The organism is Enterococcus sp. 5B3_DIV0040, assembly GCF_002140755.1.
GTDB lineage: Bacteria > Bacillota > Bacilli > Lactobacillales > Enterococcaceae > Enterococcus_D > Enterococcus_D casseliflavus.
In genome coordinates this window covers 2,133,601-2,190,651 of sequence record NZ_NGLC01000001.1, presented here as the reverse complement: position 1 = coordinate 2,190,651, position 57,051 = coordinate 2,133,601, and the positions used below count along the sequence as shown (strand labels likewise).

60 protein-coding genes, 1 riboswitch and 1 other annotated feature (2 of these 62 cut by a window edge) are annotated in these 57,051 nt (G+C 43.9%); of the genes, 44 read left to right on the top strand and 16 right to left on the bottom strand.

Annotation, left to right across the window (positions count from 1 at the left end):
• The 8 genes from A5883_RS10310 to A5883_RS10275 all read left to right on the top strand — a co-directional run.
• Positions 1-112, top strand: the 3' portion of a protein-coding gene (locus A5883_RS10310) for a response regulator transcription factor (protein WP_005225520.1). It extends 1,373 nt beyond the left edge of the window; 112 of the gene's 1,485 nt are visible here — the last part of the coding sequence; its start codon lies beyond the left edge, outside the window; it ends in the stop codon at positions 110-112.
• 107 nt (positions 113-219) lie between these two features.
• Positions 220-819, top strand: a complete 600-nt coding sequence (locus A5883_RS10305; protein WP_005225521.1) for a YczE/YyaS/YitT family protein — start codon at positions 220-222, stop codon at positions 817-819.
• Positions 820-1,007: 188 nt separating this feature from the next.
• Entirely contained in the window at positions 1,008-2,228 is a 1,221-nt protein-coding gene (locus A5883_RS10300; protein WP_034857672.1) for an MFS transporter, read from the top strand.
• Positions 2,229-2,351: 123 nt separating this feature from the next.
• Complete coding sequence (locus tag A5883_RS10295; protein ID WP_016608255.1) at positions 2,352-3,683, top strand: APC family permease; 1,332 nt, start codon at positions 2,352-2,354, stop codon at positions 3,681-3,683.
• Positions 3,680-4,639 carry a D-2-hydroxyacid dehydrogenase gene (locus A5883_RS10290; protein WP_016608254.1) on the top strand — a complete coding sequence of 320 codons (960 nt, stop codon included), beginning with the start codon at positions 3,680-3,682 and terminating at the stop codon, positions 4,637-4,639. The genes A5883_RS10295 and A5883_RS10290 overlap by 4 nt, the downstream gene beginning before the upstream one ends.
• Positions 4,640-4,806: 167 nt before the next feature.
• Positions 4,807-5,838 carry a YibE/F family protein gene (locus A5883_RS10285; protein WP_086338484.1) on the top strand — a complete coding sequence of 344 codons (1,032 nt, stop codon included), beginning with the start codon at positions 4,807-4,809 and terminating at the stop codon, positions 5,836-5,838.
• Positions 5,835-6,596: a YibE/F family protein gene (locus tag A5883_RS10280; protein WP_074932163.1), complete on the top strand. Its 762-nt coding sequence runs from the start codon at positions 5,835-5,837 to the stop codon at positions 6,594-6,596. Before A5883_RS10285 ends, A5883_RS10280 begins: the two co-directional genes overlap by 4 nt.
• Positions 6,597-6,613: 17 nt before the next feature.
• A complete protein-coding gene (locus A5883_RS10275; protein ID WP_034857670.1) occupies positions 6,614-7,135 on the top strand; it encodes a GNAT family N-acetyltransferase in 522 nt (173 codons plus the stop codon).
• A gap of 82 nt (positions 7,136-7,217) precedes the next feature.
• Here the strand turns inward: A5883_RS10275 and A5883_RS10270 are convergent, their stop codons facing one another.
• Positions 7,218-8,216 (bottom strand): LacI family DNA-binding transcriptional regulator, encoded by a 999-nt coding sequence (locus A5883_RS10270; protein WP_086338483.1) that lies wholly within the window; start codon positions 8,214-8,216, stop codon positions 7,218-7,220.
• A gap of 254 nt (positions 8,217-8,470) precedes the next feature.
• On the opposite strand from A5883_RS10270, the gene A5883_RS10265 reads away from it, so the two are divergent.
• The 4 genes from A5883_RS10265 (at position 8,471) to A5883_RS10250 (ending at position 14,049) form a co-directional block, all read left to right on the top strand.
• Positions 8,471-9,742: an extracellular solute-binding protein gene (locus A5883_RS10265; protein WP_016608234.1), complete on the top strand. Its 1,272-nt coding sequence runs from the start codon at positions 8,471-8,473 to the stop codon at positions 9,740-9,742.
• Positions 9,743-9,881: 139 nt separating this feature from the next.
• Complete coding sequence (locus A5883_RS10260; protein ID WP_016608233.1) at positions 9,882-11,117, top strand: carbohydrate ABC transporter permease; 1,236 nt, start codon at positions 9,882-9,884, stop codon at positions 11,115-11,117.
• 1 nt (position 11,118) lies between these two features.
• Entirely contained in the window at positions 11,119-11,973 is an 855-nt protein-coding gene (locus A5883_RS10255) for a sugar ABC transporter permease (protein ID WP_010747791.1), read from the top strand.
• Positions 11,974-11,982: 9 nt separating this feature from the next.
• Complete coding sequence (locus tag A5883_RS10250) at positions 11,983-14,049, top strand: beta-galactosidase (RefSeq protein WP_086338482.1); 2,067 nt, start codon at positions 11,983-11,985, stop codon at positions 14,047-14,049.
• An 83-nt stretch (positions 14,050-14,132) separates the two neighbouring features.
• Here the strand turns inward: A5883_RS10250 and A5883_RS10245 are convergent, their stop codons facing one another.
• Positions 14,133-15,647, bottom strand: a complete 1,515-nt coding sequence (locus tag A5883_RS10245; RefSeq protein WP_086338481.1) for a flavocytochrome c — start codon at positions 15,645-15,647, stop codon at positions 14,133-14,135.
• Between the two features lie 573 nt (positions 15,648-16,220).
• Between A5883_RS10245 and A5883_RS10235 the strand changes: the two genes are divergently transcribed.
• The gene (locus A5883_RS10235) at positions 16,221-16,943 is read left to right on the top strand and encodes a metal ABC transporter ATP-binding protein (protein WP_060791832.1); all 723 of its coding nucleotides are present in this window, start codon (positions 16,221-16,223) and stop codon (positions 16,941-16,943) included.
• 1 nt (position 16,944) lies between these two features.
• A complete protein-coding gene (locus tag A5883_RS19680) occupies positions 16,945-18,702 on the top strand; it encodes a metal ABC transporter permease subunit (RefSeq protein WP_005225531.1) in 1,758 nt (585 codons plus the stop codon).
• A gap of 28 nt (positions 18,703-18,730) precedes the next feature.
• Here A5883_RS19680 and A5883_RS19145 read toward each other — a convergent pair whose 3' ends face one another.
• The 3 genes from A5883_RS19145 to A5883_RS10220 all read right to left on the bottom strand — a co-directional run bounded on the left by A5883_RS19145 (position 18,731) and on the right by A5883_RS10220 (position 20,790).
• Positions 18,731-18,904, bottom strand: a complete 174-nt coding sequence (locus A5883_RS19145; RefSeq protein WP_010747796.1) for a hypothetical protein — start codon at positions 18,902-18,904, stop codon at positions 18,731-18,733.
• A 134-nt stretch (positions 18,905-19,038) separates the two neighbouring features.
• Entirely contained in the window at positions 19,039-19,899 is an 861-nt protein-coding gene (locus A5883_RS10225) for a metallophosphoesterase (RefSeq protein WP_086338480.1), read from the bottom strand.
• Between the two features lie 174 nt (positions 19,900-20,073).
• Positions 20,074-20,790, bottom strand: coding sequence for a hypothetical protein (locus A5883_RS10220; protein WP_015509323.1), 717 nt, complete (start codon positions 20,788-20,790; stop codon positions 20,074-20,076).
• A gap of 185 nt (positions 20,791-20,975) precedes the next feature.
• Between A5883_RS10220 and A5883_RS10215 the strand changes: the two genes are divergently transcribed.
• From A5883_RS10215 to A5883_RS10145, 15 genes are all read left to right on the top strand, one after another.
• Entirely contained in the window at positions 20,976-21,746 is a 771-nt protein-coding gene (locus A5883_RS10215) for a TatD family hydrolase (RefSeq protein WP_086338479.1), read from the top strand.
• A complete protein-coding gene (rnmV, locus tag A5883_RS10210; RefSeq protein WP_016608225.1) occupies positions 21,739-22,311 on the top strand; it encodes a ribonuclease M5 in 573 nt (190 codons plus the stop codon). Before A5883_RS10215 ends, rnmV begins: the two co-directional genes overlap by 8 nt.
• On the top strand, positions 22,308-23,195 hold the full coding sequence (gene rsmA / locus A5883_RS10205) for a 16S rRNA (adenine(1518)-N(6)/adenine(1519)-N(6))-dimethyltransferase RsmA (protein WP_086338478.1): 888 nt from the start codon (positions 22,308-22,310) through the stop codon (positions 23,193-23,195). Before rnmV ends, rsmA begins: the two co-directional genes overlap by 4 nt.
• Positions 23,196-23,314: 119 nt before the next feature.
• Positions 23,315-23,926: a hypothetical protein gene (locus tag A5883_RS10200; RefSeq protein WP_086338477.1), complete on the top strand. Its 612-nt coding sequence runs from the start codon at positions 23,315-23,317 to the stop codon at positions 23,924-23,926.
• 138 nt (positions 23,927-24,064) lie between these two features.
• Positions 24,065-24,835, top strand: a complete 771-nt coding sequence (locus tag A5883_RS10195; protein ID WP_015509325.1) for a C39 family peptidase — start codon at positions 24,065-24,067, stop codon at positions 24,833-24,835.
• A gap of 399 nt (positions 24,836-25,234) precedes the next feature.
• Positions 25,235-26,203, top strand: a complete 969-nt coding sequence (locus A5883_RS10190) for a homoserine O-succinyltransferase (RefSeq protein WP_074932144.1) — start codon at positions 25,235-25,237, stop codon at positions 26,201-26,203.
• Positions 26,193-27,392 (top strand): MalY/PatB family protein, encoded by a 1,200-nt coding sequence (locus tag A5883_RS10185; RefSeq protein ID WP_086338476.1) that lies wholly within the window; start codon positions 26,193-26,195, stop codon positions 27,390-27,392. Before A5883_RS10190 ends, A5883_RS10185 begins: the two co-directional genes overlap by 11 nt.
• A complete protein-coding gene (locus A5883_RS10180) occupies positions 27,382-28,476 on the top strand; it encodes an aminotransferase class I/II-fold pyridoxal phosphate-dependent enzyme (protein ID WP_016608218.1) in 1,095 nt (364 codons plus the stop codon). Before A5883_RS10185 ends, A5883_RS10180 begins: the two co-directional genes overlap by 11 nt.
• 256 nt (positions 28,477-28,732) lie before the next feature.
• A complete protein-coding gene (locus A5883_RS10175) occupies positions 28,733-29,563 on the top strand; it encodes a MetQ/NlpA family ABC transporter substrate-binding protein (protein ID WP_002307592.1) in 831 nt (276 codons plus the stop codon).
• Positions 29,564-29,614: 51 nt separating this feature from the next.
• Positions 29,615-31,195: an ABC transporter substrate-binding protein gene (locus A5883_RS10170; protein ID WP_081116608.1), complete on the top strand. Its 1,581-nt coding sequence runs from the start codon at positions 29,615-29,617 to the stop codon at positions 31,193-31,195.
• 72 nt (positions 31,196-31,267) lie between these two features.
• Complete coding sequence (locus A5883_RS10165; RefSeq protein WP_002307597.1) at positions 31,268-32,227, top strand: ABC transporter permease; 960 nt, start codon at positions 31,268-31,270, stop codon at positions 32,225-32,227.
• Positions 32,227-33,057, top strand: a complete 831-nt coding sequence (locus tag A5883_RS10160) for an ABC transporter permease (RefSeq protein ID WP_010747808.1) — start codon at positions 32,227-32,229, stop codon at positions 33,055-33,057. Before A5883_RS10165 ends, A5883_RS10160 begins: the two co-directional genes overlap by 1 nt.
• A 3-nt stretch (positions 33,058-33,060) precedes the next feature.
• On the top strand, positions 33,061-33,939 hold the full coding sequence (locus A5883_RS10155) for an ABC transporter ATP-binding protein (protein WP_060791841.1): 879 nt from the start codon (positions 33,061-33,063) through the stop codon (positions 33,937-33,939).
• The gene (locus A5883_RS10150; RefSeq protein WP_086338475.1) at positions 33,939-34,829 is read left to right on the top strand and encodes an ATP-binding cassette domain-containing protein; all 891 of its coding nucleotides are present in this window, start codon (positions 33,939-33,941) and stop codon (positions 34,827-34,829) included. Before A5883_RS10155 ends, A5883_RS10150 begins: the two co-directional genes overlap by 1 nt.
• Positions 34,826-35,218 (top strand): OsmC family protein, encoded by a 393-nt coding sequence (locus tag A5883_RS10145; protein WP_010747810.1) that lies wholly within the window; start codon positions 34,826-34,828, stop codon positions 35,216-35,218. The genes A5883_RS10150 and A5883_RS10145 overlap by 4 nt, the downstream gene beginning before the upstream one ends.
• Positions 35,219-35,273: 55 nt before the next feature.
• On the opposite strand, the gene A5883_RS10140 is transcribed toward A5883_RS10145, so the two are convergent.
• Positions 35,274-35,930, bottom strand: a complete 657-nt coding sequence (locus A5883_RS10140; protein WP_086338474.1) for a Crp/Fnr family transcriptional regulator — start codon at positions 35,928-35,930, stop codon at positions 35,274-35,276.
• A gap of 222 nt (positions 35,931-36,152) precedes the next feature.
• Here A5883_RS10140 and A5883_RS10135 point away from each other — a divergent pair, with 222 nt between their 5' ends.
• The 4 genes from A5883_RS10135 (at position 36,153) to A5883_RS10120 (ending at position 39,880) form a co-directional block, all read left to right on the top strand.
• Positions 36,153-37,418: an MFS transporter gene (locus A5883_RS10135; RefSeq protein ID WP_086338473.1), complete on the top strand. Its 1,266-nt coding sequence runs from the start codon at positions 36,153-36,155 to the stop codon at positions 37,416-37,418.
• 31 nt (positions 37,419-37,449) lie between these two features.
• On the top strand, positions 37,450-37,632 hold the full coding sequence (locus A5883_RS10130; RefSeq protein WP_005225550.1) for a hypothetical protein: 183 nt from the start codon (positions 37,450-37,452) through the stop codon (positions 37,630-37,632).
• 232 nt (positions 37,633-37,864) lie between these two features.
• Positions 37,865-37,966: riboswitch (THF riboswitch) on the top strand.
• 26 nt (positions 37,967-37,992) lie between these two features.
• Positions 37,993-38,523 carry a folate family ECF transporter S component gene (locus tag A5883_RS10125; protein WP_005225551.1) on the top strand — a complete coding sequence of 177 codons (531 nt, stop codon included), beginning with the start codon at positions 37,993-37,995 and terminating at the stop codon, positions 38,521-38,523.
• A gap of 130 nt (positions 38,524-38,653) precedes the next feature.
• Positions 38,654-39,880 (top strand): glycoside hydrolase family 3 protein, encoded by a 1,227-nt coding sequence (locus A5883_RS10120; RefSeq protein ID WP_086338472.1) that lies wholly within the window; start codon positions 38,654-38,656, stop codon positions 39,878-39,880.
• A gap of 73 nt (positions 39,881-39,953) precedes the next feature.
• Here the strand turns inward: A5883_RS10120 and A5883_RS10115 are convergent, their stop codons facing one another.
• The 9 genes from A5883_RS10115 to A5883_RS10070 all read right to left on the bottom strand — a co-directional run bounded on the left by A5883_RS10115 (position 39,954) and on the right by A5883_RS10070 (position 45,166).
• Positions 39,954-40,805 (bottom strand): Rgg/GadR/MutR family transcriptional regulator, encoded by an 852-nt coding sequence (locus tag A5883_RS10115; protein WP_081116612.1) that lies wholly within the window; start codon positions 40,803-40,805, stop codon positions 39,954-39,956.
• Between the two features lie 402 nt (positions 40,806-41,207).
• Entirely contained in the window at positions 41,208-41,396 is a 189-nt protein-coding gene (locus A5883_RS10110; protein WP_005225554.1) for a hypothetical protein, read from the bottom strand.
• A gap of 217 nt (positions 41,397-41,613) precedes the next feature.
• Positions 41,614-42,036 carry a glyoxalase gene (locus tag A5883_RS10105; RefSeq protein ID WP_074535039.1) on the bottom strand — a complete coding sequence of 141 codons (423 nt, stop codon included), beginning with the start codon at positions 42,034-42,036 and terminating at the stop codon, positions 41,614-41,616.
• Positions 42,037-42,139: 103 nt separating this feature from the next.
• On the bottom strand, positions 42,140-42,724 hold the full coding sequence (locus A5883_RS10100; protein WP_086338471.1) for an AAA family ATPase: 585 nt from the start codon (positions 42,722-42,724) through the stop codon (positions 42,140-42,142).
• Positions 42,725-42,808: 84 nt separating this feature from the next.
• A complete protein-coding gene (locus A5883_RS10095) occupies positions 42,809-43,225 on the bottom strand; it encodes a YybH family protein (RefSeq protein WP_086338470.1) in 417 nt (138 codons plus the stop codon).
• 35 nt (positions 43,226-43,260) lie between these two features.
• Positions 43,261-43,632 (bottom strand): hypothetical protein, encoded by a 372-nt coding sequence (locus tag A5883_RS10090; protein WP_074535041.1) that lies wholly within the window; start codon positions 43,630-43,632, stop codon positions 43,261-43,263.
• Between the two features lie 226 nt (positions 43,633-43,858).
• Positions 43,859-44,344 carry a tetratricopeptide repeat protein gene (locus A5883_RS10080; protein WP_086338469.1) on the bottom strand — a complete coding sequence of 162 codons (486 nt, stop codon included), beginning with the start codon at positions 44,342-44,344 and terminating at the stop codon, positions 43,859-43,861.
• Between the two features lie 57 nt (positions 44,345-44,401).
• Complete coding sequence (locus A5883_RS10075; protein WP_086338468.1) at positions 44,402-44,929, bottom strand: GNAT family N-acetyltransferase; 528 nt, start codon at positions 44,927-44,929, stop codon at positions 44,402-44,404.
• 24 nt (positions 44,930-44,953) lie between these two features.
• Complete coding sequence (locus A5883_RS10070) at positions 44,954-45,166, bottom strand: hypothetical protein (protein WP_086338467.1); 213 nt, start codon at positions 45,164-45,166, stop codon at positions 44,954-44,956.
• Between the two features lie 675 nt (positions 45,167-45,841).
• Positions 45,842-45,895, top strand: a sequence feature (sodium ion sensor (DUF1646 type); this cis-regulatory element may regulate processes involved in with the transportation of sodium ions).
• A 110-nt stretch (positions 45,896-46,005) separates the two neighbouring features.
• On the opposite strand from A5883_RS10070, the gene A5883_RS10065 reads away from it, so the two are divergent.
• The 10 genes from A5883_RS10065 to A5883_RS10020 all read left to right on the top strand — a co-directional run bounded on the left by A5883_RS10065 (position 46,006) and on the right by A5883_RS10020 (position 55,879).
• Positions 46,006-46,338 carry a hypothetical protein gene (locus A5883_RS10065; protein ID WP_015509344.1) on the top strand — a complete coding sequence of 111 codons (333 nt, stop codon included), beginning with the start codon at positions 46,006-46,008 and terminating at the stop codon, positions 46,336-46,338.
• A complete protein-coding gene (locus A5883_RS10060; protein ID WP_086338466.1) occupies positions 46,316-48,277 on the top strand; it encodes a V-type ATP synthase subunit I in 1,962 nt (653 codons plus the stop codon). The genes A5883_RS10065 and A5883_RS10060 overlap by 23 nt, the downstream gene beginning before the upstream one ends.
• Positions 48,274-48,744: a V-type ATP synthase subunit K gene (locus tag A5883_RS10055; RefSeq protein ID WP_005225567.1), complete on the top strand. Its 471-nt coding sequence runs from the start codon at positions 48,274-48,276 to the stop codon at positions 48,742-48,744. The genes A5883_RS10060 and A5883_RS10055 overlap by 4 nt, the downstream gene beginning before the upstream one ends.
• Positions 48,745-48,757: 13 nt before the next feature.
• Positions 48,758-49,342: a hypothetical protein gene (locus tag A5883_RS10050; RefSeq protein WP_086338465.1), complete on the top strand. Its 585-nt coding sequence runs from the start codon at positions 48,758-48,760 to the stop codon at positions 49,340-49,342.
• A 3-nt stretch (positions 49,343-49,345) separates the two neighbouring features.
• Complete coding sequence (locus tag A5883_RS10045; protein ID WP_086338464.1) at positions 49,346-50,332, top strand: V-type ATPase subunit; 987 nt, start codon at positions 49,346-49,348, stop codon at positions 50,330-50,332.
• Positions 50,322-50,630: a V-type ATP synthase subunit F gene (locus A5883_RS10040; protein ID WP_005225570.1), complete on the top strand. Its 309-nt coding sequence runs from the start codon at positions 50,322-50,324 to the stop codon at positions 50,628-50,630. Before A5883_RS10045 ends, A5883_RS10040 begins: the two co-directional genes overlap by 11 nt.
• 15 nt (positions 50,631-50,645) lie before the next feature.
• Complete coding sequence (locus tag A5883_RS10035; protein ID WP_086292067.1) at positions 50,646-52,433, top strand: V-type ATP synthase subunit A; 1,788 nt, start codon at positions 50,646-50,648, stop codon at positions 52,431-52,433.
• Complete coding sequence (locus A5883_RS10030; RefSeq protein WP_010747828.1) at positions 52,417-53,814, top strand: V-type ATP synthase subunit B; 1,398 nt, start codon at positions 52,417-52,419, stop codon at positions 53,812-53,814. The genes A5883_RS10035 and A5883_RS10030 overlap by 17 nt, the downstream gene beginning before the upstream one ends.
• A complete protein-coding gene (locus tag A5883_RS10025) occupies positions 53,795-54,424 on the top strand; it encodes a V-type ATP synthase subunit D (RefSeq protein ID WP_010747829.1) in 630 nt (209 codons plus the stop codon). The genes A5883_RS10030 and A5883_RS10025 overlap by 20 nt, the downstream gene beginning before the upstream one ends.
• Positions 54,425-54,502: 78 nt before the next feature.
• Positions 54,503-55,879, top strand: a complete 1,377-nt coding sequence (locus A5883_RS10020; protein ID WP_086338463.1) for a TrkH family potassium uptake protein — start codon at positions 54,503-54,505, stop codon at positions 55,877-55,879.
• A 43-nt stretch (positions 55,880-55,922) separates the two neighbouring features.
• Here A5883_RS10020 and A5883_RS10015 read toward each other — a convergent pair whose 3' ends face one another.
• Positions 55,923-56,582 carry a hypothetical protein gene (locus A5883_RS10015; RefSeq protein ID WP_086338726.1) on the bottom strand — a complete coding sequence of 220 codons (660 nt, stop codon included), beginning with the start codon at positions 56,580-56,582 and terminating at the stop codon, positions 55,923-55,925.
• Positions 56,583-56,890: 308 nt separating this feature from the next.
• Between A5883_RS10015 and A5883_RS10010 the strand changes: the two genes are divergently transcribed.
• On the top strand, positions 56,891-57,051 hold the start of the coding sequence (locus A5883_RS10010) for a MarR family winged helix-turn-helix transcriptional regulator (protein ID WP_016608175.1). 211 nt of this gene lie beyond the right edge of the window; 161 of the gene's 372 nt are visible here — the first part of the coding sequence; it begins with the start codon at positions 56,891-56,893; its stop codon lies beyond the right edge, outside the window.

Here is a 57,051-nt window from a genome sequence, read left to right as displayed (position 1 = left end):
TATTGGTTACAACAATACCAACTATTTTTCCAAAATGTTTAAGAAATTGAATGGTCTGACCCCCAAAGAGTTTCGCGATACTTATGAACAGCATTATGAATCCCTTGATTGAATTTAGATTTCTTCAAAAAAAATCTGGTTTTTGTGATTAAATGATAGTAATTGTGACGCTTTCACGGTAAACTAAGAGAGGAAAAATAAAGAAGAGAGCGTGATGTTGTGAAAGAAACCAAAAAATTTGCACAAGTTTTGATAGGTACCGGGCTGATTGCGTTGGCCATTTCCTTATTGATCACCGCCCATCAAGGATATGATACGATCAGTACGTTTTTACTAGGAATTTTGAATTTCGTCGATGTCCCTTTTTGGATTGCCAGTTTGTGTTTTAATATTATTGTTTTGTTGATCGTTGCAGTCTTTGATCGTGCTGAATTAGGCATTGGCAGTTTTATCAACGGGATTGGCTTAGGCCTGTTGATTGGGATCTTTGAACCAGTGATGGACAAAGTATCGATTCATTTGCCTTTTTATCCTTGGATCGCTATTTTCGCTGCACCGATCTTATTTGGGATCGGCGCTGGTATCTACGTTTCTTCCAACAAAGGATCAGCGGCGTTAGAAGCCTTGACTGCCTTGATCTACAAACGAAGCAAATTGACGCAAAAAACGATCCGTATCGGCTTGGATGCAGCCATGGTCTTGATCGGTTTTGCGTTAGGCGCCAGTGTTGGGTTAGGTACTCTCTTGTGTATCGTCTTTATTGGCCCAATCTTTGAAGCCACCATGAAAACCATCGCTGCTCGGAAGAAAAACGCCTAGCCTTGAAAATAAGTCGGAAAAAGCTGTCTGTGAGGACAGCTTTTTTGCTGCTTCCATTTAAGGGAATTATCTGAAGGAAGAAAAATCCTGATTTCCTTAAGATTCTCTGGGTAAAAAAAGTGTTTTCTCCATGGTTACTGTCTTATTGGACTTGGTATACTGATAAGACGAGTAAAGGAGAAGTGAAAATGAAAAGTTATCGTTCGACGATTGCGGCTTGCTTTGTAGGGTACATCGTTCAAGCCGTCATCAATAATTTTGCCCCCTTATTATTTTTGACCTTTCAAAGCCAATACCAGCTACCGATCAGCCAGATTACTTTGCTGGTTAGTTTTAACTTTTTGACCCAGTTAGCTGTCGATTTTGCAGCAATCTTTTTTGTAGACCGCATCGGCTATCGAGTGTCGATCGTAGCCGCGCATTTTTTTGCAGCGATCGGCTTGATTGGTCTAGCCGTTTTTCCCTTATGGTTTCCGACCCCGTTTAGCGGATTGTTAGCAGCGGTTTTGTTGTATGCCATTGGCGGTGGCTTGCTGGAAGTCTTAGTCAGTCCCATCGTTGAAGCCTGTCCAACGAAACATAAGGAAAAAACGATGAGCATGCTGCACTCGTTTTATTGCTGGGGGTACGTGGGGGTCGTTTTGTTATCAACGGCGTTCTTCATGGTGTTCGGTATTCAACAGTGGCCGATTTTGGCGATCATCTGGGCGCTGATCCCGTTGGTCAATTTGTTTTTCTTTACCAAAGTCCCGTTGGCGCCAATCGTTGCCGAAGGAGAACGAGGGTTGACCACTCGGCAGCTCTTTTCCTTGAAAAGCTTTTGGCTGTTTCTGGTGATGATGGTCTGTGCTGGAGCCAGCGAACAAGCAGTCAGCCAATGGGCATCGACCTTTGCCGAACAGGGCTTAGGCGTTAGTAAGACGCTAGGCGATTTAGCAGGGCCAATGGTTTTTGCCTTGATGATGGGGATCTCCCGCTTGCTTTACGGCAAGTTTGGGGAACGCATCGATTTGAAACGCTTTATGTTTTTGAGTGTTTTGCTTTGCCTACTGGCGTATATGATGATCGGCTTTGCTTCATTGCCATTGATCGGGTTCCTTGGCTGCGGCTTAAGCGGTTTTGCCGTAGGGATCATGTGGCCAGGGGTCTTTAGTCTTTCTGCGCAATACATTCGCAACGGCGGAACGGCGCTATTTGCTTATTTGGCATTAGCAGGAGATTTAGGGTGTTCAATCGGACCCGCTGTCGTCGGCAGTATCGTCGAATGGACGGGACAACAGCTGCAGGTTGGGATTCTAGGGGCGATCGTTTTCCCGATCATCTTGCTGGCAGGAATTTATTTGGTTCAACAAATGCACAAAAAACGACAGCTTCCGTTGCTGGTTTTTCAAGAATCCACAAAAGAATAAAAAAATTTTGGAGCAAATGCCGTCTTTTCATGGTATTTGCTTTTTGTTTTCTGAAATTCCTCTAGTCAAGATAGTTTCTATCCGCTATACTTTGACTTATTCATTTAAAAAGGAAGTGATGTTGTGAAAAGTCAATTGAAAAAAGAAATCAGTTTTTTTGGGGCATTATCGACAGTAATGGGAACGGTGATCGGCGCCGGCGTGTTTTTCAAAGCAGCGGCTGTGGTCCAGCAGACCCAATCCACCGGTTTGACCTTGTTGGTCTGGCTGCTTGCCGGCTTTCTAACGATTTGCGGCGGTTTGACGGTGGCGGAGTTAGCGACGGCGATTCCTGAGACTGGCGGACCCATTCGATATATTGAAAGAATTTATGGAAAATTACCCTCCTTTTTATTAGGCTGGGCACAAAGTATCATTTACTTTCCAGCGAACGTGGCGGCTTTAAGTATTATTTTTGCGACCCAGTGTTTGAACTTATTTCATCTACCCAGCAATTATTTGCTTCCTTTATCGATTTTGACCGGAACGAGTGTGACCTTGATCAATCTTTTGGGAACAAAAGCCGCTGCTCAAGTCCAGTCCATCACGTTAGCAGTCAAGCTGATCCCGATTGCGGTGATCATCGTGGCGGGCCTGTTGACACCAGGGCAAGTATCGGTCTCATTGGTGGATTTTTCTTCCAATACTCAAGGATCGCTTGCAGCTGGCATCAGTAGTGCCCTCTTAGCAACCCTTTTTGCTTATGACGGTTGGATGGGAGTCGGTAATGTCGCTGGGGAAATGAAGCGACCTGAAAAAGATTTACCAAAAGCCATCATCTTTGGGTTGAGTTTTGTTACCTTGGTGTATGTGTTGATCAATGTTGCCTTTTTAAAAACATTGCCGATCGATCAAATCGCTGGTAATTTGAACAGTGCCTCAGAAACTGCGATGGCCTTGTTTGGCAGCTTTGGCGGAAAACTGGTCACGATCGGTATCCTGATCTCTGTGTATGGCGCATTGAACGGCTATACAATGACTGGCTTGCGGGTCCCATATGCCATGGCGTTGGAAGATGAGATTCCTTTCAGCAAGACCTTTGCCACTTTAAGTAAAACCACCAATGCACCCTATGCGGCGGCTTTTTTACAATTAGGGATCGCGTGTATCATGATGCTTTTAGGCACCTTTGATCTCTTGACCGATATGCTGGTTTTTGTTATGTGGTTCTTTAGTGTATTATTGTTTGTAGGGGTTTTTCGTTTGCGAAAAACAGAACCGCAGATGAAGCGTCCGTATAAAGTTCCCTTCTATCCAATCATTCCCTTGATTGCGATCTTAGGTGGTTGTTTTATCTTGATTATGACCTTGATCACTGACACGTGGTTAGCAGTCGTGGGAATTGGCGTGACGTTACTAGGAATTCCCGTTTTTTATGGAAAAGCAAAAGGAAAAGCGAGAGGAGCGAAAGAATGAAGATCGTTGTACTTGATGGCTATGCGTTGAATCCAGGAGATTTGTCTTGGCAAGGGTTTGAAGAATTAGGAGAGGTGACGGTGTATGATCGTACCTCGTATACAGATAAACAAGAAATTATTGAGCGAATCGGCGATGCCGAAGCAATTTTGACAAATAAAACGCCGATCACCGCAGATGTGCTCAAAGCATGTCCGCAATTGACCTACATTGGGGTCTTGGCAACTGGATACAATGTCGTTGATTTGGCAGCAGCGAAGGAACAGGGAATCACCGTGACCAATATTCCTAGCTACAGTACCAATGCAGTGGCACAAGCGACCTTTGCTTTGCTGCTGGAAGTGACGAATCAAGTGGGACACCATAATCGTTCCGTGCATCAGGGCGACTGGCAAACCAGCAAAGATTTTTCTTATTGGCAGACACCCTTGATGGAATTGGCAGGCAAAACGATTGGGCTGATTGGATATGGTGCGATTGCTCAAGCAGTTGCCACGATCGCTCATGCGTTTCAGTTGAAGGTGATCTACTTTAATCATCGACCAAAACCAGCACAAGCGGATTGGGCAAAACAAGTTTCGCTGGCGGAATTGTATCAAGAAGCAGATATCATCAGCCTTCATGTTCCGCAGTTTCTTGAGACAGAAAAAATGATCGATCGCACAGCATTGGCACAAATGAAATCTTCTGCGATCCTGATCAATACCGCCCGTGGCGGCTTGATCGATGAAGCGGCAGTTGCTGAAGCGCTGCAAACTGGGCAGATTGCAGCCTTGGCGGCAGATGTCGTTTCAAAAGAACCGATCGCAGCTGACAATCCCTTATTACAGGCGCCAAATTGCTATTTGACACCGCATATCGCTTGGGCACCCGTCGAAACGCGGCGTCGCTTGATGGGGATCGCTGTGGCGAACTTAAGCGGCTTTAAAGCAGGTACACCGCAAAATGTCGTGTAAGCAAAACGAGCAAGTAAAAGGACTTTGACAAAGCAGGCGACTAGCAAAGCAGTTAGTCTCGCCGACACAGTAACCATTTCGACCAGTCATCCAGCCTCACAAGGTGATTGGTCGTAGACTGGTGGTTTGTCTAAGTCTTTTTTTGCTGAAAATGAAAGGAGACGGTCTTGAAAAAGTATTATTATCTAGCGGCCTTTGTTAGCTTGCTGGTCTTAAGCTGGCTGATCCAAACCCAAAGTAGCCGCTTTTATGCACAGCCGATCATAGAAGTACAAACGGTTCAAGCCACCGCCGACCAGCAGCAGATCCAAGGGATCATTCGTAACGGAGAAGAAGCTGGGGTACTACGGACAGTCACTACGCAATACACCCCGAACGGTGCGATTCATCCGTTGTATCAGACCGGACAACAGCTGCTTTTGCAAAAAGAAGGGGATGGCTGGCAGGTACAAGCACAAAAACGGGATGGGTATCTCTTTTTCTTCCTTGCCTTATTTTTGATGGCAGTAGTCGCAATTGGTGGCAAAAAGGGCTTGCGGGCTTTACTTAGTATCTTTGTGAATACTGGCTTGCTGCTCCTTTTTCTTTGGTTTCACAAAGGCAACAGCTCCTTTTCATTGGTCTTTTTGATGATCGTTTTTACGATCGTCTCGTTGGTTTTGACGATGGGGATTTCCTATGGCTTTCGTACGATCGACAGCCGCAAAATCATTGCCTCGTTAGCCAGCATCCTCTTGGCGTTTTTTCTCTGTCGGTTCGCCATGGATCTTTTGCAAGATCATGGGTTGCGCTATGAAGAAATGTCGTTTCTGACCCGTCCGTATCGCAGTGTCTATCTAGGGAGTCTGCTGATTGGCGCGATTGGTGCCAGCATGGACAATATCGTCATGCTGATTGCCAGTCTAGATGAGATCCAGCGCATTAATCCCCAGACTAGCCGCAAGGAACGATTAGCGATCGGTCGGTCCATCGCGCAAGATACGACTTCTTCGATGATCAATGTCTTGTTGTTTGCTTATTTAAGTGGGAGTATGCCAGCGCTATTGTTTTACCTAGCAAATGGCTGGCTGCTGTCGCAAGCATTGCCGATGCATCTTTCTTTAGAAATAGTGCGTACATTATGCGGCGGCTTTGCGCTAGTTTTATCGGTACCGTTGACGCTCCTTTGCTTTGAACTACAAAGGAGGAAAGCAAAATGAATGTTTTGTTTGTGTTGATCTTGCTTTTTCTCTTGCTGACCTTCGCTGTTTTTCGGATCGAAGGGCTGTTTCAAGTCACTGGTCTGTTTATGAATGTGGCTGTCTTTCTAGCGCTGCTGGTCCTGATTGACCGAGGGGCACCGATCTTACCAGCGGCTTGTGTTGCCTTTTTAGCCGTGGCGGCGATCACCTTGTTTTTCGTGAACGGCGTCAATCAGAAAACCAAAATTGCCTTTGTCTGTGTGTTGGTCTTTCTAGGGCTTTTTCTACTACTATTTCCGCTTGTGCTCTCTGCAATGAATCTGCATGGGTTTTCGGCAGAGGAACTGGATGAGTTGGCGATGTATTCCTTTGATGTAGCCATCGATTTTAAGACATTGATGACTGCGATCATTTTGATGAGTTTTTCGGGGGCGGTGGCAGATGGGAGTATGGCGATCAGCACTGCGACCTATGAACTTTTTCAAGCAAACCCGCAAGTCTCGATCAAGGCATTAAGTAAAAGTAGTATGACCGTGGTATCAGACGTATTGTCTTCAACGATCAATACCTTATTGTTTGCCTTTATGGGAAGTAATCTGGCGTTGATTGCGTGGTTTCAAGATTTGTCGATCTCCTTTGGTGAAATGATCAATTCGAAGGCGTTCGTCTCAGAATTGGTCGTTTGTTTGATCACGGGTCTGGCAGCGGTGATTATTTTACCCATCACCGCATGGGCAGCGAGTTGGTATTTTTTGAAAAGAAACCGAATGGAATAGGAAGGAGCGCAACCACCATGGAACCACTAATTGAAACTAAGCGATTAGTGCTGCGAGAAATGAGTCATGACGATCGACCAGCGATTGAAAAGATTTTGCAAGATCCAGAAGTTATGATTGCCTATGAAGGACCCTTCAGTGAGCAAGAAGTCACTGGTTGGATCGACAAACAGCTGCAACGCTATCAAAACGATCACATTGGCTTGTGGCTAGTGATTGAGAAAGCATCAGGGCAAGCGATCGGTCAATGCGGGTTGACATGGCAAGACGTCAAGGGAGAAGCCGTTTTAGAAATTGGGTACTTGTTTCAAAAGAACTTCTGGCATCATGGGTTTGCCACAGAAGCCGCCCAGGCTTGTAAAGACTATGCGTTTGCAACGCTGAATGCCGCCATTGTTTATTCGATCATTCGTGAGACCAATCAAGCCTCCATAAATGTGGCATTGCGCAATGGAATGAAGCTGGTGGATCGCTTTGTCAAACACTATCGGCAAGTGGACATGCCGCATCTTGTGTATGCTGTGGCGAAAGAGATGTGAAAAACGTAAGAATGCTTTTTTCGATTTAGACAATGAAACGCCCTTAGAAAGTTAGCTTTTTCTAACTTTCTAGGGGCGTTTTTTATGCTTGCGTAAAGCTTTTTCGTTCGATGAGTTCAGCCCCTAAAAGGACTGTTTTGGTGATCGCTCGAGGATGAACGATCTGATCCACCAATAAATCGATCGCGGTTTTGGCGATTTCCTCCACATCAATTTTAAACGTTGTTAGAGGGGGAGCCACAAATTTTGCGATCTCATTGTCGTTGATACTGATTAATTCCAAGCGATCAGGAATGATGATGGATCGTTCATTTAACGCTTGGAGCACACCAACTGCGATGGTGTCAGAAGCCACAAAGAGCGCCTCTGGCAAATTATCACCAAGGGATTCCACCATTTTTTTCGCCAAACGATAGCCGGTTTCAACGGAAAAATTGCCACCACTAAATAAGAACGCCTCATCGAGCGCATCTCGACGAGCCAGCGTTTGACGGAAGATGACCTCGCGACTATCCATTTCTGCACGTTGGGTATCAGGATTTAGATAAGCACCACCAATAAAGCCGATCTTTCGGTATCCTTTTGTTAAAAATAGCTCGATCGCCAGTTGCGTCATTCGATCAGTATCAGGTTTGACCGTATCGAACAGCTCTGGACAGGGGTTGATTTCCAAAAGGACGCCATAGGGGCAAACGGATTTGAACTGCTGCGTTTCTTTCTCAGTGAAAGAGCCAATCCCAATAAATCCGGCGACTTCTTGCAGTGTTTCTAAAACATCATCTTCATGGGTGATCAGTTGAATTTCCAAATTGTTGATTTTCGCATATTTTTCTAAAGAGATACGCAATTGTCGAAAATAGACATCTTGCAGCTCTTCTTGTTCTGTCAGCCAGAAAAGGACGGCGATTTTTTCTAGTGTTGTTTTTATTTTTGAGCGATCATAACCTAGTGATAAAGCGGTATGAATAATTTTTTGACGCGTATCGGCTGCGATCGACAACGATTCGTCGCCTTTCAATAATCGGGAAACAGTCGCTTGTGAAAAGCCTGATTGCTCGGCAATTTTTTTTATTGTAACCAATCTTCTTCACCTCTTTCTTCTAGTATACGCTAACAACTTTACCAAGTAAATAAATTTACTAAATATATTTACTCAATAGTGAAAGTTTAGAGCGTGGAGGTATTTTGAAAAATTATTTGTGAGATAAACCTTGATTTTATCCGTTTATTTACTTCGTTGGAGAAATTAATTTAGTAAAACTATTTACATATTAAGTAAAATAATTTATTATAAACGAGAAGATAGCGTTTGCAAAATAAAGAAAAGGTGGAGAAATGATGATGAAAAAAATGTCTCGAGTTCTTTTTTTAAGTGTAGCAGCTTTAGGATTAGGTGCTTGCGGTCCACAAAGTGAAGGGACAGATAGTACTGCAGCAAATAGTGGCAGCAATAAGGACTATGATCTATTGGTCTGGGAGGACCAAGCAAAATCAGCTGGGATTGAAGAGGCAGTCAAACAATTTGAAGAAGAACACGATGTGACGATCAAAGTGGTCGAAAAAGCCTATGGTGGACAGATCGAAGATTTACGATTGGATGGACCCGCTGGTACAGGTGCGGATGTCATCACGATTCCTGGCGATCAAATCGGTACAGCCGTTACCGAAGGTTTGTTGAAAGAATTAACAGTCGATCAAACGCTACAAGAGCTGTATACAGAATCAGCAATGCAATCGCAAATCGTTGACGGCAAAGTCTACGGCTTACCAAAAGCGGTTGAAACACAAATTTTGTATTATAACAAAGAACTAATTTCCGAAGAAGACTTGCCACAGACAACGGATGAGTGGCTGGAGTATTCCAAGTCTGTTTTAGGTGCTGACAGTTATGGGTTACTGGCATTATGGGATCAAATTTATTACGCACAAGGTGTATTGAGCGGTTATGGCGGTTATGTTTTTGGCGAGAATGCCGATGGATCCTATGACCCTGAAGATATTGGATTAGCTAATGAAGGCGCGATCGAAGGAGCAGACTATATCCAACAATTTTATGATGCAGGTGTTTTTCCATCGGGATTGGTCGGTGAACAAGGAATCAATGTGTTGGACTCTTTATTTACGGAAGGAAAAGCTGCCGCTGTCATCTCGGGACCATGGAACTTGTCTCCTTATAAAGAAGCGGGCATCGACTATGGTGTGAAAGAATTGCCATTATTAGGCAATGGTGAACATATGGGCTCCTTTATCGGTGTCAAAAGCTACAACGTAAGTAGCTATTCCCAAAATCCTGAGTTAGCTGAAGCATTCGTCAAATTTATCAGCAATGAGGAAAATTCAAAAGTTCGTTATGAAAAAACACAGGAAGTACCAGCGGTTGCTTCATTAGCAGATGATCCAGCAGTTCAAGAAAGTGAAAGTGCTGCAGCCATTGCCGCTCAGTCCCAACACGCAGAACTAACGCCTGGGATCACTGAAATGAATTCAGTATGGGAACCAATGGATGCCGCATTGCAAACCATTGCTACTGGAAAGGCTGAACCGAAAACAGCTTTACCACAAGCAGTCGAACAGATCAAATCAGCCATTGCGGCAATTCAAAACTAGAAAGTCGTCTCAAGGACAAACGTTTCGGATGGTCATTCATCATTAGGAATCAAGTAAGGCCGAACGAAACGTTTGTCAGCGGCTTTTTCTTACAGGGGGCGAAAATGTGAAAAACAGGCAGTCGTATGCAAAACGAGCAATGCTATTCTCGATAATACCAGGATTCGGTCAATTTTATAATCGGCAAAAAATCAAAGGCGCTTTATTTTTCTTCTTTTTTGCTATGTATCTTGTCGTCTTTAAAGATTTATTTAATATGGGACTTTGGGGCATCGTGACATTAGGCGTGGAAGTGCCGAGAGACAATTCCATCTTTTTATTAGCAGAAGGATTAGTTGCCTTGATCGTCATCGGTTTTGGTCTGTTGTTCTATTATTTAAACATCCGTGATGCCTATAAAAACGGTGAATTAAGAGACAATGAGCTACCAGTCAACTCTATCCGTGAAAGCTACCAGGCACTATTAAGAGAAGGCTATCCTTATTTAATGAGTAGCCCAGCATTTTTCTTACTCGTGTTTTCTGTTATTTTTCCGATTCTCTTTAGTATCGCGTTAGCTTTTACGAACTATGATCTGTATCATTCTGCACCTGCCAATTTAGCAGATTGGGTGGGATTAGAGACCTTTAAGAAGATTTTTACTGTCGATATTTGGCGTAGTACCTTCTTCAATGTTCTGGGCTGGACAGTTATCTGGACCTTGATCGCCTCAACGTTACAAGTTTCAATCGGAATATTTTTAGCGGTGCTGGTGCATCAAAAAGAATTACGACTCAAAAAGTTCTTTCGAACGATTTTGATCCTCCCATGGGCAGTTCCGGGATTTGTTACGATCTTGGTGTTTTCAGGAATGTTCAATGATTCCTTTGGTGCGATCAATCATTCGATTTTGAATTTCTTCCAGATTTCACCGATTCCTTGGCTAACGAGTGCGAATTGGACCCGCTTAGCTTTGCTACTGATTCAAGGCTGGCTAGGCTTTCCGTATATTTTTATCGTGACTACAGGGACGCTGCAATCCATTCCTGATGATTTGTATGAGGCTGCGACCATCGATGGTGCTTCAGCTTTACAAAAATTCCGCCGAATCACATTGCCATTATTGCTTTATGCAATGGCACCGATTTTGATTACGCAATATACGTTTAACTTCAACAATTTCAATATCATTTATCTGTTTAATTCTGGTGGACCAGCAGTTCCTGGTTCGACCGCTGGTGGTACCGATATTTTGGTTTCGTGGATCTATAAGCTCACGATGCAAAATAGTCAATATGCACTGGCAGCAGCGTTGACGATTCTCTTATCGATCGTCGTGATCGCGATTGCTTTATGGCAATTCCGCCGAACAAATTCATTCAAGGAGGTTGGATAACATGAAGGCAGCAAGTATGAAGAAACAAAAATTTGTCCGCCTATCCTTGACGTATCTCGTACTGATTTTTACGGTAGTGGTGATCGTCTACCCTTTACTTTGGACGATCGGTGCTAGTTTTAATCCTGGGAACAGTTTAGTAAGTACGAGTTTGATTCCGACGAGTCCGACATTAAGTCACTACACGAAATTGTTTGCTGGCGACAACTCGCTTTATTATAGTCAATGGTATTTGAATTCATTAAAAATCAGTGTATGCACCATGTTCTTGTCACTGATTTTTGTCTCCATGACGGCGTATTCCTTTTCACGATTTCGTTTTACAGGCCGTAAAAATGGGTTGATGCTGTTCTTACTCCTACAAATGATCCCGCAGTTCTCTGCCTTGATCGCAATTTTTGTATTGGCGCAAATGCTCGGCTTGATCAATAGCCATTGGTTGCTGATCTTGATTTACGTTGGGGGCCAGATTCCCATGAACACGTACTTATTGAAAGGGTATTTTGACTCGATCCCGTTAGATTTAGACGAGAGTGCCAAGATAGATGGCGCAAGCAATACGCGAATATTCTGGCAAATTTTGATTCCTTTATCACGACCAATGCTGGCAGTCGTTGCCATGAATGGCTTTACTGGACCACTTGGAGACTTTGCCCTGTCTTCTGTGATTTTACGTAATCCTGAGTACTATACATTACCCATCGGGTTATACAAATTAGTCACGGATAAAATGGGAGCCAGCTATACGACTTTTGCGGCAGGGGCTATTTTGATCAGTATTCCGATCGCGCTCGTCTTTATTGCATTACAAAAACATTTTGTCTCCGGTTTGACCGCTGGTGGCACAAAAGGATAGGAAGAGAAGATGACAAGATATAACTTAGAAGAACGCTTTTTACATGGTGGGGATTATAATCCTGACCAGTGGCTAAATTATCCCGAGATCTTAGCCAAAGATTTAGAACTAATGGAAAAAGCTCATGCTAATACATTTTCCCTTGGTATTTTTGCTTGGAGTGCCTTAGAGCCAGCAGAAGGGGTGTTTCAATTTGAATGGTTAGACAAAATCATGGATGAGCTCGCCGAACGAAACAGCAACGTCATTTTAGCGACGCCAAGCGGCGCGCGTCCTGCCTGGTTGTCTAAAGCATACCCTGAAGTTCTACGGACCAATGAAAAACGGGAAAAAATGTTACACGGCGGGCGTCACAATCACTGCTTTTCTTCACCGATCTATCGTGAGAAAGTGGCGATCATCAATCGGAAATTAGCTGAACGCTACCACGATCACCCAGCACTATTGATGTGGCATATTTCCAATGAGTATTCTGGAGATTGTCATTGCCCCATTTGCCAAGAAAACTTTCGTCAGTGGGTCAAGCAGAAGTACCAAACATTAGCAGCCTTGAATGAGGCCTGGTGGGGACCTTTCTGGAGCCATACGATCACCGATTGGTCGCAAATCGAATCTCCTTCACCGATCGGCGAAATGCAAGTTCATGGACTAAATCTAGACTGGCATCGTTTTGTGACCGATCAGACCATTGATTTCTATGAACATGAGATCAAAGACATTCGTCGTTTGTCTCCAGATGTGCCGATCACAACGAATTTCATGGCAGATACCCGAGATTTGATTCCCTTTTATAGCCTTGATTATGGAAAATTTGCCCAGCATGTGGATGTCATTAGTTGGGATTGTTATCCTGCTTGGCATAATGATTGGGGAACGACCGCTGATTTGGCAAGTAAGGTTGGGTTTATCAATGATCAGTACCGTAGCTTGAAAAAGCAACCCTTTTTGATCATGGAATCAACCCCTAGTGGTGTGAATTGGCATCCAGTCAATCGCACGAAACGCCCCGGGATGCATCTGTTGTCTTCTATGCAATTTATTGCTCACGGTTCAGATAGTAATCTTTATTTCCAATGGCGAAAATCTCGAGGCTCATCTGAGAAGTTCCATGGGGCCGTCGTGGACCATGACAACGACGAACAGAATCGTGTTTTTCAAGATGTAGCCGAAGTGGGAAAAGCCTTAGAAGAAATCAAAGAAATCAAAGGATTGCACAAAAAAGCCAAAGTGGCGATCATCTATGATTGGGATAACAATTGGGCGCTCAATGATGCGCAAGGTTTTGGTTTGGAGAGCAAACGCTACCCACAAACGTTGCAAGAGCATTATCGCTATTTTTGGGATCATGACATCGCGGTTGATGTCATCACGAAAGACCATGACTTTGACTCTTACCAATTGATCATCGCTCCGATGCTTTACCTTTTACCAAAAGAAACTATGAAAAAGTTTCAACAGTATACGAAAAATGGCGGGACGCTGGTTTCCACTTATTTGACGGGGATCGTGAATGAAACGGACTTGACCTATTTAGGGGGCTGGCCCCAAGAGTTAGAAGAACTGTTTGGTGTGTCTGTGAAAGAAATCGATACGTTATATCCGAAACAAAAAAATCTGCTTTTAATGAAGGAGCAGCAGTACCAAATTCATGATTATTGTAGTGTTGTTCAAACAAACACTGCCCAAACGTTAGGGGTCTACGGTGCTGATTTTTATCAAGGTCAAGCTGCAGTGACCGTAAATGATTATGGTGAAGGAAGTGCCTACTATCTTGGGGGACGGACGGATCAAGCCTTTTTGGAAGACTTCTATCAAGAAGTAACACAACAGCTTCGCATACAAAATGAGTGGGTCCGTCAAGGTTCAACGAACGTGTCGATCCAAAGTAGAGAAAGTCAGCAAGAGCAGCTCGCTCCGACCACCTATTATTTTGTGATGAATTTTTCCGAAGAAAATCAAGAAGTAGAGGTAGCAACTTCAGGAATCGATTTGCTTACTGGAAAAACGACAAACCAAAAGCTTCAGTTGGCGCCTTATGAGGTGCAGATTATCAAAGTGACAGCACCAGAACAATAAAAACTATTGTGTCAATTATATGAAAAAAGAAGTACTTACGTTGATGAAAAAAACGTAAGTACTTCTTTTTTATAGAGAGTGTTTTAATTTTCTTGCGCAAATTCGGCAGCTTTTGTTCCTGCTTGGCGTCCGAAGATGATGATATCGGCAACGGCATTTCCGCCAATTCGGTTTTCACCATGCAACCCACCAGTTACTTCACCGGCTGCAAAAAGACCTGGAATGATCTCGTTATCCGTAGCGATCACTTCTGTGTTGGTGTTGATCTTCACGCCGCCCATCGTGTGGTGGATACCAGGAGCGATGGCAATGGCATAGTAAGGTCCTGTTGACAAATCGTTGTCCATTGCTGTGCTGCGTCCAAAGGCTTCGTCTTCACCAGCAGCTACACTGCTGTTCCAGGTAGCGATCGTGTCAGCAAGCGCTGCTTCTGGCATGTCCAATTCTTTTGCTAATTCTTCGATCGTGTCAGCGGATTTTACTAACCCTTGTTGCTCGTAAAAATCAATGGCTGTCACGCGTTCTTTGACACCTGCATCAAAAACTAACGTTGCTGATTTTTCAGGTAAGGCAATGATCGCTTCAGAGACTTTGTCTCGTGTTTCCATTTCATTGAAGAACCGTTCGCCTTCTTGATTGACCAAGATCGCGCCTTCTCCACGGACAGCTTCAGTGATCAACAGTGATTTAGACTGATCCACTGTTGGGTGGATTTGGATTTGCTCTAAATCAACCGTTTGTCCACCTAACGCTTCGATCATTTTGATTCCATCACCAGTCGAACCCTCTTGGTTCGTTGTCACGTAGTCTGCCAATTCTGGTTTGTACTCGGTGATCATGTCGAAATTGGCACCGAAACCGCCTGTTGTAACGACAACTGCTTTGGCATCAATGGTTTGTTCGTTTCCTTCTACTTCAACGGTCACCCCGTTGACTTGACCATCTTCTTCATTGATTTCTTTGACATCGGCATTTACAAAAATTGGGATTTCCAATTCATGGATGTTGCGCATCAAGCCATCAACTAAGTATTCCCCAACAGCGGAACCATCCGATGGACGGTGCGTTCTTTTTTCACTCATCCCGCCAGTCGTTGTTAAGTTGTCTAAAGTGATACCCATGGAATCTAACCAATCGATTGCTTCTGCTGAATGATCCACAAAGTAGCGCAACAATTCTTCATCATTGGTGTTGTGACCGCCAGCTAATGTTTCTTCATAAAATAGATCGTTTGAATCTTCGATGCCTTCTGCTTCTTGGAATTTGGTTTCTGAAGCGTTCATTCCTGCTGAAGATTTCAATGTATTTCCACCAGAAATTGGCATTTTTTCTAAAATAACTGGGTTTGCGCCAGCTTCTTTTGCTTGGATCGCAGCGGCCATTCCAGCGCCACCCGCACCGACGATCACGACATCGTAGCTGTCTGCAAGTTCGCTAGGGTCTGTGTATTCTTGACCAGATGCAGCGGAAGTTGCATCTGTTTCTTCATTAGCAGATGAACCAGTACTTGAGCTGCTGCTTGTTTGTGAATCAGCGCCACAAGCACTCAAAGTTGCTAACGAGGTTAGGACTAATAGTGTTTGGAAAATTTTCTTCATTGTTTTTATTCCTCCTAAAACTTTTTCCAAATCAAAGACTAACATAGTTGTCATGTTATTTTTAGCTTTTGTTCGAAAAATCACATAATAATTAGAAAAGTTTAATTTATAAAGCGTTTTAGTCGAGATGAAAGGGTTTATTGGTCATCATAAAAAAGAGTGAATTCGTGAATTTATGGAAATAGAAGAATTATTGATTCTTTGATTTGTTTGGTATTAATCATGAAGGGAGAAAGCGAAGAGGCTTTGATTCGCCTCTCTTCTGTTATTGAAAAAACGTACGTCACTGAGGTGCCGAGGAATGATCTCTTTTATTAAGAATAAATCAAATGCTTTGCGCTCAAAATATAGAAAGAAATTGATGGCATCCGTGTTTGTGGGCACCAACTTTTACTCAATAAATAAAGATAGAATCTTAGTTTTCAAGAGTCATTGCCAAGAAACTGCGGTGTTTCTTAAAAAAATCAAGAGAACTGTCTTGCAAAACAAATCCTTTCTAGTATAATAAAAATAAGTTAGGTCTACCTAAAAAATAAATAAACTATCCTTAACTATGGAAATGGAGTGAAAATAATGATTACTTTTTCAGAAATATCCGCAGCCTATGATGGCGATCATCAAGTGATCTCGGATTTGTCGTTTCAAGTAGAAAAACCGTCGATCGTAGGGATCATTGGTCCAAATGGGGCAGGGAAGTCGACGCTGATCAAAGCGGCGTTGAAATTGATCCCTTCCAGTGGGAACATGAGTGTCGACAAAAAAGCGTTAAAAGACTTTCAAAAGGAAATTGCCTATGTCGAACAAAAGACCGCGGTTGATTACACGTTTCCGATCACAGTCAAAGAAGTCGTATCTTTAGGCTTGTATCCTAAGATGCGCATGTTCCAAAGGATGTCGGCAAACGATTGGCAGAAAGTGACAGCCGCTCTGGCAGCGGTAGAAATGGAATCCTTTGCGGAACGTCAGATTGGGGAATTGTCCGGCGGGCAGTTTCAGCGGGTCTTGATTGCTCGAACGTTGGTGCAAGATGCCAACTATATTTTCCTCGATGAGCCCTTTGTAGGGATCGATGCCACCAGTGAAGCGATCATCGTCGGCCTGTTGCGTAACTTGCGAGATGCTGGCAAGACGATTTTTATCGTTCACCATGATCTGGGGAAAATCACCGAATACTTTGATTACTTGGTTCTGCTCAATCAAACCCTGATCGCTGCGGGACCAGTCAGTGAAGTCTTTACCGAAAGCAATTTGAAGCAAACATTTGGCGATGCGATCATCGTGAAAGGAGGCGTTTAACATGTTGACAAGCTTTTTTACGAGTTTAAGTAACTATCATTTCTTGCAAAATGCCTTGATCACGGCAGTCGCGATCGGGATTGTGGCAGGGGTGATCGGTTGTTTTATTATCTTACGAGGGATGTCCTTGATGGGGGATGCAATCTCTCATGCGGTCTTACCAGGGGTAGCCTTGTCTTATATCTTCGGCGTTCATTTTTTTGTCGGGGCGATCTTCTTTGGGATCTTGGCTTCCATGATCATTACCTATATCGCCAATAACAGCCTGATCAAAAGCGATACGGCGATCGGTATCACCTTTAGTTCGTTTCTAGCTTTAGGGGTTATCTTGATTGGAGTAGCAAATAGTTCGACTGATTTGTTTCACATTTTGTTTGGGAATGTGCTAGCGGTGCAAGACAGCGACAAATGGCTGACGATCGCTATCGCTATCCTTGTGCTGGCAGTGATCATCCTCTTCTTCCGTCCACTGTTGATCACGTCTTTTGATCCGATGATGGCAAAGGCCTTTGGGATGAAAGTGCAAGCCTATCACTATTTATTGATGTTCTTGTTGACTTTGGTTTCAGTGACAGCGATGCAAAGCGTCGGAACGATCTTGATCGTGGCTCTGTTAGTCACTCCAGCAGCAACGGCTTATCTTTATACAAAACAATTGAAGCATATGATGGTCATCGCAGGGGTTTTAGGTGGTTTCGCCTCATTTATCGGCTTGTTTATCGGGTACAGTTTTAATATTGCCGCAGGATCAAGTATCGTTTTGACCGCAGGAGCCTTTTTCGTGATCGGTTTCTTGTTCTCACCAAAACAAAAGACCAGTCCAGTCAAACGCTGGTCAGCGACGGCGGTTTTAGCAACGGCAGCTGTAGCTGGTGGCTTCTTTTTGGCACAGCAAAACGGACAGATGGCCCAAACAGAAGGGAAACTTTCAGTAGTAGCGACCAATTCGATCATTGCTGATATTACGGAAAACATTGCCGGTGATCGAATCGATCTTCACAGTATCGTACCAGTGGGGCGTGATCCCCATGAATATGAACCTTTAGTGGAAGATGTTCGAAAAGCGACCGATGCCGATCTTATCCTTTACAACGGCTTGAATCTAGAAACTGGCGGCAATGGCTGGTTTACCAAATTGATGAACAATGCCAATAAGGTAGAAAATGAAGATTATTTTGCCGTCAGTGATGGCGTGGATGTGCTTTATCTTTCTGATGATGAAGACCACAGCAAAGCCGATCCTCATGCATGGTTAAATCTAGAAAACGGTATGATCTATGCCCGCAACATTGCTCAACGCTTGAGCGAAAAGGATCCTGACAATCGCTCTTTCTATGAAGAAAACCTTGAACGCTACTTGGCTTCATTAGAAGAACTGGATCAGCAAGCGAAGGAAAACTTCCAATCGATTCCCGAAGAGAAGAAATTGATCGTCACCAGTGAGGGAGCCTTCAAATACTTCTCCAAAGCCTACGGTGTACCGTCTGCCTATATCTGGGAAATCAATACCGAAGAAGAAGGAACCCCTGCGCAAATCAAGAACTTAGTGGATCAGCTGCAAAATTCAGCCGTCGCTTCCTTATTTGTCGAAAGCAGCGTCAATACTCGTCCGATGCAAAGTGTTTCTCGTGATGCAGGTATTCCGATATTCGGAACCGTCTTTACCGATTCGATTGCAGAGCCGGGAGAAGAAGGCGACAGCTACTATAACATGATGAAATGGAATCTCGATACGATTTATCAAGGCTTGAATCAATAATGCAAAAAACATCCTTAGCTCGTTCTGGCTAAGGATGTTTTTTCGTCGTATTTTTGTGCTGGAGAAAAGCAAAGAGATAAAATCCGCAGCCCATCAAAGCAGCAAGAAAAGCGATGACAGGAAAGTACAACCCCTGACCGTATACATAGGCTGTATAAGCGAAGAAGGCGATCAAAAACCAAAGCGTTCCCGAGATGAGCATTTTTTGGTTCCTCCTAATTGTTAAAAAGTGTTTATTTAGTATATTTCAACACGGTAGGCGCAAAAAGAAAATCAGCGAATCGAACGTTTGCTGAAACGAGTCGCTGATTTTTTCCCAATTGCACCGATGAACAGTTAAGAAACGTTCAATTGCTGTTGCGGTTCTAAATGGTAATAAAGGATCTCAGGTGGGACACCGAGTCGGGCGGGAATCTTGGTCATACCAACCCCGCTGGAAACACTTAATAAGGTCTCATTGCCTAAAAGGTAGAGCCCATCGGTATATTTCAACGCGCCCTTTGTTTTCGCATAATAAAAAGGCAAGCGAATCTGCCCGCCATGGCTATGGCCAGAAAGAATCAAGTCGTAGTTTGGCAGATTGGTGATCCGAGAAACATAATCGGGTTCATGGAGCAAAAGCAGCTGCCATTCTGCTAAGGTTGCTTCATAGGTAAAACTGACTTTCGGACTTTCTATATCGATACCGACAATATTCATCGACGTCTTGTCATCAGAACCAAAAACCGACTCATTATCAAGTAAGGTAAACCCTGCATGCTGGTATATTTCCTTAACAAAGTAATGCCCGTCATTCAAATGGTCATGGTTCCCCATAACTGCGATCTTACCCAGAGGCGCTTGCAATTTTTTCAGCTTTTCGATCAGTCGCTTGGATGAACGATGCGGCCATTTTTTATAATTATCGATCAGATCCCCCGTGATGATGATCAGATCCGGCTTGTTTTGGATCGTTGATCGAATGATGCGATTCATTCGTCTTGGTTTAAACCAACGAGAAAAATGAAGGTCGCTGATATGGGCGATCACGAGATTGCTTTCTGCTTGATAAAGATCGTAAGCCTTTGAAATATCTAAGACGGTGCGCTTGTCTTTTTTTATGAGGTAGTGCCGTTGTTTGAGAAGATGCGGTTCAATAATAAAGGAGTAAACTAGCAAGCCCGTAAGGAGGAATGCAATAAGAATGAGGGTGTACATGGCGTGGCTCCTTTTTTGATTTGCTAGTTTCTAGCATAGTAGATTCTTACAAAAAAAGCAATCATGCGAAAGCAAAAATAACAAAAAATATCCATCGTATTTCGTTTGTTTCTTCCATGAAAAAAAGATACAAAAGGGGCTGCAATAGCCGATCTTTTGTATCCTAGATCGCAATTATTTGATTTTCACCAAACGTTTGAAGCGTGCTTTGTGTTTGACGGGGATCAAAGCCATGACACAATCATAAGGGACGGAGATGATCGCCCATGCGAGACTTTTACTTGAAGCAAAGGGATAGTTTTGCTTTAAGACAAAATGGCCACTGATCAAGGCAAAACCGATACTGCCGACCCACAGCCATTGCGGGTCCCAATTCGTAAAGTGTTGGAGGGCTGTGATGACAAAGGGATAACCGTAAAAGTACAATGCAGTCAAAACGAAAGTGACGTTTTTGGTTAATTGACGCAGGGTCAGTAAGAAAAATAAGCCAGAAAGAACGATACCCAATGGCGGGAACAGACTAACTAAGAAGGAATACACGATGCCCCATACGATCATGCCAGGTCCTTTGACGAGAGCGGCTAAGACAAAGACAAAAAGTAGGAATAAGAGCTGTTGCGAAAAACTTGCTGCTGTCAAAAGTCCGAAGAAACCAACCAATAACCAGTGAGAAAAAGTCGCTGTTTGATTCTTTTGTGGTGTCTGTTGCTGCAATTTTAGCCAAGTAGCAAAATTCGGGAAATCATGCTGGAAATTTCGCTGAAAATCGCTGTTGAATGCTTGATGGGCATTTTGCTGGCGATAGTAATGATATTGATGTTTTAACGTGCCTTTCGTGGCTGCTTTTTGGCCAGAAAAAAAGCGGCCGGGATCAATTTTTGATCGTTCCATATTTCCACCTCCATACGATTTCGTTACCCTCAGTATAGAGAAAATCAGCTTCGGCGTCCTCCAACTTTGGGCGGATTTTTTTTGCTTGCTGAAAGTTTTCTTAAACTGCTGAAAAAAGCGAAGAGGATTCGTTTCTTAAACCGTCAAAATATGCTAGAGTATAGAAGGACTAAGGAGGAGATTTCATGATTTTTGATTCTCATACACATTTGAATGCAGAACAGTTTAACGAAGACATTCCCGAAACGGTCGCCCGTGCGCAAGAACTAGGAGTAACGGAGATGGCGGTCGTCGGTTTCGATCAACCAACGATTGAAAAATCGTTAGTATTAAGCAAAGAATATCCTGGCATTTACAGTATTATCGGTTGGCATCCAACCGAAGCTGGTTCTTATACCCCACAAGTGGAAACCTATTTGCAAGAGCGCTTGGAACGACCAAAAGTCGTTGCCCTAGGTGAAATCGGTTTAGACTATCACTGGATGGAAGATCCGAAGGAAGTTCAAGAAAAGGTCTTTCGTCGGCAAATGGCGATCGCCCGTGAACATCAGCTGCCTATCAGTATTCATACCCGTGAAGCCTTAGAAGATACCTATGCGATTTTAAAGGATGAAAAAGTCCAAACGATCGGCGGCATCATGCACAGCTTTAGTGGGGATGGCGAATGGGCGAAAAAGTTCTTGGACCTAGGAATGTATATTTCCTTTAGTGGTGTCGTGACCTTCAAAAAGGCGACGGAGGTACAAGAAGCTGCGCAAGTCGTGCCACAAGATCGGCTGCTCGTTGAGACTGACGCGCCGTATTTAGCCCCTGTTCCTTATCGTGGCAAGCGCAATGAACCGGGCTATACTCATTATGTAGTGGATAAAATCGCGGAGCTGCGGCAAGAAGCGGTGGCTGATGTTGCGGCCTACACGACAAAAAATGCCCATCGCTTGTTTAGGATCAATGACTAATAAACCGAAAATCGAAGAAATCATTGTCGTCGAAGGCAAAGACGACACCCGCCGATTGCAAGAAGTGTTCGATGTAGATACCATCGAGACGATCGGTTCGGCGATCGATGACACGATCCTTGATCAAATCGAGCACGCCCAAGAGACACGAGGGGTTATCGTGTTTACCGATCCCGATTTTTCGGGAGAAAAGATTCGCAAAATCATTATGGAAGTCGTTCCTGATGCCAAGCATGCCTTTTTACCGCGCAGTCAGGCAGCACCGAAAAGCAAGGGCAGTTTAGGCGTGGAACACGCCAGCCATGAAGCGTTGAAAGAAGCCTTGCGAAAAGTCGTAACCCCGATTGCTTCAAATGAAGTCAGTGAGGGGACCATTGATCGGCAACAGTTGTTAGCGTATGGCTTGATCGCAGGAGCTGGAGCGAAAGAGAAACGAGAGCGGTTGGGGGATCTTTTACGCATCGGCTATACGAACGGCAAACAATTAGAGAAGCGGCTGACAATGTTTCGTATCACCGATGCAGAGTTGGCAGAAGCAATGAAAATAGTGGAGGAAGAATTGTGAAGGAAGAACGGGAAATAGCAACCCCCTCAAGAACCAAAGAGATTTTAGCGAAACATGGCTTTACCTTTAAAAAAAGTTTAGGGCAAAACTTCTTAACAGAACCGAATATTTTACGGAAAATCGTAGAAACTGCAGGCATCGACGAGACGACAAACGTCATTGAGGTTGGTCCTGGAATCGGTGCGCTGACCGAACAGTTGGCAAAACATGCCAAGCAAGTGTTGGCGTTTGAAATTGATGATCGGTTGATCCCAGTGTTAGCCGACACAATGCAGCCATATCAAAATGTGAAAATCATTCATCAAGATGTCTTGCAAGCAGATCTGGCAACGACCATTCAGTCAGCATTCAGCGATACGGCTGCTTCATTAAAAGTTGTCGCAAATTTGCCTTACTACATCACTACGCCAATTATGATGCACTTTTTAGAGTCTCAGGTAAAAGTAGATGAAATGGTCGTGATGATGCAAAAAGAAGTGGCAGATCGAATCTCAGCAGTTCCCGGGACTAAAGCCTATGGCTCGTTGTCGATCGCTGTGCAATACTACATGGAAGCAAAACTGGCATTCATCGTCCCGAAAACCGTTTTTGTGCCCCAACCGAATGTTGATTCGGCTATTTTGAAATTGACGCGTCGATCACAACCAGCAGTCGCAGTCACCGATGAAAAAGAGTTTTTCAAATTAACGAAAGCAGCCTTTCAGCTGCGTCGTAAAACCCTTTGGAACAATTTGCAAAATAGCTATGGAAAAGATGAAACAACCAAACAGTGGTTGGCAGACAGCTTAGAAGCAAGTGGGATCGATCCGAAACGACGTGGAGAAACGCTGTCGTTAGCGGAATTTGCCAAATTAAGCAATGAAATGCAAGCGCGTAAAGGATAACTTCAATAAAAACGGATGTTGAATAAACATTCGTTTTTTTTGTGTCTTGACACCTCGTGGAAATACCAGTAGAATAAGCAAGACAGAACTGTCATGACACATTGAAGGAGAGAGTATAAATGAAAAATCATTCCATCCGCCATTTAACGATCGCTGCATTGTTGATCGGCATGGGGATCGTCATTCCCATGGTAATGCCCAAAATCGTCATCGGACCAGCATCTTTTACCTTAGCTAGCCATGTGCCCGTCTTTGTGGCGATGTTCTTTTCATCTGCGATGGCGATCGCGGTAGCTTTAGGAACGACCTTTGGCTTTTTCTTAACACTGCCACCAATCATTGCTTTACGGGCATTGTCCCATGTTGTTTTTGCCGTCATCGGTGCCTTTTATTTACAGAAGCACCCAGATATTTTACTAAAAAATGGCAAACCCTCTTTATTGAATATCAAATTTCAGAGCTTTAACTTGATTATCGGACTGATCCATTCTGCCGTAGAAATGGCAGTCGTTGCCGCCTTTTACTTCACAGGAAATGTACCAGGGACCGCATTCGATGGTAATTTCTACTATTTCTTGTTCGTTTTGATGGGGATCGGCGGTTTGATCCATAGCTTGATCGATTTCAATTTGGCTTATTTTGTTGCAGGTGCCTTAAGCAAACAATTTGATATTCGTTCGTTTTCGAAAGCAAAAGGACGCTTTATTCAGAAACAGAAGAAAGCGGCATAAGCGCCAGTTTGAATAGACCCGCTGCCTAAACGGGTCTATTTTTTTGTGTTTAGATTAAGAAAATACTCCTTCTTAAAAAGTTTATTATAGTGAAATAATAAACAGAAATAAGTTATAATATACAAGAGGAGGAAGTAGATGAAGAAGAAAAAGTTAAAACGGTTACTTTTAGGTATGTTCGTCTTGATGCTCTTCTTTCTGCTGATTTTTTATGACAGTAAGAACGGGCAGTCCCCCTTTGAAAAGATAGAGGATGAATTGACACTAGCACTTTCGGATGAAGAACAAACACCAGAGCCTGAATACAGTGAGGTTATTCAATTGGATGTTCCGTTAGAAAATCAATTCGATGAAGTGGCGTTAGGGAATGGCTGTGAGGTAACGGCTTTATCGATGCTCTTGAATTTTTACGGATTTGATACCAATAAAAATCAATTGGCGGAAGAATTAGCGTATGTCCCGCTTTATGAGGATTATTATCACCATGGAGATCCGCGAGAAGGCTTTGTTGGAAACATCTATGGCGGTGATAGCGCGATGGGGGTTGACGTAGAACCGATCACCGATGTCGCCGAAAGGATTGTAAAAGAGCAATACGAAGTTGTTAGTGGACGAGACAAAAGCTTTGATGAGATCGTCAAAGTACTACAATCTGGGAAACCAGTTTGGATGATTGCGACATTAGAATTACAAGTACCTACCGATGCGGATTTCTTTCAATGGAATACCCAAAATGGCGAAATCCTTGTGACGGCATTGATCCATTCGGTGGTGATCACAGGCATCGATGGTGATACGATGTATGTCAACGACCCTTATGGACATAAGGATCGTGAAGTCAGCAAAGAAGACTTAGCAGCGATCTATGAAAAAATGGGTCAGCAATACTTATATTTAGAAGAAATCTAAGAAAAACCCCTAACTTGCCGTTGACAGTAAATGAAAAAACAATTATAATTTTTTAAAATTAAACAAAGAAATCGATAACGTTGAAGAGAAGAGTAGCAGATCAACAAAGGTACAGAGACTCCGGTTGGTGAAAAAGGAGACATGCGGTGATCAGTGAAGATGAGCTCTGAGTTTTTTTGTTGGTTCACGCCAGCAAAACGGCATGCGCCCGTTACAGCGCCAAGTATCATAGTGTACTGTTGAGGTGTTATTTGTGAGAATAACACGAATTAGGGTGGTAACGCGCATCAAGTCGTCCCTTTTATCCGTAAGGATAAAAGGGCGGCTTTTTTTGTTTCTCACAGCCGAAACTATTCGCCTTCTTTTCAACAAGAAATTTATCTGTAAGGAGTTGAAGCAATGCCGATCATTATTCCCAAAGAACTACCCGCTGCAGCGGTCCTGCAAAAAGAAAATGTCTTTGCCTTACTGCAGCATAAAGCGGTGAAACAAGAGATTCGTCCCTTGAAGATCGCGATCGTCAATTTGATGCCGAAAAAGATCGCCACAGAAAATCAATTGCTGCGCCTGCTTTCCCAAAGTCCGCTGCAAATTGAAGTAACTTTACTGAAAATGAAGTACCACGAAAGTAAAAACACGTCTGTCGATCACATGGAAAAGTTCTATCAAGAATTCTCAGTGATCCAGTCCCAACGATTCGACGGCTTGATCATCACTGGTGCCCCTGTTGAAAAAATGGCCTTTGAAGCCATTGATTATTGGCAAGAACTGCAAGAGATCATGGATTGGAGCCAGACGAATTGCACTTCAGTCCTGCATATTTGTTGGGGGGCACAAGCTGGACTTTATTACCATTATGGTATCGACAAAGTTTTGTACCCAAGCAAGTTGTTTGGCGTCTTCGAACAAGCAGTCACGCATTTTCATCCGCTCGTTCGCGGTTTTGACGACGTCTTTTATACGCCCCATTCGCGCTATACTGGCATCGATGAAGGCCAGCTCGCCCAAGCGCCTTTAGAAATCTTGGCAGCGGGTGTTGAAACAGGGCCTTCCATCTTCGTATCAGAAGATCATAAAAATGCCTTCTTGCTAGGACATTTTGAATACCACACAACGACCTTGAATGAAGAGTACTTGCGAGACATGGAACGGGGCTTAGCTACCGCATTGCCCAAAAATTACTTTGCCTATGACCGTTTAGGCGGTAAAATTACCAACCGTTGGCGGGGACATGCCTCTTTGTTTTTCAGCAATTGGATCAATGAAACCTATTTGCGAACGCCGTATGACCTGTCCGTCACGCCGACGAAAGAAGGTTACCGAATTGGCAGTGAGCCAGAAGGTCGGGTGAGTATCAATGACGATTGAGCATTTTCTCTCCCACTATGCTAGACAGCGAAAAGGCACTGATTCTTTAAAATGGGATCTTGTGGATCAACGGTTCCAAGGAGAAAAGCTTTTGCCTTTATGGGTAGCTGATATGGATTTTGCTGCGCCAAAGGCAGTGGAAGAAGCCTTGCAGCAACTGGTTGTTCAAGGAACCTTTGGCTATGCGATTCCCCCCTCAGGCTATTTTTTAGCCTATCAAGCTTGGCAAGATCGCCACTGGGGGACGAAATTCGAAGAAAAATGGCTCTCGTTTTCCACAGGGGTCGTCCAATCTTTGGTTGATTTGCTTCATTGTTTCACAGAACCAGACGATGGCATCTTGATCCAGCCGCCCGTCTATTATCCCTTTTTTGACAGCATCAAAGAGACGAAAAGGCGCTTGATAGAAGCACCCTTACAAAAGGTGGGGAATTCTTATCAAATCGATTTTGCTGCTTTTGAAGGCAAAATCATTGAAGAAAAAGTGAAACTATTTATTCTCTGCTCCCCCCACAATCCAGTAGGGCGGGTCTGGCAAGAGAAAGAACTGCATCAGTTATTGGCCATTTGCCAAAAACATGAGGTTGTCGTGATCGCCGACGAGATCCATTGTGAGCTGATACTCGGTGAGCAGCAATTTGTTTCAGCCGTGACAGTGGCACAGGGGTTCGGCTTTGAGAAGCTGATCGTTCTGGATTCGCCCTCAAAAACCTTCAACTTAGCAGGATTATTGCTCTCTCATGTTTGGATTCCTGATTTAGAGATGCGCAGAGCCTATGAGGAGTGGTGCCGACAATACAAGCAGACGGAAGTTAATCGTTTGGGATTGGTGGCTGCGAAAGCCGCGTATGAATCGGGGGATCAATGGCTAGATGACCTGCTTTTGGTGATTGCTGCCAATGAACAAATGGTCCGCCAGCAACTGCAAGAAGCATTTCCCAAAATTGAGCTCCTGCCATTAGAAGGAACCTATCTTCTCTGGGTCGATCTGCGGCAAGTCATTGCCAAAGAACGAACCAAGCACGTGATCCAAGATACTGCCGGTCTGGCAGTCGACTATGGGGAATGGTTTTCACAAGACGGTCAGGGCTTGATTCGTCTGAATCTTGCGACAACACCGACGATCATTCAAGAAGCCCTTGATCGCATGATCGAGGCAATCAAAAAGGAGGAACGACATGACGATTGATACAGCAACTTTTCTGGCACAATTAGGCAATCATTCGGATCAGCAAACTGGGGCGATCAGCCCACCGATCTATCTTTCCACGACCTTTGCTCATCCCGAGTTAGGGCAAAGTACAGGCTATGATTATACCCGTACCAAAAACCCGACCCGTGATATCTTAGAAGCAGGTCTTGCTGAATTAGAAAAAGGAGCTCGGGCAGTAGTGACCAGCTCTGGCATGAGTGCGATCGCTTTGATTTTTGACTTATTTACCAGCGGGAGTCGCTTTTTGGTTTCTCGTGATTTGTATGGCGGTAGCTTTCGCTACTTTGCGGAATTGGAAAAAAGCCAACGGGCATTCTTCGATACCTTCAGCACTGTAACAGAATTAAGTGAAAAACTAACTGACGAGGTAACGGCTGTCTTTTTAGAGACCCCAACGAATCCTTTGATGACCGTGACGGATATTGCTGAAACCGCCAAGCTTGCTCACGACCATGGGGCGCTACTGATCGTAGATAATACCTTTTTGACGCCATTACGACAGCTGCCCTTAGAAGAAGGCGCGGATCTAGTGATCCATTCAGGCACCAAGTTCTTATCAGGTCACAATGATATTTTGGCTGGCGTCGTCATCGCCAAAGATGCGCAAGTAGGGGAGCGCTTGAATTATTTAGCCAATACTTCAGGCCCGACCTTGAGCAGCTTTGATACGTGGTTATTTATCCGAAGTTTAAAGACGCTGCCGTTGCGCTTTGAACGACAGGAAGCCAACGCTAAGGAAGTTGGCCGCTTTTTACGAGCCCATCCGGCGGTCAAAGAGGTGCTGTACCCAAATGCAGGGGCGATGATCAGTATTCGGGTGCTTGATGAAACCAAAATCAGCGGCTTCTTAGCGGCATTAAAGGTCTTTACCTTTGCGGAAAGCCTGGGTGGTGTGGAAAGTCTCATCACGTATCCAACGACACAGACCCACGCAGATATTCCTCAAGAGGTAAGAGAATCTTATGGATTGACGCCGGATCTTTTACGGATTTCCATTGGGATCGAAAGTAGTAAAGATTTGATCGATGACTTAGAAAATGCACTGAAGATATTCAAATAACCCAACCACAGATCAGCTAGTGAAAAACTTACTTTTGTAGAGTAATTTTATTGACAGTTTTAGTTGTATAGGATAAAGTTACACTACATATGAATAGTGAGTCCGATGTTTTCGGTTGACGGCAACAGGGATTAACCATTTCTCCTTTGAAAAAGTAGGTTGTTTTGAGAAACAGAGGGGAAATTGGTCTAGTTGGGCCATTCGACAAGGAAATAGGACGATTGATCTGAGGAGGGAACAAAAGGGGAAAAAAGGGATGAAAAGAAATGTAGTAAATGTGTTGACGACAGGAGTGATTGGGCTGCTTGCCTTGTTTAGCTTGGCTGCCTGTGGCACCAACCAAGCGGATGAAGAAACGACCGTCGTTAAATTAGGTGTCGTTGGCGAACAAAATGAAGCCTGGGAACATGTGCAAGAAGAATTGAAGGAAAACGAAAATATCGACTTGCAACTGGTGAAGTTCACCGATTATCGCCAACCAATCGTCGCACTAGAGGATGGGTCAATCGATCTTCACGCAGCATTGACGGAAATTTTTATGGATAATGTCAACGAAGAAAGTGGTTATTCCAACACGACGATTGCGTATACGACATTAAACCCACTTGGTATTTATTCCGATAAAATCACTGATGTCAGCGAATTGGCAGATGGTGCCACGGTGGCTTTACCCAATGATGTGTCAAATGAGAGCCGCGCACTACTACTCTTACAAACGGCCGGTTTAATCACTTTGGATGAATCAAAAGGGTTACTGCCAACAACCAGTGATGTCACTGAGAATCCCAAAGCCTTGAAATTTGAGCTGCTTGATTCCAATCAAACGGCTCGGGCAATGACCGATGTCGACATCTCTTTGATCAACAACGGCATGGCAGTCGATGCTGGCTTGGTTCCTACAGAAGATGCGATTTTCTTAGAACCTGTGGCTGACTCCTCCACGCCCTATTATAATGTCATTGCTGCGCGAGCAGACGAAGCAGAAAATGATGTGTACCAAACGGTCGTAGCGTATTATCAGACCGATGAAGTAAAAGCAATTATTGACGAAGTTACCAAGAAATCAAGTATCCCTGTTTGGGAATAAAAAGCAAAAAATCTACTATAATTATATAGGAACAGGAAGTAGGATGGAAAAATGATCAATTGGAAAAAAGGTTTAGCAAGTGTTGCCGTCGTCGGACTAGGATTCGTTCTAGCAGCTTGCGGTGGATCAAATACAGAGGAAACGGCAACCAGCAGTGCAGCTGGTGCTGGCGATGATGCAACATTCACTTATGCCATCAGCGGGGACCCATCGTCCACCAACCCGATCAACACCAGTGATCGCTGGGGATTGACAGTGACAAACATGATCTATTCTCCACTCGTTACAGTGGAAGCAGATGGAACAACACAAAATGCGTTAGCAGAATCAGTGGAACCGGCGGAAGACGGCCTTTCGTTGACCGTGCATTTGAAACAAGATGTCAAATGGTCAGATGGCGAAGATTTTACTGCCGATGACGTTGTTTTCACGTATGAACAAAAAGTCAAAAAAGAAAACGGGAATGCCGATTCGCTTTGGGTCGACGACCAGCCGATCGCGATCGAAAAAGTGGATGAATACACCGTGAAATTTGTGTTGCCAACACCGAGTGCAGCAGCAATCAGCAATATCGCAACCGAAACATACATCATTCCAGAGCACATCTTTAAAGATGTTAGCGACTTTTCGGTCAGTGAACTGCCTGAAAAACCAGTTGGTACGGGTCCATATCAATTGAAAGAATACAAACGTGGTGAGTACTTTACTTTTGAAGCCAATGAAAACTATTATGGCGGCAAGCCTTCGATTCAAAACGTGACCTTGCGGATCATTGAAAGTACTGATACGGCCAAAGTTGCTTTGCAAAAAGGGGAAGTTGACGCAGCCGTTGTTTTGCCTTCAGATATCGAAGACTTAGATGATACGCAAATTTCTGTTTATCCCTATACAGAAAACCGCATCGGATACTTAGGCTTAAATACTCATTCAGATGCATTACAAGATGTGAAGGTCCGTCAAGCAGTCTTGTATGCTTTGAACAAAGATGAATTAAATCAAGCTGCGTATTTAGATGAAGACTATTATGCAACACCGTATTCATTCTTACCACCGAACAATCCATACGTCACCGAAGATGTCGAGAAATATGAAACAAATGCTGAAAAAGCAAAAGAGCTTTTACAAGAAGCAGGTGTCACTGATTTGTCATTGAACTTGGCGTTCAACTCAACTGACCCAGCTCAAACGATCCAAGCTACGTTGATCCAACAACAATTGCAACAAGCAGGCATTACAGTTACCCTTGAAGGGGGCGATGGTACTGCGATCTTCACTGAGTTGAAAAAACCTGATTCAACGAAATACAACCTGTTCCTTGGCGGGTATATCATGGGGAATGACCCTGACTTATACGGCAGTTTATTCGAAACTGGCGGCAGTGCCAACTACTTCCAAAGCAATAGCGAAACCATTGACAATTTGTTTGCGCAAGCAGCAGTTGAATTGGACACAGACAAGCGTGAAGCATTGTACGATGATCTGCAAAAAGCCATTGCTGACGAAGCGATCATTTACCCAATCGTTGACAACAAGAAAATCTTAGCGGTCAATAACCGAATTGGTAATGTAGAAGATGCAGGCTTGATCCCAATCTATACATTCGAAGATATGTCTAAATTGACAATCAAGTAAATCCATTGGCTGTGATAAAGAGGAATCTTTTTTATCACAGCTTTTTTCTATGAAAAAGAAAGAAGGTCAATTATGTTTCGATATATTGCAAAACGAGTATTGCAAGCAATCCCTTTGCTATTTGTGATCTCTTTTATCGTATTTTCACTAATACATATCGCCCCGTATGATGTGATCGATTCCATCACGACACCGAATATGTCACAAGAGCAAATCGATCTGTTGCGGCAGCGCTATGGCTTGGATCAACCCTTTTTGGTTCAATATTTTCTTTGGATCAGAAATGTTCTTACTGGTAATCTTGGCTTTTCGTTGGTTTCTCAAAGCAGCATTTCACAAGAACTTGCGACTCGGATCCCGAATACGATGCGGCTAGTGATCCCTGCATATTTGACGGCTTTATTGCTGGCGATCATTTTGGGTCTGTTAGCCGCTGCCAACAAAGGAAAGATTTGGGATCGGATCATTGACGCTGTGGCATCTCTAGGGATCGCCGTGCCGACCTTCTGGTTTGCGATGATCTTGATTTATGTATTTGGTTACTTATTGAATATGTTCCCAATCATTGGCATGTATACAGTCGGCAAAGAAGGGGATTTTGGCGATTTTCTGCAGCACTTTATTTTGCCTTATATCACATTGACTGTCGCCTTCTTCCCAGATTTGACAAGGTATATTCGGGCATCAGCGACTCAGCAAGTATCAGAAGACTACGTGATGGTGCAACGGGCATTTCATGCCAGCAAATGGCAGATTTTCAGCCGTCACATCAGTCGCAATATTTTGATTCCCGTTGTCACCCAAATCGGATTGGCGTTACCGATGTTAGTTACCGGTGCGATCATCACAGAAACGATCTACGGCTGGCCGGGCGTCGGACCTTACTTGATGAGTGCAACGAAAAGCCTCGATTATCCTGTGATCATGGCGATCATGCTGCTGTCAGCAACACTGGTCATCTTAGGGAATTTGTTAGCGGATGTATTATATTCTGTGGTTGATCCACGTATCCGTAAAGGAGGGAGCAAGTAATGAAACGTTTCAAAAAAATCAGTGAAGTCATGCTTGCTTCGCCCATCTATACTTTTTCTGTCGTTTTCTTGACCCTATTGATCGTGCTATCGCTCGTTGCGCCTTTGATCCCGATCGATCCCAATGCAACGGATGTCAGCAACATGTCACAGCCACCGAGCTGGGCTCATTTGTTTGGGACCGATGAAGTGGGCCGGGATTACTTTATTCGGGTCGTCTACGGCGGTCGGGTGTCCTTGTTTGTAGGTGTGTTGGCAATGATCACTGCGACGTTTATTGGGACTCTTGTCGGTCTTGTTTCTGGCTACTTTGGCGGATGGATCGATAACTTGCTGATGCGACTCGTCGATGTGTTGTCATCGATTCCTTGGCTGGTGTTAGTGATCGTTTTGAGCGTCTTTTTACGTCCTGGACTAACCACGATCATTATTGTGATCGGCGGGTTTTCATGGATGAACATCGCTCGTTTGATTCGTGGTGAAACGTTAGCAGCGAAAGAACGGGAGTATGTTGCTTACGGGAAATTTATCGGTCGTTCTTCATTCAGTATTATCGTGAAGCATGTTTTCCCAGCAGTACTGCCAACCTTGATCGTTGCGGCATCCGCAAGTATTTCTGGGGCGATCATGACCGAATCAGCATTGAGCTTCCTCGGATTAGGCATTCAGCAGCCGATGGCTTCGTGGGGCAGTCTGTTGCAAAATGCGCAAAACAGCTTGCAGCGGGCACCATACATGGCGATCCTTCCAGGGCTCTTTGTTATTTTCACCATCTATTCCTTCAACAACATCGGCGACATGATCAAACATGTCTTGCAAAGGGAGGTGTGACCGATGAAGACAGAATTGTTAGCGATCGAAGCGTTGAATGTGACGTTTCACAGCAAAACCGGTCCGAAACCGTTAGTCAAAAAGCTGGATCTAGTGATTCCAAAAGGCAAAGTGGTTGGGATCGTCGGCGAATCTGGTAGTGGCAAAAGTATGACCATGAAAAGTGTCATGGATCTTTTGCCTGATAAGGTGACCGATCACTATGCCAGTTATACATTTGAAGGAGCAGCAGTGACCGATCGTCGAACATTACCGATCGCCATGATTTTTCAAGACCCGATGACTTCGTTGAATCCTTTGCGTACGATTGGCTATCATTTGATCGAAGTGATTCGCCGCTCACAAAACGTATCGAAAAAAGCAGCTCAAGAAATCGCCGTCAAAGAGTTAGAAAAAGTCGGCATACCTTTTCCAGCACAACGTATGAAACAATATCCCCACGAGCTATCAGGAGGGATGCGTCAGCGGGTGATGATCGCCATGGCTTTATTGGCGCAACCGAAATTACTGATCGCAGATGAACCGACGACGGCTTTAGATGTGACGATCCAAGCACAGATTTTGGCCTTGATCAAAAACCTGCAAAGAGAGAACCAGCTTTCCGTCGTCCTTGTGACCCATGACTTTGGGGTCGTTGCAGGAATGTGCGACTTTATTAAAGTGATGTATCAAGGTCGAGTCGTGGAAGAAGGCACCACGGAAGAGATCTTTTATCAACCTGCGCATCCTTATACGAAACAATTATTGCAAGCGGCACATTTAGGCGACAAGCATGCCGAATTAAAAGTCTTTGACTATCATGAGACATTGGCAGATGAGTTGCAAGAAACGCAGTTATCTAAGACCCATCGCGTTTGGCGCAATCAGGAGGTGACAGAATAATGGAAGAACTGATTCGCGTAGAACATGCGACGAAAACCTTTCGCAGCAAAAACTGGCGCGGCACTGTCAGTGAAGTCCGAGCGGTCGAAGATGTCAGTCTAACGATCCATCGGGGCGAGACATTGGGGCTAGTAGGGGAATCTGGGAGTGGGAAAACCACTTTAGGACGCAGTATTTTAAATTTAGAGACCTTAACAAGCGGGGAGATTTTCTTCGAAGGCAAAGAGCTAACAGCATTGACGGCAGAAGATCGCAAAGCAGCGTATCAGCAAATGCAGATCATTTTCCAAGATCCGTATTCATCATTGAATCCCCGCATGACGGCACTTGAACTGGTGATGGAGCCGTTGTATCATGAAACGAAAGATGCTGCCCGAGCGAAAGCCAAAGAAATCTTAGCGATCGTCGGGATCACGGGTGATGATGTCCATAAACTGCCCCGCGGTTTCAGCGGCGGACAACGGCAACGGATCGGCATCGCTCGTGCGGTGGTCAATCGCCCGGCGTTCGTCTTGTGTGATGAACCGACTTCGGCATTAGATGTCTCCATTCAGGCTCAGATCATCCAATTGCTGCTGCGTCTGCAAAAAGAGTTTTCATTGTCTTATTTGTTCATTTCCCATGACTTGTCCGTGATTCGTCATATCAGTGACCGAACAGCCGTCATGTATCAAGGGAAACTAGTTGAATTGGCACCCACCGACCGTTTGTTTGACAATCCGCTGCATCCTTACACGAAGAAATTATTAGCAGCAGCGCCGATCGCTGATCCTGTGTTAGCAAGAGGTGCGATGGAACAAACGGAGATTCAAAGCACGATTACTTTGACACCATTGTATGAATGGGTCGAAGTTGAACCAGATCATTTTGTGAGGAGAGAAAAACGATGACAGTAGAAACATTGACGATCCATCAAGGAAGCGACAAATTTGAAATGACGACCCCAACTGGCAATTGGGTATTAGCACGGGAAAAAGGCTATTCGCCAGTCCAAATGCTGGTGAGTGCGGTCGCTGCTTGCGGCGGCTATGTATACGCATCCGTCCTAGAGAATTCAAAAATCACAGCAGAAATCGAAAAGATCGAAGTCAGCTATGACCGGGATGACAACAAAAAAGCCCAACCAGTCAGTGCCATCCACATTCAGTTTTATGCGAAAATCGCTGAAGCCGACCATGACAAAGCGACCCGTTGCCTAAAACTCGTTTCACCAAATTGCCCCGTGATCCAATCATTAGATCCAGCGATCGAAGTGACGGAAACAGTGACGTTTATTTAATCGAAAAAGACTTTGTGTGCCTGAAACCAATAGGCGTACAAAGTCTTTTTTTTGATCAATAAATAATATTCTCCCGAATAAAGTCGATATCTGTCACTAATAGTTTGCGATCGACACTTTTTAGAGCGCCAGATTCTCGTAATTTTTGCATCATTCGATTGACACTGCTGGCAGAGGTAATGCCGCAAAAGCGAGCGATCTCCTCATTGGTGACTTCAAAGTCAATCAAGACACCATCTGTTGTCTGGATTCCGAACGTTTCATACAGCTCATTGATTTGGGTACAGACAGCACCAAATTTGCCGTTCATCAGCATTTGCTGCATCTTTTTCATCGTATCCATCAAGTTTCTTCGATAATACTCTTTGACATAATCCTGAAGCAGACGGTCACGATTGACATCTGCCCAAAATTGATCCCGCACGATTTTGTATAATTCGGCTTCTTCTGATTCAACCCGCACATTAAAAGGGGCTTCGACTTCTTGAGAGGATTCGTCTTTAAACAAAGAGACGATCTCAAAATCCGTCAAATAGCGCAAGTTGAATTCGCGCCCTTCATGGGTCACTACGCTAGTTTTGATGATGCCTTTTTTTAAAATATAGACGTACCGATCCGGGATGCCTTCATATGTCAAGTAACTCTTTTTCTTACGGATAACGATCGGTATTGCTTGTTTTTCTAAATAATCACGTAATATCTGTTTCTCCACCCACGTTACTCCTTCACTTCATGCCAACCCAACATTTTCTGAAAAAAATCTGAAATTTCCTCTATTCATGCTTCATTAAAAGACATTTCTGGTGAAAAAGCAATAACAAATGTTAATGTTTCTTGTTAATGCTCTTTTTTAACAGCAAAAGCGCATTTCAAGCAGAGGAAGTTTCGGTATAGTAAAACGCATCACAGCACAAACAGGAGGAATGGAAGAAACATGTCAGATAGGGAAACCAATCAAGAAGGAGTCGTCAGCTCGTTGCCGACAACTAAAAATGAAAAACTATGGAACAAAGGGTTTATCACGATTACCTTGATCAATTTTATCGTCTTTCTCGTGTATTATTGTTTTGTCGTCATCACCGCGAAATTTGCCACGCAGGAGTTAGGGGCATCCACTGCACAAGCTGGCTTGGCAGCGGGGATCTATATTATCGGGACCTTGATCGCTCGCTTGTATGTTGGGAAAATTTTAGAATTAGTTGGTCGTAAAGCCGTTTTGCGCTGGGGGATATTGTTTTATGTCATTACCACCGCTGCTTATTTGGTCTCAGTCAACATTTATATTTTAGATGCGGTGCGCTTTTTCAATGGCTTTGCTTATGGTGCCGTCTCGACTGCGGCTAATGCGATCGTCACCGCTTATATCCCAGCTTCAAAACATGGCGAAGGGATCAATTACTATGGATTAAGTACTAGTTTAGCAGCGGCGGTCGGACCTTTTATTGGTATGCTATTACTACCGACGGTCGGCTTTGATTTTATTATTTGGTTAGCAACTATTTTATCGATCGCAACAGCCATCGCTTGTTTCTGGTTCCCGGTCAAAAACATCCCATTGACGGAAGAACACAAAGCACAGCTGCAAAAATGGTCCGTCAAAAGTTTTGTCGAACCAAAAGTTTTTTTCATTTCTGGGATTGCCTTTTTGATCGGGTTGGCTTATTCCAGCGTTCTCGGCTTCTTGTCGATCTACGCCAGTGACCTTGGGTTGGAAACGGCCGGTGCCTTTTTCTTCATCGTCTATGCACTTTCTGTGACCTTCACACGGCCAATGACGGGCAAACTGTTTGACCGCCATGGCGCAGATGCAGTCATGTATCCCAGCTTTCTTTTCTTGACCCTGGGTCTTTTCTTATTGAGTATTACTGGCAACAGCTGGATGTTGTTGCTTGCGGGTTGCTTTGTCGGCTTGGGCTATGGCACCTTCATGTCCAATGGCCAAGCCGTCTGTCTGAAAGAAGTCGATCCTCACCGAGTCGGCGTAGCGCTCTCCACTTATTTCATCGGGCTGGATCTCGGCTTAGGCGTAGGTCCCTATGCACTAGGAAGCTTACACGGTCTGTTTGATTATTCGCAAATCTACATCTTATGCGGACTGATCCCAGTCGTCGTTCTTGTTTTATACAAATTGTTTTATAAAACGAAACGCGCAGTTGCCGCCGTTGGTACGATGAATCAGCCAATCAACGAAGAAGACTAACCTCAACCATTACAAAAAGGAGTGTTTCACCATGGATAACAATCAATTGATTATTGAAGCATTGAACAAATTAGTAACGAATATCAACGAATTGAATGAAGAAATGCATGCCATGAAAGAGGTCACCGCAACAATGACCCATGAACAGCTTGCTATCGATCATCAATTACGCGACATCAAATCGGTATTGATCAATGACAATCTGATTGGGTAAATTGTCATAAGGCTTGAAAGGAAACAAGAAACAGGAATGAACGCTTTTTTTTGAGAATGTTTCCTGCTCACTTACTGGTGGTAGAAAGATTCACATGAGAAAAGCGTTTTTTTGATGCACAAAAAAAGAAAAGCGAACATTGGCAGATTTTGTACAAGAAAATAAGCAAGAAAAATTGTAGCAGTCCGGGCTTGTATGCTATAGTGTGTCTGGGTAGCAATACCTAAAAAAAATCAGAGTAGGAAATAAAGCGTTAAGTGCTGAAAGGATGGGATGTTGCCTTTCGGACGAAGAACGATCATTCGTTCGCGGTTTTATTTTCGCATTCGCTGCATGAATTTGTAGCAACTCTAAAAGGAGATGCTCGCTATGAAAAGAAAAGTCGATGCACACATGATTGCGGTCATGGGACTTTTGATTGCCTTAATGGTCGTCTTGTCGCAAATCTTGGGGTTTGAAACCTCCTATATCAAAATCACATTTTCCTTTGTACCACAGCTGATCATGGGTATGCTGTTTGGTCCGTTTTGGACAGCAGTTGGCTCCTCATTAGCCGATATCGCAGGAATGGTGATTTTTCCAAAATCAGCCTACTTTTTCGGCTTTACCATCAATGCCTTCGTTGGTGGACTGATTTATGGCTACTTCTTTTATCGGAAAGAAGTCACATTAAAACGAGCGGCGATGGTCGTCTTGTTAAATACACTTTTAATAACCTTGATCTTAACACCGATCTGGTTAGCTATGATGCTGAATATTCCTTTGACAAGCTGGGCGATCTGGTCGGTCCGCTTGCTAAAAGCAGTCATCATGTTCCCGATACAAACTGCGTTGATTTACATCGTAGGGCGTGCGGTACCATACAAACGGCTGATCCGACGGTTCGTTTAACGAGTAAAAAAGAACGATAACATCCATTGAAGTGAATCATCTGCGAATATTTCGTCAGTGGTTCACTTTTTTCTTTCTAAGGATTGGCTTAATCATTCTCAATAACTTGTTTAGAGGGGAAGGGGAACCTATGAATAAAAAAGGACTCGCTATGGGACTGTTTCTTTTCTTGGTCTTAGCAGCAATGGGAGGGATGAAGTGGATGATAGAACAGCAAAAACAGCAAACTGAAGAGCCAGCCATGATCCAGCAAAGCAGCTTGAGGGACGAAACACAGGAAGAAAGCAGGGAAAGTCAGGAAACCACCTCAGTTTCCACGTCAACTTCTGTTTCAACTTCCACGCAAGAACAGCCAGAAGAGGCAATAGCAGAAAAAATCGCCACGATGAGTTTGGAGGAAAAGGTCGGGCAATTGTTTTTTGTGCGTGTGCCAGAAAGCAATCAAATCGAAGAGCTTCAAAAGTATCACTTTGGTGGCTATCTGTTATTCGGCCGTGATACCGAAAATGAGACGGCGGCGAGCTTGAAACAGAAAATTTCAGATTACCAAGCAGCCAGCGCCATCCCGCTGTTAATCGGTATGGATGAAGAAGGGGGCACAGTGACTCGCATCAGCCGCAATCCGAACCTTACGGATCAGCGTTTTCTCTCACCACAACAGCTGTATGCCCAAGGTGGATGGTCAGCGATCGAAGAAGATACAGCAAAGAAAGCGGAAATTTTAAAAGCTTACGGCATCAATGCTGGGCTGTTTCCCGTTGCCGATGTTTCCACTGATCCGCAGTCCTTTATCTACGACAGAACCATTGGCATGGATGCGCAGGGCACGAGTGCGTTTGTAGAACGTGTGGTTCATGTTTTACAGAAACACCACGTTGGGTCTACCTTGAAGCATTTTCCTGGCTATGGCAACAATCGTGACTCGCATGTCGAAATCGTCACCGATGACCGCCCGCTATCTGCACTGCGGGAAACGGATTTTCTGCCTTTTGCCGCAGGGATCAAAGCTGGTGCCGACAGTATTTTGGTCGGCCATACGATCGTCAATAGTATCGATAAGACCGTACCCGCCTCTATTTCAAAACCCGTGCATGAGCTGCTGCGAAATGAATTGCATTTTAAAGGGGTCATCATGACGGATGACTTGGATATGGCAGGACTTTCTGAGTTCATTCCGCAAAAAGAAGCCGCATTACAGGCGTTGCAGGCGGGAAATGATCTAGTGATCTCCTCTACCTATCAAGAACAGATTCCTTTTGTGGTACAAGCGGTTGAAGATGGCCGCTATTTAGAAGCTGATTTGAATGCTTCCGTCAAACGGGTCTTGCTCTGGAAAGAAGCATTGCATTTACTTTAAGAAAAAAATAAACCTGCTGTTTCCTCCGTGTAAGAGAGTCGTTCTCTTACTGAGAGGAAGCAGCAGGTTTTTTTTAGATACTCTGAGCCAGTGCCTCTAATTCTTTGGCAAAGGCTTCTTGCCCAATAAAACGCAGATAATCCAGTGCTTTTTCAATCGTGGCCATTCCCAGCGTACGATCTCCTTGAAACAAGGCGTAGATGCCTTCGAAATAACGAATCATCAAGCGGATACGATCATTGTCAGGCGGCAGGTGATCGGCTAGATACGTCAGCACATGCGCCAACTCGGCAGGTTTTTTGCGATCGATAAACAAGAAAGCCGCATTCGTCAGCAATTTTGTGTAGATTTGATAATTGATACTTAACGCATTGCTGTAAAAAATTTTTTTATTCAGGTGTTTCATTTGATACAAGATGTACTCGTCAGAAAAGAGGAAGAGCAGATTGGTAAATAAGGAGATTTCAAATTTTCCCCACGTGTCGATGCGTTCCAAGTATTTCTTGATGGTCGCTTCGATGATGCGCCGTTCTTCCTCGTCGGTAACCACGCCTTTTTTCTCTAAAATCAAAAAGAATTGACTATACAGGACATAATAGAAGAAATCCTTCGTGGTTTTATACAGCGCTTGGGCTTTGTTGATCAAAGAGAGGACTTCAGAATACTTGCTTTCATAGTAAGCGGTGGTCAACTGTTTGGATAGCTGCTTTTTCTCGCTGACTTGATTGTCATCCAAGCGATACTCAAATTCCTCCAAAGTGACATTTAAGCGGTCCAAATATTGGTGCAAAATATCAAAGGCGATGCGGTGCCCTTTTTGTTCAAAGGTTGCCAGTGTACTGCGTTCTGAAATGTTCTCAACCAATTTTCGCTGTGAGATATTTCGTTCCGTTCGTAACTCTTTTAACAAGTCATTGGCCTTCAAAAAATCCCTCCTAAAAAAAGTGGACGGAAAAATAGTCCAAATATGTTACAGCTTTATTTTGCGGGTAAACTTGAAGAAAGTCAATTAAAGGAGGAGAAATGGATGTTTGATTTTTTTAGTTTTCCCTGGGAAGTTGTAGAACTAATGGCTAACGTTTTTTCTTTCTTCAAATAATCGATCCTTTGTGATTGGTTAGCAATTGATTTTTAACAGGAAAAAGTATAAGTGGTTTCACGTAATAAGTTACTGTTCATTCGTGCATTCAAACGCCCTCTCCCCAAACAGCTTACCCTGTCAAGGTGCGTAGGTTTGCCGAATCCCTTTTAAAAAAGGAGCAAACACAACAGCGAGTGATTGCTCTTTTTTTGTTGGTCAAAAAACCTGCATACGGCATCGCAACAGTCAGTTTTGTTTTTTCTTGAACATTGGTTCATTCGGATCAGAATAGTAATCAGGATTGAATTCATCATCGATCGAGACCCCGAAAAGAGAGACGAGACTGGGAAGAACCCCAATCACGCCGAGGACGACGGCAACTGGAAGGTAGAACTTTTTGCGCTTGTACCACGGAAGCTGCGATTTCTTTTCCATAGGAACTCCTCCTTTTTAAATAGTGTAGCATGTTCTGAGTTGAGTGTGTTAATAATTACCTTCAATATTTAAAAATATACTAAAACGGTATATCTGATGGGATAAAAAGTTTCGCTAGGTAAATCTAGTGAGGGTTCGTTTTTGTCATTGTTGCCAGAATCAAGTTTTATAAAAAAGGAACCGAGTAAGAAAGCCATCCTTCTTACTCGGTTCCATTTTATTGTAAGTAATCCTTGGTTTGGTCCATCAAGGTTTGAAAGTCTGATTCGTTTTTTCTTATCGCCTCTGTTAGGGTAAACAAATAACCGTTGGGGTCTTTGATGGTCATTTCAAGGGCATTCCACGGCTTTTCCATCAAAGGTTCCACGATCCACTTTTCGGGAATTTTCTGAGCGATATTCTTAAGATCAATCATCGCTACATTCAAAATTGCCCCATCGCCAACAGTGAACGAGTCTGCGGCAATCAGCATCAAATCTTGGTAGTCAGCAAGACGCAGATGGTCCATCGTCACTTGATTTTCTTGATTGCGAAACTGATACAATGACTGGAACCCCAAGATTTCAGCAAACCATTTTGATGATTGTTCAATATCTTTTGTCTTCAATTGATAAAACATTGGCATAACATAAACTTTCATTTTGACACCTCCTCTTAATTAGAGGATACCGCTTGACGCAGCGTCAAAGTCAATAGACAATTTCGTATTGAAGCAAAGCTTGAAAATGGCGTTTCTTTTAGACTTAAGTCAAGGAAAAATGGGCAATAATTGTTTGACTCACTTCATCAGGTGATAAGTGGGTATTGTTGATTTTCAGCGAAGGAATCGTTGGAAAAAGGGTAGCTAATTCCTGTGGCAGGCTTTCTAAGCGATAGTTTTCAAACGAAGACAAAAGCTCGTTTCTAGAAAAAGCCAGCGCTCTTTTTGACGGCTTTGCGGCTAAACGGTCCTCATGGCAATTGCGCTTTAAGCGTTCCTCAATATCAGCCACTAATTCGATAAAATAGACCTTTTGCTGGGCATCGGTAAATAGTTGGGCGATCTCTTGTAAAAAAGCTAAATCTCCCGCTTGATCGAAACCAATCAAGACCGTAAAAATGATTGATTTTGTCGTATTATTGGCTTCATTTTGAACAAAGGCTTTGAAGAGTTCGATCCGCGTTTGATTAGACAAAGCGAATGCTGCGGGGCTATAGCCAAGAAAGTTCGCAAAAAGATCAATGGTCTGGTGATTGAATAAAAGCTTTGCATCCAATCGTTTTTCCAGTTCTTTGCCCACAGTCATTTTCCCTACGGCTTGTGCGCCAATCAAGACGATCAATGACATCACAACACATCCTTTTTATCAATCGTAACAAAGGTGGTTTGCAATGTAAATCAGTTCTTGTGATCATTTAAATCATGACGTAGGCTAGGGGGTAACTGAGGAGCTTAAGTGTTCGTGGACCAAAACCCAGTTTCCTTCGATCTTTTCAAAAACATTCGTGGCTCTACCCGAGCCTTCAATAAATTCTTCATTCAGAAAACCTTCATAGTGATACGTATAAAGACAGACTGCGGATTGAGCAGATTTGTGGAGCCATTGTACATCTGAAATATGATAATGTTCGTCTTTGATTAAGTCCCAAGCATTCTCAAAATATTGGCAAATTTCCATAAGTGTTCGACAGGTTGCATCAGAAAAGTAATAGATCGCCTGTTTTCCAAGGAATGGCTGAACTTGACGAAAATCGTGGGTATTGGTTGCTTGAATATAGCCTTCAAGAGCTTGTTCCGGTGTGTGGATACGCGCACTTCCTTTCGCAAATAGATAAGGATAGTGTATCAAGGAAACCGAAAACTGTGAACCCTTCTTCTCACTGACTATGTAAATAAGAAACGTCGGAACTTCTCCGACAAAGGGAAGAAAACCATGCAGCACAAAAGCACAGTCTGGAACAACAAAATGACTAGTAGATTGATCGTTTCAAATCGTGAATAAAGATAGAAGTGGATCAGCCATTCGAAGACATTGACAAAGACTAAATAAAGGTAGTGCGCTTTTTTGACTTTGCAGTTTTTTAACCAATAATAGCTTAAGTAATAATCCAGCAAGATCATCAATAATAGAAAAAGTTTGCTGAAAGCCGTCAGATTGTCATGCTGCGAGGCGAGTTTTTGAAAAAACAGCAAAAGGGTTGGTGTCGGAATATAAATGATCAATAAGGATAGGAAAAAATAGACAATAAAGGGCATAGTCATTCCTCCAATCTGTTATTAAAAAAACATAGATAAACTAACAGATTTATTGAGAGCCGTCAACTGGTTGTTTATCGAAAAATTCGATAATGATGGGTAGCGTTGCTTGGAGGAAAAGGTTCAAAGGACAGTCGGTGGTAGCAAAGGATGATCGCGAGATATCCAAAAGAAAGACTCCCTTTTACGAGAAAAGGGAGCGGAGGAGCTGCTTCATGGGGTATATTTATGCCCATGTCTCGTTGAGCTTATCGGCATAAAACAAAAGTGCCTGTCGGTAAGACTGGATGTCTGGATCGCTAGAGGTTTCGGCAAGCAGGGTCAATAATCGTTTAGTGGCTTGCTCATACTCGGCGAGATTAAACAGTGTCATGGCATAGAAGGTTTGCAAAGCATGATTTTTTGGAAATAGCTTCATCGCTTGTAAAAACACGTCTTCGGCTTTTTGATAATTGCCGAGGGCACGATAGGTGCTGCCTAGACCTAGGTAGGCATCTGGCAAGTCGTTTTCTGATAACCCTAACGCGATTGCTTGCTCATAATAAGGAATTGCCTGTTGTTCTTCCCCTAAAAGATCATAACTCCAAGCCGTTTGGTACTGCACAAAGGCATCTTGGGGATTTTCGGCAGCTAATTGAATCAATTGTTCATTTGATTGTTGCAGTTTTTTTTCAGCCCGAAGTTGGATCGCAGCAGCTAGTCGTTCATTCATTGGTTGGAAGCTCCTTTTCAAATAGTAGAAAATGACTTAGATAACTTGCAAGCATAGCTAAGGGGAAAGATCTGCCCAGCTTTCACCCGCAAAAGAAAAACCGCATGCTTCATACAGCTTGTAGGCTGGCTGGTTTTCAACCGTTACTACCAGGTAAAGGTGAGTGAGTTCCATGCCTTTTGCTCGATGGACCACTTCCTTCATCAGCAACTTGGATAAGCCGTTGCCTTTAAAGGCTGCGCCCATAACGACAAATAATAGCAGGGGAAGCTCTTGAAACGTGCTGGTTACTACGGCACCGATAGGATGATCATCCTTTTGTAACTGAAAAGAAAGCCCTGGAATCAAGGGACCGTATTTTCCGTCAGTGGTCTCTCTCAGCTCTCTTTGCCAGTCAGCAAGCGATTCCCCTTCGTCATCTGTCGTTTCATGATAGGCGGAATAAAAAAGCTCTGCGACATTTCGAGAATTCGGGAGAAAAGGCTCAAAAGAAAGGGCGGATTCTTGTAAAGTTTTGGGGGCATGTTGTAAGTCACAAGCCATAATGATTCGTTTCATAGAAGCACTCCTCTCAGCTCGTTTCATTTATTATAGCAGAGCCAAGCTTTTTCACGCTCGTTTTTTTCTAATGAAAGCCCAGATCCAACGACTTCCTTCGTAGATTGCAGTGAAGACAGCTACCAGAAACAAAAACGACATGTAGTGGATCAAAAAAGCGAGCTGAAACCATAAGCCATAGACCATCGGCAGGACGACAAGCAAACAAAGAACCAATTCGATGTTTCGCTTTCTTCTAATTTGAAACCAACGTTCATCTGACATCCTTTTTTCCTCCTGTTCATTCTTTACACACACACTTCGTTAAATCTCCATCTTTATATAAAATAATCGATAGAGTTGCGATATTTTGATTAAAAAACTAGAAAATTGATTTATTTTTTGGTAATCTTGAAGATAAGATTAGAAATAGCTGTTGTTTTTTATTTTGACTGATTTTCCCACGAAAGACAAGGTGAGCACAATGGAAAGAAAACCGATGTATTTAAAAAATGGGCTTCCTTTAACAATGGAACCAGGTAAAATTTACACATGCCTTTATCGAGGCGGTTATTTCATTTGTGAAGAAAAGGGCCAACCGCTGCCACCGATAAAAAGAGAAGCGAAATAAGCGAACTTCTCACTTAAGATTTGTCAGGGATCGAATGGGTTGTTGGAACTGTTATCTCCTTTTGGGTACCAATCAAATGATGTCTAGCATTTTCAAAAAATCTCAACGTTCTTCATTCATACCATTCTAAGTCTTAAATTGATTTTGACCGATTTCAATTTAGTAAGAACAATCCGATCCCTGGCAAATGTTAGGTGGAAAGTTGGGCAGGTAGTAAGTGAATCAGTAATAGGTGAAAAACGGTTTTTTCTCACAAAAGATGATTTCACTTGAATAGAACGCCGTTTTTTGCTATAATAGTCCAGGAATTGAAAAATAAAATAGACAAAGGTTGAGCATTTTTTATGCTTCAAGGATCAGGTTTGCCAAGGGGTGAGGCAAACATTCTTGGAGGAATGCTGGCCTTTTTTCATATCAGCATACTTCTTCGTGAGGTATGCTTTTTTTGTTTATTTTTCAGTTGAGAATACAAATCATTATAGGAGGGGAATCGATGAGAGAAGCTTTGACTCGTTTACGAGAAGCAGAAGAAGCCAATGAACAGCAATTGCGCGCTTTGAAAAAAGAATTGCAGTCGGAAGAAGCGCAGCAGCAACAAGCATTGCAAGAGCGATCAGCCGCTTTGGAAGAGGCGCTTGCTCAAGAACAAGCAACAATCGAAGAGCAGTTGCAACAGTCACTAGCAGCACAAAAGCAGCAGCTGGCAAAAGAGAACCAGCAAGTGTTAGATCGTTACCAAAAAAATATGCAAAGCTTCCAAGAGCAAGCGGTTCAACAGATCGTTGAAGGAGTGATCGGGACTTATGGCAGTAACCAAACTAAATAAACTAACGTTGATCACCCCGAAGCACTACCAAGAAAGGTTATTGACGAAGCTGCAAACGATGCAGTTTGTTGAAATCGAGAACGTATTTGAGCAGGAAGCGAACGAAACTTGGCTGCGGGAATTTTTTGCAGGAGCCACCCCAGAAGGTGCTTCTCATCAACCAATGATTCGTCGACTGCAAGAAGCGATCCGCTTTATTCGTCAAAATGGTGATGCGAAAAAAGGCACGGAGTGGCAACGAGATGCCTTGCGGCTGTCGGACTTTGAAGCAAGCTTCGATGAAGCAGCAGCATTAACGGAGCTGGTTGAAGTCGAGAATTTGCAGGAGCGCTGGGTAGAGACGATCGAAGCGATCGAAGCAGCGACTCAGACGGAAGAATGGGCGACACAATGGCAAAATCTTGACGTACCCTTGGAGATCGAAGCGCCTGCACATACAAGTTTTTTTGCTGGGAGTGTCGAAGGCCCACGCTGGGAAGATCTAGCTGAAGCCTTGCGTCAATTGGAAGAGGTTCATATCGAAGTGATCTATTCTGAACCCAAAAAAGTCAATTTCAGCTGCCTGTTTTTAACGGCGATCGAAGAGCAAGTGTTCCAATTGTTTCACCGATATGGGGTGAAGAAAGAAACTGGCCTGACATCCGAATCACCAAAAGTGGTTTTGCAAAATGCGAAACAAGCCTTGACTTCCTTGACGCAGCAGCGCAAAGAACTGATTACAGAAATCAGTCAGCACAAACAACGGCTGATCCTGCTGCAGCAAGCGGAAGAACTGTTTTTGACTCGTGAGAATCGGGCAATGATGCAACAGCGCTTAGCAGCTGGTCAGACCTTTGCCCTCTTGCGCGGCTGGATCGAAGAAAAGGATCAGCCGTTAGTGGCGGAAATGGTCCAAGAATCCTTTGCCAACGAGATTTACTATTCATTTGAAGAACCCACTGCAGAGGAGATCGCTGCCAATCGAGTGCCAACGAAACTAAAAAACGCCTCGTTTATTCAACCCTTTGAAATGTTGACGGAAATGTACAGCTTGCCAAAATACGATGAGATCGATCCAACCCCATGGATGACGCCTTTTTACTATGTTTTCTTTGGTATGATGGTGGCTGACTTAGGTTATGGTGCATTAATGGCTGTAGCGACCACGATTGGGCTACACGCCTTGCGTTTGCCCAAAGGGACCAAACGGTTTCTGAAATTGTTCCAGATTTTGTCTGTGCCAACTATGATTTGGGGCGCAATCTACGGCTCCTTCTTTGGTGCTACATTGCCCTTCCAACTTTTATCGCCCTCCGAAGATTTTATGGCGATCTTTGGTCTATCCATGATTTTTGGTGGCATCCAACTGTTTACAGGCCTTTATTTAGCAGCCAAAGAAAATATCCGCAAAAAGGATCTTTTAGGTGCAGTCAACGAAGGCTTTGCGTGGCTAGGACTTTTGAGTGGTCTTTTAGTGGCAGCCGCAGGCAATCTTTTGATCGATGTCCCAGCACTAACAACCGTCGGCTTGATTTTAGCAGGCTTTAGTGCCTTATTGATCATCGTGGTACCGATTCTGAAAGGGAAAACCAAAGTGGGCGGCTTCTTTTTAGGCTTGTATGACTTGTACGGTGTGACCAGTTACATCGGCGACTTTGTCAGCTATAGCCGCTTGATGGCATTAGGGATCTCTGGTGGGAGTATCGCAGCAGCCTTCAACTTATTGGTGGGCTATTTGCCGCCAGCCGCTCGTTTTTCTGTGGGCATTCTCTTATTAGTTGTCCTACAAGCTTTAAACATCTTTTTATCGTTACTGAGTGCGTATGTGCATGCCGCTCGTTTACAATATGTAGAGTTTTTCGGAAAATTTTTCACTGGTGGGGGGCGCCAATTTGAAACCTTTAAGCCAAGTGAGAAATACGTTGATTTTGATAAAGAAAATGGAGGAGACAATAAATGATTGATTACTTAATTAATAACAATGGTGGTATGGTGTTTGCAATTATCGGAATGGGGATCGCTACGATCTTTTCTGGGATCGGTTCAGCCAAAGGGGTGGGCCAAACTGGTGAAGCAGCGGCAGCCTTAACGACGAATCAGCCGGAGAAGTTTGGACAAGCCTTGATTTTACAATTGCTTCCCGGAACGCAAGGACTTTACGGATTCGTTATTGCGTTTATGATCTATGGTAGCTTAAGTGGTGAAATGTCGACAGTGACTGGTATGGCGTACTTGATGGCCTCACTGCCAGTTGCCTTTACTGGCTTATTCTCAGGAATGGCCCAAGGGAAGGTCGCTGCAGCTGGGATTCAAATTTTAGCGAAGAAACCAGAGCATTTCTTTAAAGGGGTCATGTTCTCAGTAATGGTTGAGATGTATGCCATCTTAGGCTTTGTTATTTCTTTCTTACTTTTAGGAACGATTTAAAGGGGGCGAAGGTATGGATGCAATCGACAAAATGATTGCTGAACTAGACCAAGAAGCGCAGACAAAACGGGAACGTTTGGCTGCCGCTGAACGTGCTAGGATCAGTGAAACGATGGCACGTGACTGGGCGAAAAAAGAGTCGGACTTGCAGCTTCGTGCCCAGCAAGCAAAAAAGCAAGCCGAAAAAAATTATCAGCAAGCGCAAAATCGCCAAGCAAGTGCCGCTAAGCAGCAGCAAATGGTGAAACAAAACGAATACCTGACACAACTTTTTGAGCAAGCGTATCAACAAATGGTTGCCTGGACGCCAGAAGAGCTGCAGTCATTTGCTGAAAATGTGCTGCAACAGCTGCCGATCAGCGGGACGGTGACCTTCCACGCTGGTCCTGAGCAAGCAGCCCATCTAGATGCCGCTTGGCTTACGTCTTGTCAATCAAAACTACCGTATCAAATCAAAGCAGGCGCACCATTGACAGAAGCAGGCTTTTTGGTGGATGACAACGGCATTCAATACAATTTTACCTATCAGGTTTTGCTTGATGAATACAAGAAAGAAACCCGGGAACGGTGGTTGCAGATCATACAACAAGGAGGTTGATCCATGAGGAACTATCATCAATTGAATCCAATCATTCGGCTGAAAGAGATGACGTTGCTAAAGCCGCAAGAAGTCGAACAAATGATTGCGGCAAAAGGGTTTGCTGAAGTCGAAGCTGTCTTGCAGCAGACCCATTATCAACGCTATTTAAAGCCAGATTTTCATGAACGATTCGAAACCTATCTCGATGAAGAATTGTTAAAGACGATCAAAGAATTGGCCGAGCTGGTTTCTGATCAAGAGATCCTCCGACTGTATATGATGCCTTTTACTTTCCATAATCTAAAAGTCTTGACCAAAGAGTCAGTCACTGGAAAAGATTATGATCATCTACTGATCGAAGATGGTTTTTACACGATCGATGAGTGTCGGACCGCCATCAAAACGGGAACCTCAGAGGTATTGCCTGAGAAAATCGTGACTACGATCCAAGAAGTGCGGGAGTACTTAGAAGGCGGCGCCGTGCTGCAAGGCATCGATATCATTTACGATCGCCGGTATTTACATGAACAACGGCGACTGGCAGATGAAATCAAGATCCCTGAGCTACAAGAAGCTGTCATCAAGATGATCGATCTGACCAATATAACGATTGCCGCTCGTTGTGTACTTCAAAAACGATCGCGCAGTTTTATGGAGGCAGTCCTAGTGAGTGTCGGCAGTATCCCGAAAGAAGAATTTTTAGCGTTTGCGGATGCGTCCTATAGTGACTTTTTAGCCTTCTTATTAGAAAGTGATTATCAGGAAGTATTGCGGCCTTTGATTCATGAACAGGTGATCGACTTTGCTGGCTTGGCACTTTTACAAGACAATTTGATCACAGAAAGCTATGGCCAAGCCCAAACAGATGCTTTAGGACCACTGCCTTTACTCGCATTTTTGAATGCTAAGGTTTTGGAACTGCAAAATCTGCGTATCTTGCTAGTAGGCAAACGCAGTGGCTTTACGGAAGAACAACTCAGAGAAAGGATGCGGCACTATGACTCATAAAATCGGCGTAATCGGCGAGAAAGAATCCGTCATTCCTTTTCAACTATTTGGCTTTCAGGTCTGCTATGCCTCAGAAGAAAAAGAAGTGAAGCAGGCGCTGGCAAAATTAATGAAGAACAGTACGATCATCTACCTGACTGAAAAATGTGCCGAGCTGATTCCCGATGAATTAGCAAAAGTCCAACAAAAAATGACACCTGCAGTCATCTTGATTCCTGATTATGATGGTTCCCGAGGAATCGGCAAGCGAATGATTCAAGAAAATGTCGAAAAAGCAGTTGGACAAAACATACTATAGAGAGGAGCCGATGTTGTGGAAAAAGGAACAATTATTAAAGTATCTGGTCCATTGGTGCTAGCCAAAAATATGGGCCATGCAAGTTTAGAAGATATCTGTTATGTAGGAGATTTAGGCGTGGTCGGTGAGATCATCGAAATGCGCGGCGACGTCGCTTCGATCCAAGTCTATGAAGAAACGTCTGGGATCGGACCTGGTGAACCAGTCGAAACCACCGGTGAACCGCTATCCGTCGAATTGGCGCCTGGGATCATGTCACAAATGTTTGATGGCATCCAACGTCCCTTAGAAACCTTCATGTCTGTCACCCAAAGCAACTTCTTGACGCGTGGGGTGCAATTGCCTGCGTTGGATCATGAGAAAAAGTGGCCCTTTGTACCGACAGTCGAAGTCGGCGAAGTAGTCAGTACCGGGATGGTCATCGGCACCGTGCAAGAAACACCGTTGATCAATCACAAGATCATGGTTCCTCATGGCGTTTCAGGAACAGTCAAGGCTGTTTATGCGGGGGAATTTACCATCGATGAAACGATTTATGTTTTAGATACACCCAAAGGAGAACGGTCTTTCACGATGCTGCAAAAATGGCCCGTTCGTCATAGCCGTCCAGTAAAGCAAAAACTGAATCCAGTCGAACCAATGATTACTGGTCAGCGAGTGATCGACACCTTCTTTCCAATCGCTAAAGGCGGGGCGTCAGCCGTTCCAGGACCTTTTGGTGCAGGGAAAACTGTCGTTCAGCACCAAATCGCCAAATGGGCGGATGTCGATCTGGTCGTCTATGTCGGCTGCGGCGAACGCGGCAATGAAATGACCGATGTAATGAACGAGTTTCCAGAGTTGATCGACCCCCGTAGTGGTGAATCTTTAATGGCGAGAACCGTGTTGATCGCTAATACCTCCAATATGCCGGTAGCCGCTCGGGAAGCGTCGATTTATACTGGGATCACGATTGCGGAATACTTCCGAGACATGGGGTATTCAGTGGCGATCATGGCGGATTCCACCTCACGTTGGGCAGAAGCACTGCGAGAAATGTCTGGTCGTCTGGAAGAAATGCCTGGGGATGAAGGGTATCCAGCTTACTTAGGCAGCCGCTTGGCAGAGTATTATGAGCGTTCTGGAAAAGCGATTTGCTTAGGTTCTGATCAAGAAGGCAGTATCACTGCCATCAGCGCCGTTTCACCATCAGGCGGCGATATTTCAGAACCAGTTACCCAAAATACGTTGCGGGTCGTTAAAGTCTTTTGGGGCTTAGATGCCACCTTAGCGCAAAAGCGTCATTTTCCATCGATCGATTGGTTGAAGAGCTATTCTTTATACGAAAATGAATTGGGTGCCTTTTTGGACCAACAAATGCAAGTGGATTGGTCCAAACAAGTAACAGAAGCCATGCGGATGCTGCAAAAAGAATCTGAGTTGTCAGAGATCGTTCGACTTGTCGGCATCGACGCTTTGTCCGAAAAAGATCAGTTATTGCTGGAAACCACCAAATCATTGAGAGAAGATTTCTTGCAGCAAAACGCTTTTGACGACGTCGATACGTTTACCTCTCGTGAAAAGCAGTTCAAAATGCTGGAAACGATCTTGCTGCTCCACAAAGAAGCGGAAGATGCGTTGACACTAGGTGCGTATCTTTCAGAAATCTATGCAGGAACCGAAGAATTGCGAGACAAAGTGGCACGTATGAAGTACTTGCCTGAAACGGAATTAGCAAAAATTCCTGCTTTGCATCAAGAGATCAAAGCAACGATGAAAGAAATTTTACAGAAAGGAGACCGCACCGATGATCAAGGAATATAAAACGATTGGAGAAGTCGTCGGACCATTGATGGCCGTCGATCGCGTCTCCGGTGTCAAATACGAAGAGTTGATCGAAGTCCGCATGCAAAACGGCGAAACGCGGCAAGGACAAGTACTGGAGATCCAAGAAGACAAAGCGTTGGTCCAAATTTTTGAAGGAACCGGCGGGATCAATTTGCGGGAATCTGCGGTGCGTTTCTTAGGACATCCTTTGGAATTAGGCGTTTCCGAGCAAATGATCGGGCGAGTCTTTGACGGTTTAGGTCGGGTCAAAGATGGCGGAGTAGAGATCGTCCCAGAAAAATTTATGGACATCAACGGCGAAGTGATCAATCCAGCAGCGCGGGATTATCCTGATGAGTTTATTCAAACGGGGATCTCATCGATCGACCACTTGAATACGCTCGTTCGGGGACAAAAGCTGCCGATTTTTTCTGGTTCTGGTCTGCCTCATAAAGAATTGGCTTCGCAAATTGCGCGTCAAGCACAAGTATTGAACTCGGAAGACGATTTCGCTGTTGTGTTTGCTGGCATCGGGATCACCTTTGAAGAAGCAGAATATTTCATGGAAGATTTTCGTCAAACTGGCGCCATCGACCATTCTGTCGTCTTTATGAATCTAGCCAATGACCCAGCGATCGAGCGGATCGCTACTCCCCGAATGGCACTGACGGCAGCCGAATACTTGGCTTATGAAAAGGGCATGCATGTCTTGGTGATCATGACGGATATGACCAACTACTGTGAAGCTTTGCGGGAGATCTCCTCTGCTCGTCGTGAAGTGCCAGGACGTCGGGGCTATCCTGGGTATCTTTATACCAATCTATCCACGTTATATGAACGTGCGGGACGGATTCGCGGCTTGAAAGGTTCAGTGACCCAGCTGCCGATTTTGACCATGCCAGAAGATGACAAAACCCATCCGATTCCCGATTTGACCGGCTATATCACCGAAGGACAAATCATCTTGTCTCGTGATTTGTATAAAAACGGCATCCAGCCGCCCATCGATGTCTTGCCGTCATTGTCACGGTTAAAAGATAAAGGGACCGGTGAAGGCAAAACACGTAAAGACCATGCCGCAACAATGAACCAGTTGTTTTCTGCCTATGCTCAAGGAAAGCAAGCCAAGGAATTGGCAGTCGTTTTAGGAGAATCGGCATTGTCGGAAGTAGATAAAACCTATGCCAAATTTGCGGAACGCTTCGAAAATGAATACTTGAACCAAGGGTATCGCACCAACCGTTCGATTATCGAAACCTTGGAATTAGGCTGGGAATTATTGGCGATGCTGCCAAAAGTCGAGCTGAAGCGGATCAGCGATGCCCTACTGGCGGAATACTTACCGGGAGAGGAGAACAATGGCGCAAAAAACCGTTAATCCAACCCGCATGGAGCTGTCGCGCCTCAGCAAACAATTGGCGACAGCCAAACGCGGACACAAATTATTAAAAGACAAACAAGACGAACTCATGCGTCAATTTATTGAATTGATCAAAAAGAATGACCGCTTGCGTAAAGAAGTCGAAGAACAATTGCAGCGTGCCATGAAGGCATTTCGCTTAGCCAATGCCACGATCAATGAAAAATACATTGAAGAAATGTTTATTTTACCAGCAACTGAAGTCTCCCTTGAGTTATCCACGAAAAATATCATGAGTGTGGAAGTGCCGGTGATGCATTTTGATTACGACGATACGGTGATGCAAGCGCCGATCGAGTACGGCTTTTTGAATTCCAATGTTCCGTTAGATAATGCTGTCGCCCGTTTTACCGACGTTATGCCGAAGCTGTTGGAGCTAACGGAAATCGAAAAGACCTGTCAATTGATGGCAGGGGAAATCGAACGGACGCGCCGACGCGTCAATGCCCTAGAATATTTGACGATTCCCGAGCTGGAAGAAGCCATTTATGGAATCAAAATGCGGCTGGAAGAAAATGAACGAGCAAACGTAACAAGAATGATCAAAGTGAAGAATAAATCAAAATAAAATGGTATGATAAGAGAAAAAACAAATGCAATAAACTTGGATTACTAAGACATTGGTTTTTGCAAAAGGTCAAAGGAAATGAAAATGAAAAAAAGAAATCGTTTGAAAAAAAAGCTGGCATCGCAACGCTTTTTGATTCCGCAGATCGTCACACTGGTCTTCGTTTTGCTGATATTGGCAGGAACTGGCTTGCTAATGCTGCCGGCTGTCACCCAAAGTGGTGAAGGCACCAACTTTTTAGATGCGCTGTTTACTGCCACATCGGCTGTTTGCGTGACGGGTCTTTCGACCTTGACCGTAGCCGATCATTACAACCTGTGGGGCCAAGGGATCTTGCTGATGCTGATTGAGATCGGTGGGATCGGCTTCATGTCGATTCCCGTCTTCTTTTACATCTTGGCGAGAAAAAGAGTCCATCTTAGTACTCGGATGATTTTGCGGGAATCATTGAATCTGGACCGAATGTCTGGAGAAATCCATTTGGCATGGTACCTGATTCGGATCGCCTTTTTGATCCAAGTCAGTGGGATCATCTTGCTGGCTTTTGCATTCGTGCCCCGTTTTGGTTGGGAGCAAGGCCTTTGGTACAGTGTTTTTCATGCGATCTCGGCCTTTTGTAATGCTGGGTTTGATTTGTTCGGCAACAGCATGGTAGGGTTTCAAAACGACCCATTTGTGCTGGGGGTCATCAGTTTCTTGATCATCGCAGGTGGTCTGGGATTTCTCGTTTGGTTCGATCTCCTGCATACGGCGTCCAAAAAACGGTCCCTGCATAGCCGCTTGGCATGGATCGCTATGATCGTTTTGGTGGTTTTTGGAACGGCAGGGTTCTTTTTGACCGAAGCCAATTCACAGTTGATCACGGGTGATTCGGTCATCGAACGTTTTTTCCAATACCTCTTCTTAGCGGTCACCCCAAGAACCGCTGGGTTTTTCAGTATTGATTACGGACAAATGAGTCAAGCAGGCTTGATGCTGACGATGATTTTCATGTATATCGGCGGCACCTCTGGATCAACTGCTGGGGGATTGAAGACAACGACATTTGCGGTCTTGATCATCAAGATCCGCAGCTTATTGAAAGGGCGCAGTCGAGCGGAAGTTTTTGGTCGCACGATCAAAGAATCTGCTGTATCGCGTGCCTTTACGTTGTTCTTCCTTACCTTGACGTTATGCTTCGTAGCGATTTTCTTATTGTCGATCACTGAGAATATGCCGCAAACCCCAAACTTTGGGTTGCCAACCATTGCCTTTGAAGTTTTTTCCGCTTTTGGAACGGTGGGGTTGACCATGGGGTTGACGCCTTACTTGTCGGTTTTTGGCAAACTTTTGATCATTTTTTTGATGTTCATTGGTCGAGTCGGCATCATGACCGTTGCTTTTTCATTGATGAAAAAAGCCAACAAACAAGAAGCTGGCTACAAATATCCTGATGAAACCGTGATGATCGGGTAACGAAACAGGGAAACGAAGCACGCTTCGTTTCCCTGTTTTTCGTTTATTGAAGTACTTCTAACATCACATCTCGTTGGTCATCGCTGACATTTCCCGCATAGTTCGGCGTGATCAAGGATAGACCACCCTCCTTATTTGTAAATAGGTACAGGTTGTGGCTAAAATCAGGATTTCCATTGGAAGTGATCCCTTTTGCAAAGGTCAATTGAGTGTTCACTTTTACGGTGCGAATCCCATTGTCATTTGCTGAAAAGATGCGAATCTCTTTGGTTGCGATCGTATCGACTTGTGCTTCATAGCATGCGCTGTCGTCGATCGAAATGATCAATGGGCTCGTATTTTGAATCGTGACAGCATCTGGTACATTGACGCCATGGAAATAAAAAGTCAGTGAAGGGCCATATTGGGAAAGATCAACGGCATATGGAAACTCGTTGGTGGATACTGAGCTTGCTGTCGTTTGCGTTGCGTCAGAGTGGTCCGTCGATTGCTGGCTTGAGGTTGAAGTTTCTGAAGTAGAGGTTGACGCTAAGGAGCTGCTTTCAGTCGTTTGCATCGTCGTACTTTGTTTGCTTACAGTAGACACATGACTTTGGCTTAGCTCGCTGGTTGATTGCGCGGTATCTTTTTCGTTGTTACAGCCTGTCAAAAGCCCCACACTGACCAGCGTCAGTGTCCCAATCAAAGAAAATGTTTTTTTCATCGTTTGTTTCATCCTTTCCTTCGAATACTAAAACATCTAAAAAAAACAAATTATTGTGTGAAAATGCACAATTTTGTTGATATAGTGTTTAAATATTCTTTGGTGTTAAAGATATTGTAGTCCAGAACACTGAAAAAGAATAGGGATATTTTGCTGAATTTTTCGTCAATTCTATCATAAAATATTCATGAATGCCCGCAGCAGCTGGTTAGTTTTGTATAATAAAGTGTTAGCCATTTCTGGCGACTTGCGTAACGCAGGGATCTAGATTAAAATACCTTGGTATAGAAGAATGGGTGGTGAAGAGGATGGAAAAAGAACGGATGGGGCAATGGTTAGCCTTTACGAATCAGCATCAAGCGATCGAAGCTCGTTTGGAGCAAGCCCTCAAAGCAGAAAGCAATCTGTCTTTGAATGAGTATTACGTGCTTTATTACTTAGAAAAGACCCCCAATCATAGCATGCGCCT

What these genes read in the sequence shown, in the direction of transcription:
- A5883_RS10300 (WP_034857672.1), top strand. Translation starts at nt 1,008, where the DNA reads ATGAAAAGTTATCGTTCGACGATTGCGGCTTGCTTTGTAGGGTACATC.
- A5883_RS10290 (WP_016608254.1), top strand. Translation starts at nt 3,680, where the DNA reads ATGAAGATCGTTGTACTTGATGGCTATGCGTTGAATCCAGGAGATTTG.
- A5883_RS10280 (WP_074932163.1), top strand. Translation starts at nt 5,835, where the DNA reads ATGAATGTTTTGTTTGTGTTGATCTTGCTTTTTCTCTTGCTGACCTTC.
- A5883_RS10275 (WP_034857670.1), top strand. Translation starts at nt 6,614, where the DNA reads ATGGAACCACTAATTGAAACTAAGCGATTAGTGCTGCGAGAAATGAGT.
- A5883_RS10265 (WP_016608234.1), top strand. Translation starts at nt 8,471, where the DNA reads ATGATGATGAAAAAAATGTCTCGAGTTCTTTTTTTAAGTGTAGCAGCT.
- A5883_RS10260 (WP_016608233.1), top strand. Translation starts at nt 9,882, where the DNA reads ATGCTATTCTCGATAATACCAGGATTCGGTCAATTTTATAATCGGCAA.
- A5883_RS10255 (WP_010747791.1), top strand. Translation starts at nt 11,119, where the DNA reads ATGAAGGCAGCAAGTATGAAGAAACAAAAATTTGTCCGCCTATCCTTG.
- A5883_RS10250 (WP_086338482.1), top strand. Translation starts at nt 11,983, where the DNA reads ATGACAAGATATAACTTAGAAGAACGCTTTTTACATGGTGGGGATTAT.
- A5883_RS10245 (WP_086338481.1), bottom strand. Translation starts at nt 15,647, where the DNA reads ATGAAGAAAATTTTCCAAACACTATTAGTCCTAACCTCGTTAGCAACT.
- A5883_RS10235 (WP_060791832.1), top strand. Translation starts at nt 16,221, where the DNA reads ATGATTACTTTTTCAGAAATATCCGCAGCCTATGATGGCGATCATCAA.
- A5883_RS19680 (WP_005225531.1), top strand. Translation starts at nt 16,945, where the DNA reads ATGTTGACAAGCTTTTTTACGAGTTTAAGTAACTATCATTTCTTGCAA.
- A5883_RS19145 (WP_010747796.1), bottom strand. Translation starts at nt 18,904, where the DNA reads ATGCTCATCTCGGGAACGCTTTGGTTTTTGATCGCCTTCTTCGCTTAT.
- A5883_RS10225 (WP_086338480.1), bottom strand. Translation starts at nt 19,899, where the DNA reads ATGTACACCCTCATTCTTATTGCATTCCTCCTTACGGGCTTGCTAGTT.
- A5883_RS10220 (WP_015509323.1), bottom strand. Translation starts at nt 20,790, where the DNA reads ATGGAACGATCAAAAATTGATCCCGGCCGCTTTTTTTCTGGCCAAAAA.
- A5883_RS10215 (WP_086338479.1), top strand. Translation starts at nt 20,976, where the DNA reads ATGATTTTTGATTCTCATACACATTTGAATGCAGAACAGTTTAACGAA.
- rnmV (WP_016608225.1), top strand. Translation starts at nt 21,739, where the DNA reads ATGACTAATAAACCGAAAATCGAAGAAATCATTGTCGTCGAAGGCAAA.
- A5883_RS10200 (WP_086338477.1), top strand. Translation starts at nt 23,315, where the DNA reads ATGAAAAATCATTCCATCCGCCATTTAACGATCGCTGCATTGTTGATC.
- A5883_RS10195 (WP_015509325.1), top strand. Translation starts at nt 24,065, where the DNA reads ATGAAGAAGAAAAAGTTAAAACGGTTACTTTTAGGTATGTTCGTCTTG.
- A5883_RS10190 (WP_074932144.1), top strand. Translation starts at nt 25,235, where the DNA reads ATGCCGATCATTATTCCCAAAGAACTACCCGCTGCAGCGGTCCTGCAA.
- A5883_RS10185 (WP_086338476.1), top strand. Translation starts at nt 26,193, where the DNA reads ATGACGATTGAGCATTTTCTCTCCCACTATGCTAGACAGCGAAAAGGC.
- A5883_RS10180 (WP_016608218.1), top strand. Translation starts at nt 27,382, where the DNA reads ATGACGATTGATACAGCAACTTTTCTGGCACAATTAGGCAATCATTCG.
- A5883_RS10175 (WP_002307592.1), top strand. Translation starts at nt 28,733, where the DNA reads ATGAAAAGAAATGTAGTAAATGTGTTGACGACAGGAGTGATTGGGCTG.
- A5883_RS10170 (WP_081116608.1), top strand. Translation starts at nt 29,615, where the DNA reads ATGATCAATTGGAAAAAAGGTTTAGCAAGTGTTGCCGTCGTCGGACTA.
- A5883_RS10165 (WP_002307597.1), top strand. Translation starts at nt 31,268, where the DNA reads ATGTTTCGATATATTGCAAAACGAGTATTGCAAGCAATCCCTTTGCTA.
- A5883_RS10160 (WP_010747808.1), top strand. Translation starts at nt 32,227, where the DNA reads ATGAAACGTTTCAAAAAAATCAGTGAAGTCATGCTTGCTTCGCCCATC.
- A5883_RS10155 (WP_060791841.1), top strand. Translation starts at nt 33,061, where the DNA reads ATGAAGACAGAATTGTTAGCGATCGAAGCGTTGAATGTGACGTTTCAC.
- A5883_RS10150 (WP_086338475.1), top strand. Translation starts at nt 33,939, where the DNA reads ATGGAAGAACTGATTCGCGTAGAACATGCGACGAAAACCTTTCGCAGC.
- A5883_RS10145 (WP_010747810.1), top strand. Translation starts at nt 34,826, where the DNA reads ATGACAGTAGAAACATTGACGATCCATCAAGGAAGCGACAAATTTGAA.
- A5883_RS10135 (WP_086338473.1), top strand. Translation starts at nt 36,153, where the DNA reads ATGTCAGATAGGGAAACCAATCAAGAAGGAGTCGTCAGCTCGTTGCCG.
- A5883_RS10130 (WP_005225550.1), top strand. Translation starts at nt 37,450, where the DNA reads ATGGATAACAATCAATTGATTATTGAAGCATTGAACAAATTAGTAACG.
- A5883_RS10125 (WP_005225551.1), top strand. Translation starts at nt 37,993, where the DNA reads ATGCTCGCTATGAAAAGAAAAGTCGATGCACACATGATTGCGGTCATG.
- A5883_RS10120 (WP_086338472.1), top strand. Translation starts at nt 38,654, where the DNA reads ATGAATAAAAAAGGACTCGCTATGGGACTGTTTCTTTTCTTGGTCTTA.
- A5883_RS10110 (WP_005225554.1), bottom strand. Translation starts at nt 41,396, where the DNA reads ATGGAAAAGAAATCGCAGCTTCCGTGGTACAAGCGCAAAAAGTTCTAC.
- A5883_RS10105 (WP_074535039.1), bottom strand. Translation starts at nt 42,036, where the DNA reads ATGAAAGTTTATGTTATGCCAATGTTTTATCAATTGAAGACAAAAGAT.
- A5883_RS10100 (WP_086338471.1), bottom strand. Translation starts at nt 42,724, where the DNA reads ATGTCATTGATCGTCTTGATTGGCGCACAAGCCGTAGGGAAAATGACT.
- A5883_RS10090 (WP_074535041.1), bottom strand. Translation starts at nt 43,632, where the DNA reads ATGCCCTTTATTGTCTATTTTTTCCTATCCTTATTGATCATTTATATT.
- A5883_RS10080 (WP_086338469.1), bottom strand. Translation starts at nt 44,344, where the DNA reads ATGAATGAACGACTAGCTGCTGCGATCCAACTTCGGGCTGAAAAAAAA.
- A5883_RS10075 (WP_086338468.1), bottom strand. Translation starts at nt 44,929, where the DNA reads ATGAAACGAGCTGAGAGGAGTGCTTCTATGAAACGAATCATTATGGCT.
- A5883_RS10070 (WP_086338467.1), bottom strand. Translation starts at nt 45,166, where the DNA reads ATGTCAGATGAACGTTGGTTTCAAATTAGAAGAAAGCGAAACATCGAA.
- A5883_RS10065 (WP_015509344.1), top strand. Translation starts at nt 46,006, where the DNA reads ATGAGAGAAGCTTTGACTCGTTTACGAGAAGCAGAAGAAGCCAATGAA.
- A5883_RS10060 (WP_086338466.1), top strand. Translation starts at nt 46,316, where the DNA reads ATGGCAGTAACCAAACTAAATAAACTAACGTTGATCACCCCGAAGCAC.
- A5883_RS10055 (WP_005225567.1), top strand. Translation starts at nt 48,274, where the DNA reads ATGATTGATTACTTAATTAATAACAATGGTGGTATGGTGTTTGCAATT.
- A5883_RS10050 (WP_086338465.1), top strand. Translation starts at nt 48,758, where the DNA reads ATGGATGCAATCGACAAAATGATTGCTGAACTAGACCAAGAAGCGCAG.
- A5883_RS10045 (WP_086338464.1), top strand. Translation starts at nt 49,346, where the DNA reads ATGAGGAACTATCATCAATTGAATCCAATCATTCGGCTGAAAGAGATG.
- A5883_RS10040 (WP_005225570.1), top strand. Translation starts at nt 50,322, where the DNA reads ATGACTCATAAAATCGGCGTAATCGGCGAGAAAGAATCCGTCATTCCT.
- A5883_RS10030 (WP_010747828.1), top strand. Translation starts at nt 52,417, where the DNA reads ATGATCAAGGAATATAAAACGATTGGAGAAGTCGTCGGACCATTGATG.
- A5883_RS10025 (WP_010747829.1), top strand. Translation starts at nt 53,795, where the DNA reads ATGGCGCAAAAAACCGTTAATCCAACCCGCATGGAGCTGTCGCGCCTC.
- A5883_RS10020 (WP_086338463.1), top strand. Translation starts at nt 54,503, where the DNA reads ATGAAAATGAAAAAAAGAAATCGTTTGAAAAAAAAGCTGGCATCGCAA.
- A5883_RS10015 (WP_086338726.1), bottom strand. Translation starts at nt 56,582, where the DNA reads ATGAAAAAAACATTTTCTTTGATTGGGACACTGACGCTGGTCAGTGTG.